Genomic DNA, 57,671 nt, shown 5'->3' with positions numbered 1-57,671 from the left:
GATTACAGCTATTACCTTGTAATAAAATCCATCGACAAGACTGGATCTGAGGATGAGGAGATCCGCGGATTCTGATCACAGATCGCAGGGCAGCTCTGCTCATGAGCATGCAGCTCAGCAGAATGAGAATGTCCGCAGCACAAAACACATCATAAGGATAAAAACCACTGTACGATATATAGGACAGAGAGATCCTGACGGGAAATCGGTTTCCCGTAACAGGATCCTCTGTTTTATTTTTTTTACACAGATTTTACATTCCAGTGGGGAAAATTTTACAATAGGCCGCTATTATGAAAATCGTTGAAATGAGAAAAAAGGAAATCAAACATATCAAAAAGAGAAAGTGAAGGAGAGTATTATGGACTTTTTCAGCGTACTGGCATTGCTTGGCGGACTTGCTATTTTCCTTTATGGAATGAACTTAATGGGAGACGGGCTTGCGAAAGTTGCAGGCGGAAAGCTTGAGCGGATCCTGGAGACACTTACCTCCAATCCCATCAGAGCCGTTCTTCTTGGACTGGGTGTGACTGCAGTGATTCAGTCATCCTCGGCAACTACCGTTATGGTCGTTGGTTTTGTAAACTCGGGAATCATGAAGCTGTCCCAGGTTGTGGGAATCATCATGGGTGCCAATATCGGTACTACCGTAACCTCATGGATCTTAAGTCTTACAGGTATCCAGAGTGATAACTTTATTATCCAGCTTTTTAAGCCGACGTCATTTTCACCGATCCTGGCACTGATCGGCGTGGTTCTGATCATGTTTACAAAAAGCCAGAAGAAAAAGGACGTGGGAGCGATCTTTGTAGGCTTTGCGATCCTGATGTATGGAATGAATGCCATGAGCGGAGCTGTGGAACCTCTTGCAGAGGTACCGGAGTTTACCGGAATGCTGGTGAAATTCTCCAATCCGATCCTTGGAGTTGTGGCCGGAGCAGTGCTGACAGCGATCATCCAGTCGTCCTCCGCATCGGTTGGTATCCTCCAGGCACTGTGCCTTACCGGAATGGTACCGTTCAGTGCAGCACTTCCTATTATCATGGGACAGAATATCGGTACCTGTATCACTGCGATCCTTTCAGCCATCGGAGCCAGCAAAAACGCAAAACGTGCGGCTATGGTCCATCTGTATTTCAATCTGATCGGAACCATGCTGTTCATGGCAGTATTTTATGCGATAAATGCAGCAGTACATTTTTCATTTATGGCACAGGCAGCGACTCCGGCCGGGATCGCGATCCTGCACAGTGCCTTCAATATCACGGCAACTCTTGTTCTTCTTCCGTTTGGAAAGGCTCTGGAGAAGCTTGCCTGTCTTACTATCCGCGACAGGAAGGAAGAGGAGGAGAAGGTGGCAGCAGATCCGGATTTCATGATCCTGGAAAGCCGTTTTCTGGAGAAACCTGCATTTGCAGTTGAGCAGAGCAGGAATGCAGCGAAAAAAATGGCAGAGGATTCTCACAGAACTCTGTTTACCGCCCTGGACCTTCTGAAGAATTTCAGCGCAGAAGGAAAGGCTCTGGTGGAAGAAGCAGAGAAAAAGGTAGACCGTTATGAGGATGAACTTGGAACCTATCTTGTAAAACTGAACCAGAAGGATCTTTCCGTTCATGACAGTCACAGTGTTTCCATCATGCTCCACTGTATCGGTGATTTCGAGAGGATTTCCGATCACGGTGTGAACATCATGGAATCCGCACAGGAGCTTTATGAAAAAGGTCTGAAGTTTTCAGATAAGGCGCTGGAAGAGTTACGTGTCATGGAGCATGCGGTGGAAGACATTGTTGATATTGCTTACAAGGTTTACGAAAATCAGGATGTGCAGCTTGCGAGAGAGATCGAGCCACTGGAGGAAGTGATCGATGAACTCAGCAAGGAACTGAAGTACCGGCATATCCAGAGACTTCGCGCCGGAGAATGTACTATTGAAATGGGATTCATCCTGTCCGATGTGACTACCAGCCTGGAGCGTGTGGCAGATCACTGTTCCAATATCGGTGTTTGTGTGACACAGGTTCATGAAGATGCTTTTGATACACATCAGCACCTGAAGCAGATCAAACATGGGCCGGACGAAACCTTCTACCGTGCGCTGGAGGTGATCCGGAGTCAGTATCAGCTTCCGGAAATAAAGGATGAGCCGGCGGCAGCCCAGATGGCAGCGGCAGGCAGCCAATAAAAAGATATCGAAATAATGCTATGCCCTGGTTATCTGTATCAGCAGACGGCCAGGGCTTGTGCAGTAAAAAGAAAGCAGTTATACTGAAGGCATGGAACAGAAAAGACCAGACGATTATGAAGTGCCAACGGCAAAAAAACGAACAGAGAGGATATAGAATGATCTACTGTGTGGAAGATGAGAGAAATATCAGAGAGCTTCTTGTCTATACCCTGGAGACAACAGGCTTTGAGGCAGAAGGTTTTGAAACCGGGGCAGAACTTGACACAGCCATGAAAAAAAATATGCCGGAACTGATCCTGCTGGATATCATGCTCCCGGGTGAAGATGGGTATAATATTTTGAAACGACTGAAAAGTGATACCAGGACCCGGGATATCCCGGTGATCATGGTCACAGCCAAAGAAGCGGAGTTTGACAAGGTAAAAGGTCTGGAGGGCGGCGCAGATGATTACATCACCAAGCCCTTCGGGATGATGGAATTTGTAGCCAGGGTCAAAGCGGTCCTTCGGCGCTGCGCAAGGCAGAGCGAAGAGAGGGAGCTGCACTGTAAGGGTCTTCGTGTCAATGTGTCCCGTCACGAAGTCAGCTATCAGGGTGAGGTGAAGGAGCTGACCAGAAAGGAATTCGAGCTCCTGGAATATCTTATGGAGAACAAAGGACTGGTCATGTCCAGAAACCAGATCCTGTGCCATGTGTGGGGCTATGATTTTGACGGAGAAACAAGGACTGTAGATGTTCATGTACGGACTCTCCGACAAAAGCTGGGGGAAGCCGGAAATCTGATCGAGACAGTGCGTGGCGTGGGATACCGGATCGGAGATCATGTATGAAAAAGAAAATTCTGCATCATACAAGCATTATGATCATTTTTGCTGTTCTTGTCACGTTTCTGGCAGCAAGTGTGGTCACCTACAGTAAATTAAACACATACATGCAGCGGGGAGTCCGTGAGGAAGCGCAGTATATCTGCCTTGCCATGGATGAGTATGGAGATTCCTTTCTCACAAAAAAGCTTCGGACAGTATCATCAAGTCGTGTGACTCTCATCCGTAAAGACGGAACCGTTCTCTACGATTCTGAGGCCTCTCCGAAAAAACTGGCAAATCACAGTGATCGTCCGGAATTTATACAGGCAGAAAAAAATGGAAAAAGCGAAAGTATCCGTTATTCAGAAACCTTTGCAAAAAAGACCTTTTATTATGCGGTGAAGCTGGATGACGGAAACGTGCTCCGTGTAGGAAAAACCGTAGACTCTATATATTCCACATGGATCTCAAGTCTTGCTGTGCTGGGACTTCTGATGCTCCTGGTACTGATCCTGGAGTTTGTTTTTGCACAGAGACAGACCAGAGAGCTGATCCGTCCGGTCAACGATCTGGATCTGGAGCATCCGCTGAACAATGTGTGCTATGAGGAGCTGCGTCCCCTTCTTGTGCGGGTGGATGAACAGAACCGGCAGATCCGGCAGCAGGTAAAAGAACTGAAGGAGGCAGAGGAGATCCGGAAGGAATTTTCTGCAAATGTTTCCCATGAGCTGAAGACCCCGCTGATGTCCATTTCCGGTTATGCGGAGCTTATGATGAACGGCATGGTTCCGGCAGATCATATACGGGAATTTTCCGGAAGGATCTACCATGAATCAATAAGACTTTCCAATCTGGTAGCGGATATCATCCAGCTTTCCAGACTGGATGAAAGCAACAGTGAGGTTCCCTTTGAAGAGGTGGATCTTTATGAGCTTGCGGAAGACGTAAGAAATAATCTCAGACATCCTGCCGGAAAGAAAAATATTTTCCTTGAGCTTGCCGGAAGTGCAGAGAAGATCAAGGGTGTCCGCCATGTACTCTATGAGATGCTTTTTAATATTGCAGACAATGCAGTTCGCTATACAGAACAGAATGGTCATGTGCGGATCATGGTAGGCAACCGGAAAGGGCATCCGTTCTACTGTGTGGCAGATGACGGGATCGGAATCCCGAAAAGTGAACAGGGAAGGATCTTTGAGCGCTTTTACCGGGTAGACAAAAGCCATTCCAGACAGACCGGCGGAACAGGTCTGGGGCTTTCCATTGTGAAGCATGGAGCAACGCTTCATCATGCACAGATCAACGTGGAAAGTGAACAGGGAGTTGGAACCAGGATGGAGATCGTTTTCCCGGAGAATACTTCTGACCGAAAATAAACTGAAAATAATCAGTAGGATTTCACGGTGAAGTGTAGTATAATAAAAAAAGGTTCAAAGGCCGGTCGGATGAGAATCTGACCGGCTTAAACTATGTATGGGAAAAAATCCCTGTATTTCTAAAAATCAGGAGGAATAAGATTATGAAAGAGCCGGTTCTGGTAGTAATGGCAGCAGGAATGGGAAGCCGCTACGGCGGACTGAAACAGATCGATCCTGTAGATCAGGAAGGTCATATCATCATGGATTTTTCCATTTATGATGCCGTACGTGCAGGCTTTAAGAAAGTGATATTCATCATAAAAAAAGAGAATGAACAGGATTTCCGCGATGCCATCGGCGACCGCTTAAGTGACAAGGTGGAGATCGTTTATGTGCATCAGGATCTTAACAACATCCCGGAAGGCTTCCAGGTTCCGGAAGGCCGTGTGAAGCCATGGGGAACCGGACATGCGGTATTAAGCTGTGCCGGAGAGATCGACGGACCGTTTGTGGTGATCAATGCAGATGATTATTATGGAACCCATGCCTTTAAGATGGCGTATGATTTCCTGATCCAGGCCCAGGAGGACACCGTACCTGCCCAGTATATGATGGTAGGCTACCGTCTTGAGAATACCCTGACAGACAATGGCTACGTTTCCAGAGGTGTCTGTGAGACAGATGAAAATGGATATCTTGCAGATATCAATGAGCGAACACACATTGAGAAACGTGACGGCGGAGCAGCCTACACAGAGGACGATGGAAAAACCTGGACAAGTCTCCCAGGAGAGACTCCGGTATCCATGAATATGTGGGGCTTCACCGGCGGATTTATGAAAGAGCTGGTAAAACGCTTCCCGGTATTCCTTGAAAAGAGCATTCCGGAAAATCCTCTGAAATGCGAATATTTCCTTCCGTTTGTAGTTGACGAGCTCCTCCAGGAAAAAAAGGCAGCAGTCAGGGTCCTTACCACACAGGATAAATGGTACGGAGTGACCTATAAAGAGGACAAACCGGTAGTGGTAGCCGCGATCCAGAATCTGAAGGATCAGGGATTTTATCCGCAGGGACTCTGGGATTAAGTAGTAAACCTGGTTTTCTGCTATTGTGGAAACAAAGGAACAGTGCTAAAATAAACAGGAACAGTTAGATCCAATAGAGGAGGAGAAAAACTATGGCAATTTTAGTAACAGGTGGAGCAGGATACATTGGAAGTCATACCGTTGTAGAGCTGCAGAGCGCAGGATATGATGTTGTAGTAGTTGACAATTTATGCAATTCCAGTGAGAAGGCTCTGGACAGAGTATCCAAGATCACAGGCAAACCGGTGAAATTCTATAAAGCAGATATTCTGGACCGCGAAGCATTAAATGAAGTTTTTGACAAAGAAGAGATCGACTCCTGTATTCATTTTGCAGGACTGAAAGCAGTTGGTGAATCTGTTGCCAAGCCGTGGGAGTATTATGAGAACAATATCGCAGGAACCCTTACTCTTGTAGACGTGATGAGAAAACATAATGTTAAAAATATTATTTTCTCTTCCTCAGCAACCGTATACGGAGATCCGGCAATGATCCCGATCACCGAGGAGTGCCCGAAGGGACAGTGTACCAACCCATATGGCTGGACCAAATCCATGCTGGAGCAGATCCTTACAGACATCCAGAAGGCAGACCCGGAGTGGAACGTAGTTCTTCTTCGTTACTTCAACCCGATCGGTGCTCATAAGAGCGGAACCATCGGTGAGAATCCAAATGGTATCCCGAACAACCTGATGCCATATATCACACAGGTAGCAGTAGGCAAGCTGAAAGAGCTTGGCGTATTCGGAAACGATTACGATACACCGGATGGAACAGGTGTCCGTGACTACATCCACGTAGTAGACCTTGCCAAGGGCCATGTAAAAGCCCTTAAGAAGCTGGAAGACAATTCTGGATTAAGCATCTACAACCTTGGAACCGGAAAAGGCTACAGTGTTCTTGATATCGTTAAGAACTTTGAGGCAGCTACCGGCGTCAAGATCCCATATGTGATCAAACCACGCCGCCCAGGCGACATCGCAACCTGCTATTCCGATGCAACCAAGGCAGAGAAAGAACTCGGCTGGAAAGCAGAGAACGGAATCCGCGAGATGTGTGCAGACTCCTGGAGATGGCAGAGCCAGAACCCTAATGGATATGAGGCTTAAGGAACAGAAAGCTTAATTACATAAAAATATAAAAGCGATATAAAACACGGCAGACAGCCCCGGAGGGATGTCTGCCGTGTTGTTTTTTTGAGGGTAAAAAAGTCGNAGACTCCTGGAGATGGCAGAGCCAGAACCCTAATGGATATGAGGCTTAAGGAACAGAAAGCTTAATTACATAAAAATATAAAAGCGATATAAAACACGGCAGACAGCCCCGGAGGGATGTCTGCCGTGTTGTTTTTTTGAGGGTAAAAAAGTCGCTTATCATTTCCATAAGCGACAGGTGATTTTCTCTCAAATTGCATAGTTTTTGAATCTTAATCAATGATAGCATTGCACCCTGTCACTGTCAAGATACGAAAAATGCACCACTTTCGACCAAAAATGCAGTTTTTTTCGGTTAAATTTTTTTATATACGACAAATTTTTCTTTTTTTCGCTTATTAGTGGTCACAAAAATGGTCAGACTTTTGCTATAATAGTGCGAAAAGGAGACTACGATTATGCCTAGAAAAGGGGAAAATATCAGAAAAAGGAAAGACGGAAGATGGGAGGCGCGCTATGAAAAATGTCGTGACCAGAATGGACGGATCCAGTACGGATATCTGTATGGTCGTACATACGAGGCTGTAAAAAAGAAAAAGCTGGCTATTTTATGTCAGAATAATCTTCAAAACTCTCCGGGAAAGTGTTATGTATTTCGAAACCTCAGTGAAGAATGGATGTTATCCATGCGTTACGCTGTAAAGCTCAGCACCTATGCCTGCTACGAAACACTTCTTGATACACATATCCTTCCGGAATTTGGTGATATGCCGTTGAAATACATCTCTTCTGCTTCTGTATATACCTTCTCTGAAAAGCTGAAACAGCAGGGGTTTTCGCCACGTACCATCAAAAATCTTCTGATCCTGTTCCACAGTATTTTACGCTATGGTGAAAAACAGGGGTATTTGAATCTTTCACAGCTTGAATTTCGGTATCCCAAAATAAATACCAGTCCTTTTCAGCTTATTTCTCATGAACATCTCACAAAGCTGATCACAGTTCTCTCTGCTGAGGACTCAGAATTTCCCATCGGCATCCTGCTATGTATTTATACAGGGATCCGCGTTGGCGAGCTCAGCGGTATCCGGTGGGAAGATATTGATTTTGATAAAAAACTGCTTCATATAAGGCGAACGATCTCACGGATAAAAAATCTTGATTATTCTGGTGAATCTGATGACGAACCCAAAACCGTTTTAATGATAGGTCCTCCTAAATCAGTCTCATCCATCAGGGATATTCCAATCCCTGATTTTTTATTGAAAAAAATGAAGCGGATTGCTGCTGAACCTGATTCATACCTGCTGACGGGTACGAATCGTAAATGTATGGAGCCCAGAAATATACAGCGTAAATTCCAGAAGCTCCTTCAGCAATGTGAAATCCCCAGTATCAACATTCATTCTCTCCGGCATGCTTTTGCCACCCGTTGTACGGAAATGGGATTTGACAGTAAGACACTTTCTGAAATTCTGGGACATTCGTCCGTCAAGATCACCATGGATATTTATGTGCACAGCAGCATAAAACAAAAACAGAAGTGCATGGAAAAGCTGAACTATTAGCAGTCAGAATTATGGTCAAAGCAGGCCGGAAGTCCGCATTTATACGGGTTTCCGGCCTGCTTGTCGCTTATGGAAATGATAAGTGACAAAAATAATAATTTAGATAAGTTATATTATAATGAATTTTCTTTGCGAAAAACGGAGAACCAAAATGAAAGAACCGGAAACCGGAAAAAAAGAAAACACCGGAAAAAGCGGCTACAGCATCACAACCTGGCGACTGCATCTCTGGTGCAGACATCCGGAATGGCTGCGGACCACACAGGAATTTTATAACCGGATCGCTGAATTTTATTACAACCTGCTTCTGGATCATACGGATCTCTGGGAACTGGGAAGCCAGCAGACTTTACGCGAGCTGGAGATCATGAGCATTCCGGGACGAGGCGGACGCATACCATCAGATCCCCTCCCCTGGCAAAAGGTTCCACTGTATTTTCGAAGAGCAGCAGCCAATGAAGGAATTGCTTCAGCCAAAAGCTATATCAGCCGTTTTGCCCAGGATGAGAAGATCGGCAGAGCCGAGAAACTAAATGCAGCAGTTACCTATTACAAAGGAATGTATCAGGATTTTTCCGCTAAAGAGATCACGTTGCGTGTCTGGACAGGAGACACATGGACCTGGATGCATTGCCGGCTGTCAGGCAGAGACTTTCCGGAAAACGCTAGACTCATGTCACCATCCGTAGTTTTTGAATACAAATATGACATGTTGCATGTTCCAGTACGTCAGAACAATGAAAATACAGCAACCGTACGTCAGAGGATGCAGGCAGGATGCAGGATACTCTGTATTCAGTTTACAAACAGTGATGCCTTTGCAGCAGGCGTTGTTCTGGACGGAACCGGTCAGGAGATTGCAGTGAAGTTCTGGAAAGGCGGAAAGGAATACAGTCACCATTGCAGAAAGCTTCTGGAAAAGATCCAGAAGTCCCAGGAAGCAACCGGAGGCAGACAGACAGGCAGAGTTGATCAGAAATACTGGATGCATCTGAAACATCTTTCTGAACACTATGGACACCAGGTCACAAGCCAGATCTTACGTTTTGCCGTAGAGCAGGACGTCTCCGTGATCGTACTTCCACGTTATAACCAGGAATATTCCAGAAACGTCATGAAAGGCTCAGGAAACTGGGGCCCGCTCCACTTAAGCACCAGGATCCGCCAGTACCTGGACTACAAAGCCTGGAAAAACGGAATCATCGTTATCGAAGTCCACGCCACCGGCATCAGCAAAATCTGTGCAAAGTGCGGTGCAGAAATCATTCGGACTGACACCAGAACAGAACTATGCTGCTGCGCCAATGGACATCAGACGGACCGATATCTGAATGCTGTGAGAAATCTCGGGAAAAAGTGCCTGACACAGTTTGGACGCAGAGCATGAAGGGAAGAACAAAGGAAACAGAATATCAGTATGAAAAGCGAGCAGGTGGATTGACCTTATGGCATGTCAGAAAACAGATGTCATAAGGTCAGTGCATCGGCTTTGCCGTGCTGACAAAAAGAAAGCGAAAGCAAAACACGGTGTATATCAGTGATAAACACCGTCGGGTTGAATACCGCCTGTCGTGTGTGTACCTGAAGAAGGTGCGGGCACGGCGAAGAATGTGCCGGCTTTTGAGTTGGGGAGTGTATTCGAAGTTATGAAAAATAAAAACTTGCATATGGAGGATGAATAGAAAAAAGAGAGAAAGCATGTAAGGAAATATTGAAATGACGAAGAATACGCCTACAGTAAAAATTATAGTAGCAACACATAAAAAATATGAAATGCCTCAAGATGCAATGTATCTTCCACTGCATGTTGGCGCAGAGGGAAAAACAGATCAGAATGGAAATCCGCTGGATTTAGGGTATCAAAAAGATAATACAGGAGAAAACATTTCAAACAAAAACGCTGCGTATTGTGAGCTTACAGGCTTATATTGGGCATGGAAAAATCTTGACACGGATTATACAGGATTGGCACATTATAGACGCCATTTTGGAAAGAAAACCAAGGCACCATTTGAAGGTGTTCTTACGTATAATGAGCTGCGCCCAATGTTGGAAAAATATAAAATTTTTGTACCTAAAAAAAGAAAGTATTATATAGAAACCTTATATTCCCATTATGAACATACACATTATGCATCTCAATTAGATATCACCAGAGAGATAATCGCTGAAAAATATCCCGACTATCTGAAAAGTTATGATGAAGTTGTAAAACACACTTACGGATATATGTTCAATATGATGATCATGCAAAAACGATATCTGAATGATTATTGTGAATGGTTATTTGATATTCTCTTCGAGTTAGAAAAACGCATCGATCCACAGGAATTATCAGCATTTCAGGGGCGATTTTATGGAAGAGTAAGCGAGATAATATTTAATGTGTGGCTTGATGGTGAGATTAAACTAGGGAAAATTAAGAAAAATGAGATTAAAGAGTTGCCTTACCAGCATATGGAAAAGATTAATTGGTGGAAAAAGAGTACAGCGTTTTTAAAAGCTAAGTTTGTTGGAAAAAGATATGAGGGGAGCTTTTAAATAAGAGGATTATGAATGAAAAAATATTAATTTCATATATTATTCCAGCATATAATGCGGCTGATACATTAGAAAGAGCTGTGGAAAGTATTACACATACTTGTAACATGGAGAAATATGAAATATTGATTGTTGAAAATGGATCAACTGATTACACCAATAGTGTTGCATTAAAATTAATTCAAAAATATGGAGAAAATATTAAACTAATTCATTCGGAAAAAGGAGTGTCAAGAGCTAGAAATGAAGGATTGAAAAACGCCAGAGGAGAATGGATTGTCTTTGTCGATGCAGATGATTATATAGTATCTAAAAGCAAAAAATATATTTACGAAGATATATTAAATGCTAAAGCGGATTTGTATGTATATAGTTACGAGATTGGTAATAGAGCAAATTATATAAACAATAAAGAAGAGAAAACATATTATTTTAATGACTCTGCAGAAAAAATGAAGTTGGAAATGATCGCAAATCCAACAAAATTCATGCAGGTTTGGGGAAAGATTTTTAGGAAAAGCATTATTTATGAAAATAGAATTAGCTTTAATACAAAAATGCAGCTTTCAGAGGATAGTGATTTTACATTACATTATTTAATGCATTGTTCCAGAATTAGCATAAGTGATACGATATTTTACCATTATTCTATAGACAATGAGTCTACGATGAGGAGTAACGCAGATAAAAAAGTGCTTCAATATATTGAAGCTATGAATATAACGAGTAAGTATATTGAAAAACAACATGAAAATGTACAATTGGCATTTAATGATTATATTTTAATGCATTTAAATATAGCCTGTGTTAGAGGTATATTTTGCGTTAATAATAAAGAAAATTATGTAAAAAAAATAGAGCATATAAAAAAAATTATAAATACACCTGTATTCAAAGATGCGATAAAAAAGTTCCATATAAAGAATAATTTTTCAGCGAGAACATTGCCTGTTTTTTTTATGAAATATAAATTGGTTCATATTGCAAGTATCATATATATTGTGCGGGCATATCAAAATTATATTTACGAAAAAAGTAGAAATTAAAATAGTCAAACATTAAATTGTGAGGAAACCTATGTATAAAATATTAGTTTTTGGTATGACAGAAAATCCAGGTGGGGTAGAGAGTGTTATTATGAATTACTATCATTACATGGATAAGAATATCTTTCATTTTGATTTTTTATGTAATTCATATAATAAAATCGCTTTCGAAGATGAAATTATTTCCAATGGCTCACAAACATTTCATTTTCCTGCGAGAAGTAAAAATTATAAAAAATACAAAAAAGAATTAAAAAATTTTTTTGAAAATAATGCTTCTAAGTATGATGCAATATGGGTGAATGTGTGTAGTCTTGCCAATATTGATTATCTGAAAATGGCAAAAAAATATGGGGTAAAAAGAAGAATTATACATAGCCATAATTCTCAAAATATGGATAGCAGGTTAAGAGGAATTTTACATCAATATAATAAAAAAAGAATTGCTCATTACGCAACGGATTTTTGGAGCTGTTCAAAAGAAGCTTCGGAATGGTTTTATGATTCTTCAATAATAAAAAAATCTATTATTATCAGTAATGCAATAGACGTAGAAAAATATTGTTTTGATGATGTGAAGCGAAAAAAATTGCGGCGAGATTTGAAGTGGGAAGAAAATTATATCATAGGAAATATAGGAAGGTTGCATTTCCAAAAAAATCAAATGTTTATTTTAGACATATTTGAAAAACTTATAAAAAAAGAACCAAAAGTAAGATTGATTTTAATAGGTGATGGAGAAGACAGGACAAAGCTTGAAAAAGAGATTGATAAAAAGAAACTAAATAAGTATGTATATATGGCCGGAATTCAGAAAGACATATGTGGATGGTTGAGTACATTCGATCTGTTTTTATTTCCATCTAAATTTGAAGGACTCAGTATGGCTGCGATGGAAGCGCAGGCAAATGGAGTACCTATGTTAGCATCTGACAGCGTAATTCCTAAAGAAGTTAAAATTAATCCATCATTTATATTTTGGAATTTGGAAAATTCAGCGGAGTCCTGGGCTGAAGAAATATTAAACATTAAAGCAAATATAAACCGAGTTTCCATAAATGAGATAGTGGAAAATTTTACAATGCGAGGATATGAAATTCATACCGAAGCAAAAAAATTAGAAAAATTATTGTTGGATGGTGTGGTGAACAAATGAGAAAAATGAGTTTGGAGGAAATAAAAGAAACAGAATTAAATATTCTGGTAGATTTTGATAAGCTATGTAAAGAAAATAATCTGTATTATACATTATGCGGTGGAACATTGCTGGGAGCAATTCGCCATAAAGGATTTATTCCATGGGATGATGACATTGATGTGTTGATGCCAAGACCAGATTATGATCGATTATTAGAAAAAAAAGATATTGATTTTTCAAGTTTGCCAAATCATTTAAAAATTTGTTCGTGGAAAGATGGAACTTTGAAATTTCCGTTTATAAAATTGGTTGATAAAAGAACAAAAATATCCACAGAATTTTATGATGATGATTTGAATGTAAATGGTATATGGATAGATGTTTTTCCTATTGATGGAAATCCAAATGATTCAAAAGAAACTGATAAAATATATAAAAAATCTTTGAAATTACGTAAACTTATTTTTTTAAAAATAGCTAAAATCGGAAAAGGGAAAAATCTTTTTAAAAGGATTGCAAAGCCTGTTGTGATAAAATGTTTATCTGTTATAAGTAGTGAGAAGATTTGTGAAAAAATAGATGAATTAGCAAAAACCTATAAATTTGAAGATTCAGAATTTATTGGAGGAATTCTGTGGGGATATGGTCCGCAGGAAAAAATACATAAAAAAGGCTATATGAAACCTATATCTGTAGAATTTGAAAAATATTTTTTCAATGCACCATCTAATTATGATGAGTATTTAACAGGATTGTATAAAGATTATATGGAATTACCACCTGAAAGCCAAAGAATTTGTCATGAAATGACGGTATTTTGTACGGAGGAGTAAATATATGAATATTGCAGTGATTTTTGCTGGTGGCATAGGAAGTCGAATGCATAGCAAGGAGTTACCTAAACAGTTTTTAATGTTGAGAGGAAAACCAGTTATAATTCATACATTGGAACAATTTGAGAATCATGATGAGATAGATGCAATAGTAATTTCATGCATTGAAGACAGAATTCAATATTTGAACGAATTGTTAGAAAAATATAATATAAGAAAGGTGAAGAAAATTGTTCCTGGAGGAAAAACCGGACAGCTTTCAATTTATAATGGACTTTGTGCAGCTGAATCAGTGGTAGATAAAGAAGAGAAAAATATTGTATTGATTCATGATGGAGTCAGACCTTTGATTAATTCGAAATTAATAACCGATAATATAAGATCTGTAAAGGAAAACGGGTCTGCCATAACTTGTGTAAAAGCAAAAGAAACAATTCTTCTTGTAGAGAATGAAGATAATGCAGAAATTAATACAATTCCAGATAGGAATTGCGTTCGATTGGCGGAGGCCCCTCAGAGCTTCTTTTTGAATGATATTATGGAAGTTGAACGGAGAGCAATTAATGAAGGATTAACAAATGCTATTGATTCCTGCTCTTTGATGAAAAAGTATGGAAAAAAGATTTATTTGATCGAAGGTCCAACTGAAAATATAAAAATTACGACACCAGATGATTTTTATATTATGAGAGCTATTTTAGATGCAAAAGAAAATGCGCAGATTTATGGAATTGAGGAATAGAATGGGAGTATTAGAAAAAGATTTTGAATATGTTTCGAATAGTAATATAAGTTTTGATAGATTCAAAAATAAAGTGATTCTTATTACCGGTGCAACTGGTTTGGTGGGATCATTATTAGTGAAAAATTTTGCGTACTGCAATAAAAAGTATGGTTTGGATTTAAAGATTATAGCAATAATTCGAAACACGGATAAAGCAAAGAGCGTATTTGGAGAATTGTACGACGAAAAAAATATTACGTATATATCATGTGATTTGGAAAAGAATTCTTTAAATATAGCTGAAAAAGTTGATTATATTGTTCATTGCGCGGCAGTAACCGCATCAAAGGACATGATTAAATATCCTGTGGATTGCCTCAAACTTGCAGCGAATAGTACATTGAATTTATTGGAACTGGCAAGAACAAAATCAGTAATAAATATGGTGTTTATTTCTTCAATGGAAGTATATGGAATATTAAACACTCAGGATCATAAAATTACAGAAAATCAACTGGGATATGTGAATTTGGCGTCAGTGAGAAGTTGTTATCCAGAAGGAAAAAGATATTGTGAATGCTTATGTAATGCATATGCAGCCCAGTATAATGTTAATGTAGTTACGGCAAGATTGGCGCAAACTTTTGGAGCTGGAATTTTAAAAACAGAAAACAGAGTGTTTGCACAATTTGCAAAAAGCATTTTATATGGAGAAGATGTTGTTTTGCATACAAAAGGTCTTTCAGAAGGGAACTATGTATATTCGGCGGATGCTATAATAGGAATAATGATATTGCTACTCAAAGGTGTTAAGGGAGATTCTTATAATATTTCAAATGAGGACTGTCATACTACAATAGCGAAGATGGCTGAAATGTTAATTGATGAATTTGGAAATGGAAAACAAAAGGTCGTTTATGATATCTCCCCAAATTTGAATGAGAACGGATATGCGCCAGATGTGAAAATGCATTTAAGTGCCGAAAAAATGCAGAAATTGGGATGGAATGCCAATATTGATTTGAAAATGTCGTATGCAAAATTGCTGGATTATATGAAACAGGAAGTTTTTTAATGAAATAGAATGGAGAGAATAAGCACGATGGATTATTATGTGAAAGAGATACAAATCGGTGATGGAGTAAAAAAAACAGCGGGCATCAAGGCTAGAGATGATTTGTATTCTATCATGCAGAGCTTAAATATGAATGAAATAGAAATTCCATCACAAGAAAACAAAAGAAATTCTAAAAGTATTATAGGAAAAATGAAAGAACATTTTTCTATATTGTCAATTTGGAAGAACAAATTTAAAAGAATAAAAGCAGGAGATAGAGTTTTTATACAGTTCCCCATTATTGAACATTCACTTTTTTTTGCAGATTTAATTAAAAGTTTTTGTAAAAGAAATATAGAAATAGTTTTAATTATACATGACTTGGAAATTCTTCGTTCTGCCAAAAGGAGTGATCTGGGAAAGAAAAAAAGATTACGTATATATTTAGAAGAAAAAAGAGTTTTAAAAAATTGCTCCAAAATAGTAGCACACAATACAAAAATGAAAGAATATCTTATCAAATGTGGAATAGATGCTTCTAAAATAGCAGTTTTAGAAATCTTTGATTATTTAATTCCAGAGTACGATCTGGAAAAAAAAGAAGTAGATGTATTAGATAAAAATGAACCAATTATTATTGCAGGGGCACTTAGAAAACATAAGGCCTATTATGCATATCAATTGCCTGAAAATCAAAAGTTTAATTTGTACGGTGTAGGGTACACTGGAAATACTAACAAAGACATAAAATATTATGGAGCATTTCCGCCGGAGCAACTTCCATATGTAATGCAAGGGGCATGGGGATTAGTATGGGATGGTACATCTTCGAATACATGTGAAGGAGTGTTTGGCGAGTATTTAAGAATTAATAATCCACATAAAACATCTTTATATCTTGCATCTGGAATTCCGATAATAATATGGAAAAATGCTGCATTAGCGGAGTTTGTAAAAGAAAATAATTGCGGATTGATGGTTGAGTCGTTATATGAAATTAAAAATGTTGTTGATAAAATATCTCAAGATGAGTATGCTACAATGAAAAAGAATGCGGAAGAGGTTGGAGAAAAATTACGTTCAGGATTTTATACAAAAAAAATAATGAAAGAATGTTGAATCTGAATGATAAGATAGAAAGTATGCATGTAGATGATACGTATCAATAAAAAGGAATTATAATGAAAAAAAATCAATCTTTAAAAGTTAATTTTGTTATGAATGCATTTTTGACAATGTCTTCTTTTATTTTTCCATTAATTACATTTCCTTATGTGTCACGTGTTCTTTTGCCAATAGGAACGGGAAAAGTTTCATTTGCGACATCAATTATTAACTATTTTTCGATGTTTGCACAATTAGGTATTCCAACATATGGTATTAGAGCTTGCGCGCAAGTGAGAGATAACCGTGAAGAATTATCGAGAGTAGTGCAGGAATTATTAATTATCAATCTAATTATGAATGTAATTTCGTATGCGGCGCTTTTTGTATCAATATTTACAATACAGAAATTGACATTAGAAAAAGAGCTGTATATTCTTTTGAGCTTTACGATTATACTTACATCTATAGGTATGGAATGGTTGTATAAAGCACTTGAACAATATACTTACATTACAGTGAGATCGGTAATTTTTAAATTTGTAGCATTAATAGCTATGTTTTTGCTGGTACATGAACAAAAGGATTATGTGATTTATGGAGGAATAACAATATTTGCCTCTTCAGCGTCAAATATATTGAATTTTATTAATGCACATAAATATATAAATTTGAGATTTGTTGGAAAATATAATTTAAAACGTCATATAAAACCTATATTGATTTTTTTTGCAATGTCCTGCGCCACAACAATTTATACTAATCTGGATACTGTGATGTTAGGTTTTATGTCATCAGATACTGACGTTGGATATTATAATGCTGCCATTAAAATAAAAGTGATACTTGTAAGTATTGTAACATCTTTAGGAACAGTTCTATTGCCAAGAGCGTCTTATTATATCCAGAAAGGTGAAATAAAACAATTTTATAGAATTACAAAAAAATCATTAAATTTTGTAATGGTTATAGCTATTCCAATGACAATTTATTTTATTTACTTTGCAAGACAAGGAATTATATTTTTGTCAGGAAATGCTTATGAAGGTGCAGTTATGCCTATGAAATTGATTATGCCAACACTGGTTTTGATAGGAATAACAAATATATTGGGAATACAAATGTTAGTTCCTATGGGAAGAGAAAAAAGTGTATTATATTCTGAAATCGCAGGAGCCGTAGTAGATGTTATTATCAATGCAATTTTGATTCCTAAATATGCGTCGGTAGGAGCTGCAATAGGGACATTGGTAGCCGAAGCAGTAGTTTTGATAGTTCAATTTTATGCATTGAAAGAGAAAGTAAAAGATGCTTTTATACAGATTCCATATTTGAAAATTATATGTGCTGCTTTGATTGGAAGTGGTGCTGCATTATGGGTGAAAAATTTGAAATGGGGAAGCATTGGAACACTAATATTATCAGCAATTTTATTTTTTGGTACATATGGATGCACTTTACTTGTACTAAAAGAAAAAATAGCTGTAGAAATATTTGAATTGTTATTGAATAAAATGAGGATAAGTAAGCAGAAATAAGATTCAGTAAAAGTCCATTTATTACAATAATATTCATTGATAAAATACAATGTATAATGGTAAAGAGATCATTTAATTGTAAGGAAGGAATCAATTAAAATGAAAATAAAAACAAAAATGAAGGTACAAAAAATACCAACGAGTCAGTTGATTTTTTTTGTAGCATATACTTTATATTTGATCTTTGCATTGTTAAGTACGTCGTTTTATTATAAATATTTTGAAGGCAGAGTATACATTGCGCTAAAAGTATTATGTCTATATTTGATTTTTATAAGTGAAATTATAAAATGTCAAAAGAATATTAAGGCATTTTGGGGATTAGCTATATGTAGTATGATGTGTGGAGTTGTAATATATAACACCAGTTTATTTAATGATATTGTATTGTTGATTGCTTTTGTATATTGCGGACGGGATATTGCATTTGAGAAAATAGCCAAATTAACAGAATATGTTTCATCAGTAATGTTAATAGCTATTATTTTGAGCGCTTATGTTGGAATAATACAAAATTATACAGAATTATTTGATGGAAGATATAGGGAATATTTAGGCTTTAGATATGCATTGTATCCAGCTGCTATTATATTTAATATCACAGCATTGATTCTTTATAAAAAAAGAAAGAAATTAAAAATTCATGACATATTGATTTTATTGCTTTCAAATAGTTTTATATTTTACAAAACAAATTCAAGATTATCTTTCTATATGTCCGTAGTAATGATCTTATGTATGTTTTTGTTTCAGATTTTTCCATCTATTTTGGAAAAATCTAAAATACTTCATGTTGGAATGACATTATCGTTTGTTATTTCATGTGTCGGGTCTATTATGATGACCGTAAAATTTAGTGATAGTATTAATTGGATGTATACTATTAATGATTTTTTAAATAATCGTTTGAAATTTGGAAAAAGATCATTAATATTATATGGAGTGTCCTTTTGGGGAAAACACAACATGGAATGGATCGGAAATGGTCTTGATTCAGCAGGAAATAAAAGTACGAAGACATATTTATGGGTAGATAATTTTTATATATCAATCATGCAAAGATTTGGAATCATTGTGATGATTATAGTAGTACTATTGCTTACTTATACTCTCATTAAATGTCTAAAAAATAAAAATTATTATTTGATGTTCATGCTTACATTTATAGCTGGACATTGTATTGTAGACGATTTGTTTTTATATTTGCATTATAATACATTTTGGTTTTTGATTGGTTCAGTATTAATGGAAAGAAATAAATATTCAAAAAGTAGAAAATCATACATCAAATATCAAAATAATAGAATTTCTTCCAATTTTAACAAAAATTTCGGAAAAGCTGTTTAATATTTTATAATACTTCAATTATATGATTAAAATATTATTTGTTTGGTGTGTTATGAAAAAAGGTAAGGAATATTGAAAGATGTCGAATAAGAATTTTACTGACAGAATTTGCAATCGTAATTCTTCAATAGAATTATTACGGATTATATCCATGATATTGATAGTATTTCATCATTTTGCTTTTCATGGTGGATTTAAATGGCAGACAAATTCAGTTACGATTTCTCATTTTTGGTATAATTTTATTTATGGTGGGGGGAAAATAGGCGTAAATATATTTGTATTAATTTCTGGATATTTTTTAATTGATCGGAAAACATCAGTATGCAGTTACATAAGAAGAATCTTAAAGTTTTGGGGACAGGTGTTTTTTTATTCGTTTGTAATTTTTTTTATATCTGTAATAGTAGATATTAAAAATTTTGAAATGCAGTCATTAATAAAAATGTGTTTTCCTATTACGTTTTCTGAATGGTGGTTTGCAAGTACATATTTTGTTTTATTGCTAATACATCCATTTTTAAATAAATTTTTAAATAATTTGAAAAAAAAATCGTATCAGGAATTATTAATTTTACTTATTGTATGCTGGTCCATAATTCCAACATTTACTAATTCGGAATATCAGGGGAATTCATTTTTATGGTTTATGACTTTATATGCAATTGCCGGATATGAGAAAAAATATAAATTCCAGACTGAATTTACATCAAAACATTATTTTAAATTATGTTTTTTATTTTCTTTATTAACATATTTATGTGGCATTGTATTCATAGTAATTGGTAAAAAATGGAATATATTTGCTACACATGAAACATATCTTTATGGACAAGAAAAACTACCTATGTTGCTAATATCTTTGACATTGTTTTTAGCGTTCACAAGGTGGAAAATGAATTATCGTAAATGGATAAATATAACTGCATCTGCAACATTTGGAGTGTACCTGATTCATGATAATAAAATTGTCAGATCTTTTTTGTGGATGAGCTTATTCAAAAATTACAGGTATCAGGATTCTATTATGATCATTCCTTATTCTATTGGAGTAGTTGCTATAGTTTATATTATATGTACAATGATTGATTTAGTAAGAAAGAATCAATTTGAGAAAAGGTATATGAGAATTATAGATAAATATAGTGTTTCATGGTTGAAGATATTTAGAGAAATTTACAATTTTTTTGAAAGGAAAATTTTTGGTTAAAAGAAAGGCTGTAGAGGTGAAAGAAAAATGAAATACAATTATTTAGTAGTAGGTTCCGGCTTATACGGAGCAATCTTCGCGCACGAAGCAAAAAAATCAGGAAAGACAGTTCTTGTAGTAGACAAGCGACCGAATATTGCTGGAAATGTTTACACAGAGAAAACAGAAGGTATTAACGTACATAAATATGGAGCACATATTTTCCATACTAACAACAAGAAAGTATGGAATTATATCACTCAGTTTGCAGAGTTCAACAGGTTTACAAACAGCCCGGTCGCTAATTATAAAGGGGAACTTTACAGTCTTCCTTTTAATATGTATACATTTAATAAAATGTGGGGTGTGGTAACACCGGAGGAAGCTGCAGCGAAGATTGAGGAGCAGAGAAAAGAAGCTGGAATTACAGAACCAAAGAATCTGGAAGAGCAGGCAATTTCACTGGTCGGACGTGACATTTATGAAAAGTTGATCAAGGGTTATACCGAGAAACAGTGGGGACGTGACTGTAAGGATCTTCCTTCGTTTATTATTAAACGTCTGCCGGTTCGTCTGACATTTGATAATAACTATTTTAATGCTTTGTATCAGGGTATCCCAGTTGGAGGTTACACGAAGATGGTAGCAAATCTTCTGGAAGGTATTGAGGTTCGTTTGAGTACAGATTATCTGGAAAACAAAGATGAATTAGATGCGATGGCTGAAAAAGTAGTTTACACAGGTCCGATCGATGCATATTTTGATTATAAGCTTGGTACACTGGAATATCGTTCCGTGCGTTTTGAAACAGAAACTCTGGATAAACCGAATTTCCAGGGAAATGCAGCTGTGAATTATACGGATCGGGAAACTCCATGGACGCGTATCATTGAGCATAAATGGTTTGAATTTGGTAAGGATGAGGAAGGTAACGATCTTCCTAAGACAGTGATTAGCCGAGAATTCAGTTCTGAGTGGAAGCCGGGGGATGAGCCGTATTATCCTGTTAACGATGAAAAGAATGGAGCTCTTTACGCAGAGTATAAAAAGCTGGCAGAAGCTGAGACAAATGTGATTTTTGGCGGACGTCTTGGTGAATATAAATATTATGACATGGATCAGGTTATTGCGGCTGTATTAGACCGCTGTGAAAAAGAATTACATTAAGATCAGGAAATGAGGGGAAATTAAATGCAAACAACATTACTTATCATGGCTGCTGGTATCGGTTCCCGTTTTGGCGGTGGTATCAAACAGCTGGAGCCGGTTGATGAACAGGGTCATATTATCATGGATTATTCGATTCATGATGCGATCGAAGCAGGCTTTAATAAAGTGGTTTTTATTATCCGCAGGGATATTGAAAAGGAGTTCAAGGATGTAATCGGAGACAGAATCGAGGCTGTCTGCAGAGAGCATTCTGTGACTGTTGATTATGCTTTTCAGGATATCAGAGATATTCCATGTGATTTTCCAGAGGGACGTACGAAGCCTTGGGGTACTGGACAGGCAGTTCTGGCTGCAAAGGATGTTTTGACAACGCCCTTTGTTGTGATCAATGCGGATGATTATTATGGAAAAGAAGGCTTTCGTGAGGTTCATGATTATCTTGTAAATGGCGGGCAGTCTTGTATGGCGGGTTTTGTGTTGAAGAATACGCTGTCTGATAATGGTGGTGTGACACGTGGTATCTGCAAAATGGATAAGCATAATAATTTGGCGGAGATTGTGGAGACTTCCAATATTGTGAAGAATGCAGAAGGTGCCGAGGCGGACGGCGTAAAGCTGGATACAGAGTCACTTGTTTCTATGAATATGTGGGGATTGGCACCGGAGTTTCTGGAAACGTTGGAAAGTGGTTTTCAAGATTTTTTTGAAAAAGTGGTCCCGGAGAATCTTATAAAGGCGGAATTTTTGATTCCCACATTTATTGGAGAACTTTTGACAGAAGGCAGGATATCCGTAAAGGTTCTTCGTACCAATGATACTTGGTATGGTATGACTTATAAAGAGGATGTTGCTGCAGTGAAGGATAGTTTCAGAGAAATGTTGGAAAAAGGAATTTACAGAGAAGAGCTTTTTGCTGATTTATAGGAGCTTTTTGTATAAAAGCGAGGCCGTCAGTAAATGGGGATAATGTTACTATTATTTTATATAGAAGGCATATAGAATCATTTGCAAATGGCCCCAATATATAAAGAAATAAAGGAACATTGTGATGAATATATCGGTGATGAATTCGAAGGATAATTGGAATATATTTAGCAAAAATCGTAATGCAATTTATGGTGTGGCGATAATTTCAATTATGATATTTCATTTTTTTGAAGATATAGCAAATTCAAATTTGTCCGGAGGGGGATTGGGATTTTTAGGCAAGTTGTATAACACATTCATTGGTAGTGTTGGAGTTGAGTTCTTTGTTTTTCTGTCCGGTGTTGGATTATATTTTTCGATGTCAAAAGATTCCAATATTTTGCATTTTTTTCAGAAGAGAATAAAGAGAATTTTGCCAGCTTATCTTATGGTTGCTATTCCATATTGGATTGTGGTTGATCTTATTATCATGCAAAAAGGTGTCAAGATGTTTGCATTTGATTTTGGCTTTGCTACATTTTTTACACAAGGGACAAGAACCTTTTGGTATGTGTTATTTATTGTTTTTGCATATTTAATTTATCCATTTATTTATAAGAAAAGTGGTCAGATTGGGGGCAACTGTTAATTCTTCTGATTATGGCTTTAGTTATTCAATTTTTACCGAGAATTGTAGCTCCTGTATTGAATTTAAATATAGAAATTCTATTGGGAAGATTTCTTGTTTTTTTCATAGGGTGTTGGTGTGGAAAAAAAGTTTACCAGAATGCTTGTATTAATAATATAGATAAAATGGGAATTTTCTTTGGAGTACTGATAATGCTGTGCGACTTTTTACCGGTAACCAAAATAGTTGTGTCAAAACTAGGATTTAGGATTTTGATGTGTTTTTGGGGGATTTTTTTGCTGTATTGTATTGCTGTAAGTATGCGAAAGATGCCTAAAAGAATTGTAAAGATATTGGAGCAGTTTGGAAAAATGTCTTATGAATTATATTTGACTCATGTTGCAATTAGAGCACTTATGAATGTTATAGGGATAAAGACATTTTATTTTCAAAATTATGTTTTTTGTATTTTGATAAGTTTGTTTTTGACATACACAATTGTAAAATTACAAAAAAAGCTGATTTAGGGTAATAGATAACAATCGGTTTCAGCCTTAATCAGAAGAATAGCAAAATGCTCAGATCCCCCACAAAGGATCTGAGCATTTCCAATACAAGCTATTTCTTCTGTAATTTCAGCACGTCCTCAAGAGAAAGGCCTGAAAATCTGGAGATGTCTTCAGGGGAGAATCTTGGATCCTGAAGCATACGCTGTGCTGTCAGCATAGCTTGTTCCTGAAGGCCTTCTGTGCGGCCTTCTGTACGGCCTTCCGCAAGTCCGGCAGTACGGCCTTCTGCGAGTCCGGCAGTACGACCTTCTGCCAATCCGGCCTGACGGCCTTCGGCACGTGCATCATCGCACATTTCCTGAACAGCCTGACACATATTAACCCTCCCTTCTGTTTCTGTGAAACGTAAGTTGATACCAGTTATGGAGTCGATGACCCGGGCTGCTTTGAGCTCGAGTGACCGGAAGCCGGGACGCTGTGAGGTAAGCTCCTGAAGCTTCCGTTTATCTTTGGAATATTTGATGAAGAGCATGACTTCTTTGAGATTGCTCTGGAGTTTGTCAAGTTCTTCATCCTTTATCTCGGCAGGTGAGAAGAGATTGATCCGGTAATCCGGGACCATGGAAAGAATTTCGGGGTCCTGGACAGAGAGCATTTCGTGGAGGCTTCTAGGAGCGTTCCAGGTGTCGGAACCGAAGTACACGACCGTGGTTATGACTGGGATGAGCCGGTCATCCTTGTAGAAGCCGGTGAGATATTCTCCGGATGTAGAAGGCCATTGCTTTGCTTCTCTGTGGGATCTGGCGGAATTTTCTACCTGCCCTGCGTATTCTAATGCATCATAGACCATGTTTTTGACCGGCATTGCGTAGTGTGTTTCCGATTGATTTTCAATCCCCAGGAGAAGATAAATCCTTGAATCATCGTGCATAACATTAAGAGATTTGAATTCGTCCCGGAATTTCTGGACAGGAACTTCTGAAGTGCCGGATCCGTAGGGGACAGCGAGAGCTGTGGTATCCAGTGGATGAAGAGTGTCAGGGTCTATGATGTTTTTTCCTTTGTACAGCATATGGTTGAACACATCCGCAAAAACGCGGTTGTCAGCCATGTAATCTTTGGTGATGGTATCCTTTGTACCCATAGGTTTCACCACCTTCGATCTGTTTATGTGATCAGAGTAGTTTATTATCTGATCCAGTTACAGGGTATCATACATTTTGGCGTTTGAGAAGCGGATATCTGATATTTTATCATTTTTGCAGCTTGCGGAGATCTGTTTGATAACATTCTTACATAAGATTTACCGGGATTTTACAGTGGCTTCTTGCCAGCTACCCTTTTCCGGTGTTAAAATAACAGCATCAATGAAAGAACAGGGAGAATGAAATCAATGTACGATTATCTTATCGTAGGTGCCGGTCTTTACGGTGCGGTTTTTGCACAGGAGGCGAAGCGTGCCGGGAAGTCAGTGCTTGTGATCGACAAGCGTCCGCATATTGCGGGAAATGTATATACAGAGAAGGTGGAAGGAATCAACGTGCATAAATACGGTGCACATATTTTCCATACCAATAATAAGAAGGTCTGGGATTATATCACCCGGTTTGCCACCTTCAATCGTTTTACCAACAGTCCGGTTGCCAATTATCACGGGGAGCTGTACAGTCTTCCGTTTAATATGTATACCTTTAACCGGATGTGGGGCGTGGTGACTCCGGAGGAGGCTGCGGCAAAGATCGAGGAGCAGCGGCAGGCTGCAGGGATCACGGAACCTTCGAATCTGGAGGAACAGGCTATCAGTCTTGTAGGTACGGATATTTATGAGAAGCTGATCAAGGGCTATACGGAGAAGCAGTGGGGACGTCCATGTACGGAGCTTCCTGCTTTTATCATCAAGAGGCTTCCGGTGCGTCTGACCTTTGACAATAACTATTTCAATGCGTTGTACCAGGGAATCCCGGTGGGTGGTTATACGAAGATGGTTGCCAATCTGCTGGACGGTATCGAGGTACGGCTGAATGAGGATTATCTGGAGAAAAAAGAGCAGTACGATGCAATGGCGGAGAAAGTGATCTACACAGGTGCCATCGACGCATATTTTGACTATAAGCTGGGAACTCTGGAGTATCGTTCTGTGCGTTTTGAGAATGAAACACTGGATAAACCTAATTTCCAGGGAAATGCAGCAGTGAATTATACGGATGTGGAGACTCCATGGACCCGTATCATCGAGCATAAATGGTTTGAGTTCGGAAAGGATGAGGAGGGGAATGATCTTCCGAAAACGGTGATCAGCCGGGAATACAGTTCCGAGTGGAAGCCTGGAGATGAGCCGTATTATCCGGTCAATGATGAGAAGAACGGAGCGCTTTACGGACAGTATAAGGAGCTTGCAGAGAAGGAACCGAAGGTGATCTTCGGCGGCCGTCTTGGCGAATATAAATATTATGACATGGATGCGGTGATCGCTTCTGCGCTGGATATGTGTGAGCGGGAGCTTGCATAAAAAAGATACTGGATATAACTAATGATAAGATCCTCTTATATTTCGGAGCCAAGGCAAAAGAGAAATATAAGGGGATTTTATGCATAGAATGGCAGTGAGATTTTTTGAGGGAGGAAAGAGCAATGAGAAGATGCAAAGGTGTGCTTCTGGCAGGAATGCTGATGCTGAGTATGAGTGTTCCGGTGTATGCGGACAAGTCGGCTGTGGTGAAGGTGGAAGCTCCGGCAGATACCACAGATTATTATATGACGGTGGATTCCGGTGGAGTTGGTGTGGATATCTATCCGTCCACCGACGGAAAAGGTGAAAAGCTCAATGATAAGACGGTAAGGGATGGTACTGTCCTGCATATCGAAGGGGAGACAGAGAAGAATGGTGAGACCTGGGGATATACAGAGTATAATGGCAGATACGGTTATGTGCCGCTGGAGGAGCTGCGGCCCTCAAAGGATGCGGAGCTGGCGAAGGCCGGAATCGCAGGGGGCACAGAGAAAGAGACTTCTGCAGTGAATCAGGGAGACGCATCCGATACGCAGGATTCCGCAGCCGGCGAGACTCAGGGGGAAGCAGCAGGGACGGACAATACAGGCAGTTCTCAGGCTCAGAGAGGCGAGGTCCAGGGACCGCCTGCAGCGGATGGAACAACAGAAGGTGGGGGATCTGTGGATGAAGCTGTTACCAAGCCGGTCAATGGCACAGCTGCGACATCTTTTAAAGAAGAAAATTCCTGGTATAAAAGTCCGTTTATCTGGATCGGGATCGCAACAGTACTTGCAGTAATCGGAATTCTGGGTTATCATTTGAAGAAACGTTAACAGATAAACCAGATCAATATAAGAAAAGTGGAGAATTTTGTGAAGAGATTACAGCTTGTCAGGAAGAAATTACTGCCGCTTCTTCTGTGTGTGGCAGTTGCGGGCAGCCAGGTTCCGGTCATGGCAGCCGATGTGGAAGGCTTCAGTGATTCTGCGGAAGGCTTCAATGAAGAATGGTCTGAAGATACACAGACGCAGTCGGCGGAAGCAGAGGATACGACGGAGACCGCAGAAGGGAATACCACAGAGAACACCGGTATCCCGGATGAACAGACCGAGGATATTGCAGAGGCAGCCGACGGGGATACCGAGGATATAGCCTTGCAGAGCTCCGAGGAGGATACAGAGACTCCCGAAACATCAGAAGGATTGTATTCTGATTCCCAGGAGGAGGATTCCCAGGAGGATACCTTTGGTGACGGTGAGGAGAGCTTCGGGGATGCCTCAGACAGTGGTGAGTCCGGCATCGAATATATCAAGGGCCGTCCGCTTACGGAGGAAGAGGAGCAGGAACAGCTGGCACCCTTTGATAATCTGACCTCTTATTCCACCGCCGTGGAGATCGGAAATGATGTGGATGAGGTACCGATGGGAAGAGCTGCGGCCTATCCGTCCTATTATAATGCAGCGGATCAGGGATATGTCACTTCCGTAAAGAATCAGGAGCCCTACGGTATGTGCTGGGCATTTGGAATGGCCTCTCTTCTGGAAACTTCGTTTCTGACCCAGGGCCTTGGGACTTATGATCTGTCGGAAGAGCATCTGGCGTATTTTTTTGCAAACAGAAAGAATGACCCGCTTGGAAATACCTACGGGGATGTCAATAAGCATATGGGGACAGATGATAAAGGAAACGCAGATTATCATGAGGGCGGAAATGATCTTCTGGCTTCCATGTTTCTGAGCACCTGGTCCGGAATGACAACAGAAGGGGATGTGCCTCTGGCAACAGATTCCACGCATACACAGAAAACCGGTGTGACTCCGGCGGCATCCAAGGCGTACAATGCAGCTGCTTATCTGAAAAATGCCTATTTTTCCGATTATTCCGTAAATGCCATGAAGAAGCTTCTGGTTGCAAATAATTCGGTCACTGTGATGTATAATGCACAGAATGCCTATTACAATGCAAGTACAGCGGCCTATTCCTATCCTACCAGCACCAAGAACGTGAATCATGTAGTTACAGTGGTGGGTTGGGATGACAATTATTCTGCAAAGAATTTCCGGGCATCTTCCAAGGTAAAGGGAGACGGAGCCTGGATCGTTAAGAACAGCTGGGGCACAGGCTGGGGAAAATCCGGATATTTTTATATGTCTTATGAGGATAAGTCTGTCAGTGAGCTGGTTGCGGCTACGGCTGTCAATACACCGAAATATAGCAACAATTATTTTTATGACGGAACGTCGGGCCTTGGTTCTATCCGCATGTATGCAGGGGAACAGCTGTCCACGGTTTTTCGTGCCAGTGCAGGAAATGGAAAAGCGGAATCGCTTGGCGAGGTGACGCTTAGCTCCATGTCTGCCAATAATTCCTATACTGTGCAGGTGTACACAAATCTGAAGGATGCCAGTGATCCTACCAGTGGAACACCGGCGTATTCCACACCGGTTTTCTGCAGTCAGCCGATGGCTGGGGTTATGACCTTTCAGATCCCGGAGGTCCTGCTCAGCCAGAACAGTCTGTATTCTATTGTGGTGACAAATGCAGGAAGCACATATATAAAATACTGTGTGGAGGCAGAGGTCAGTTATGGCTGGTGCAGCTTTTCTCCGTCTATCGTATCCGGTCAGAGCTTTCTGCGATATAATGCGGAGGATACCTGGATGGATGCAGTTGAATTTAATCCATCGGTAACGCCGAGGATCAAGGTGCATACCAGGACTCTGAGCAGTGCGGCGAGGATGCAGCTTTCTTCGTCTGAGATAAGTCTGTATTCCGGAGATCAGAAAACACTGAATGCTTCGGCTACCAGATCCGAGATGGATGCTTCCGGCATTGTCTGGGAAAGCTCAGATACCAGTGTGGCTGCTGTAAATGGCAGCGGCGTTGTTACTGCAAAAAATCCGGGAACAGCAACCATAACCTGCTACGGAAAAAATGCCAGGGGAATCCGAGCTACCTGTAAGGTTACGGTGAAGCTTCGTCAGACCACAGGTGTAAAACTGGTTTCCAAGGCATTTAACAGGATACGGATTTCCTGGAAAGCAGTTCCCGGCTGCAATCGTTATGCTATCTATCGCTGGGATGAAAGCGGAAATTCAAAAAAAATGGCAACCGTGGCAGCAGATGTAGTGACCTGGCAGGATACTGCAGTGAAAACAGGAAGCACTTATACGTATCGAATCCGGGCTTCTTATGTACGTTCCGGAAAGAAGACTGTTTATGGAGCCGCATCTTCGCCGTTCTCAGCAAAAGCGGAGCTGGGGAAGGCCCGTGCAGTGGCTGAAGCTGTCAGCGGACCATGTAACAGGGTATCCTGGAAGAAGGTTTCCGGAGCCAGTGGCTATCATATCTACCGGAAGCTCCAGGGGAAAAGCTGGGTTCGGATCGGAACCGTGAACAACAAAGTATTGTCCTGGCAGGACACGAAGATTGAGGGAATCACCTCCTACGCTTATGCTGTGAGGCCATATAAGAATGTAGACGGGAAAAAAGTTTTCGGAGGATATCAGGCAAGCAGCTATATCCTGTCCTATCCGGAACTTCAGAAGATATCCAGTGTCAGGAAGACCTCCAGGGGGCTGAAGATCTGCTGGAAAGCGCAGAAGAAAGCAGATTGCTATCAGATCTACCGTAAGACCGGAAAGGGTTCATGGAAAAAGATCAGTACAGTTTCCGGAGGCAGCCGTTCCTCCTTTGAGGATAAGACCGCAAAGAAGGGAACAACGTATTACTATGCGGTGCGTGCAGGGATAAAAACCTCCGGTGGAAAAGTACTCTGCGGAGGATACGCTGCAAAAGCAGCAAAGAGATAAAAGTGTTAAAATATAAAACGCCCGGATCTGGCTTGAAACATTCCAGATCCGGGCGTTTTATGTTTTGGTTGAATATGTGTATATATATGATTATATCAGGCAGTTCAAAAAAAGATCAGTCGTTGTTGATCACAACGCCTTTCTGGAGCATGATGTTGGCATAAAGTGCTTTCTCACTTGTGGAGATGATGCAGTATGCAGTTTTTGCTTCGTCATAGAATGCGAAACGCTCGATGTTTCCTACGGCTTTTTCGCCACGCTCGTCATGCTTGGAAACGATTTCTTTATATGTATCCCAGATCGGTGTCTCCACATTATCGCCAGGCATTACTTCCATCAGGTTTACCGGATGCTCTACATAAGTATCCAGCGGGAAGAGCTTCAGGATGGCATCCAGGATTTCCGGAACGCCATGTCCGTCACAACGGATGGTGATGGCATTTTTTCCCATGGATTCTACAGGGAAGTTTCCGTCAGCGATAACAAGACGGTCACTGTGTCCCATCTCACATAAAACCTTCAGTAATTCTGGTGATAAGATTTCTGGAATTCCTTTTAACATAGTTTATATCCTCCTAAGATCATTGTGTACTTACAGCATTTCGGAAATTATAGCATCAGGCTCAGATGATCAGAACAGGATACATGGATTTCCGAAACTGTTATGACGCCGGTAGTATCAGACAGACCTGCCCGGCCACAGGCTTTAGAACTCTTATTAATTAATCTAACGGTATTTGGTCTCCTTTTCAAGGGAATATTTTCCTGTAAATGATGAAAATTTTATGGTTGACAGAAAACGTATGGAGCGCTATGATGAACTCAAACGGAAACGTTTCGGTTTCTGAACCAAATGAGAAAATAATACAAAACAAACACAATGATTATGATTCCAAGGAGGAGAAGATTATGCCACTGGTTACATCGAAGGAAATGCTGTTAAAGGCACAGAAGGGCGGATATGCAGTAGGAGCATTCAACGCAGAGAATATGGAGATGGTGAAGGCGATCATCCAGGCAGCTGAGGAGCTGAAAGCACCGGTTATGATCCAGACAACACCTTCTACTGTTAAATATGGTACGGTTGAGACTTACGCTGCGATCGTAGCAGCAGAGGCAGCCAAGGCTTCCGTTCCGGTATGCCTTCATCTTGACCACGGCAGCAGCTTTGAGCTTGCGATGCAGGCAATGCATGCAGGCTATACCTCTGTGATGATCGATGGTTCCAAGCTGGATTTTGAGGATAATATCAGAGAGACCAGGAGAGTTGCGGATGTGGCAGCAGCCCTGGATATCCCATGTGAGGCTGAGCTCGGTAAGGTCGGTGGTAAAGAGGATGATCTTGAGGCTGAGGCAGACACTAACACCGACCCGCAGGAGGCGAAGGAATTCGTGGAGCGTACAGGTGTTACTTCCCTGGCAGTTGCCATCGGAACCGCACATGGTTTCTATGTGGGAACACCGGTTCTTGACAAGGAACGCTTAAGCGAGATCCGCGAAGTCGTAGATATCCCCCTTGTTCTTCACGGGGCATCCGGACTCAGTGATGAGGATGTCAGCGACTGTGTAAAACGTGGTATCTGCAAGGTTAACTTTGCAACAGAGCTTCGTGCCGCATATTCCAGGGCAGTGAAGGAGACCTTTGCAGAGAATGAGAACACCATCGATCCGAAAGCCTACGGAAAGAAAGCAATCCAGGCAGTGAAGGAGCTGGTTGAGGCGCGTATGAAGGTTTGCGGCTGTGATGGAAAGGCAGAATGATCTTCTGTAAAAAAACAGAAACGGAGTGATCTGTATGGCAGCAACCATGAAAGATATTGCCAGGCGGACCGGACTTGGGCTCGCAACGATTTCTTCTTATTTTAACGGCGGAAACGTAAGAGAAAAAAACAGAATAAAGATCGAGGAGGCCATTCAGGAGCTGCATTATGAGGTCAATGAGGTGGCCAGAGGGCTTAAGACCAATGCTACCAAGACCATCGGCGTGGTGATCCCGGAGCTTAACAATACCTTTTGCGCGGAGATCATCACAGGAATGGAGGATGTCTTAAGGAGTCACGGATATGCGACTATTGTCTGTGACTGCCGTACTGATAAGAAGCTGGAGCGGGATGCAGTGGAGTTTTTAAGCCGGAAGCGTGTGGACGGGATCATCAGCATGCCGGTGGATGCGGAAGGCAATCATCTGAAAAAATTTCAGAAAACCGGAAAGCCCATCGTACTCATTGACCGCAGGATCCGGGAGCTTTCCTGTGACAGTGTTCTTGTAGACAACGAGAAGGCGGCTGAGGACGCAATGAGAGTTTTTTTTCAGGCAGGACACCGTAAGATCGGGATCATTGGCGGACCGGAGGAAATTTCCACCGCTCAGGAACGTCTCCAGGGGTACCGCAATGCATACGAAAAAGAAAATATACCGGTACGGGAATCTCTGATCTATCACGGCGATTATACCATTCAGGGCGGTGTGCAGGGAATTGAGAAGCTTGTTGCGGACAATCCGGATATGACGGCCGTGTTTGTTACCAACTATGAGATGACCATGGGGGCGGTGATCGGGATGAATGAGCTGGGTCTTAAGATCCCGGAACAGCTGTCTATGATCGGTTTTGACAATCTGCAGTTTGCCAGAGCATGCAATCCCAAGCTTACCATTGTGGCACAGCCTACACAGGGGATTGCCGGAGAAGTGGCGGGAATCATGCTGAAACGGCTGGAAGGGGCTGCAAGTGAAGAAACAGAACCGATCACGGAGAAGCTTGGCGCAGAGATCATCATGGGAAAATCCGTCCGTGTGCTGGACGAGAAGGAGAAGCTATAATGAAACCATATTTATTAGGTATTGATATCGGCACCAGTGCCTGTAAGGTTGCGGTTTTTGAAAAATCGGGAACGGTTGTGGCTGCGGCCAACGGCGATTATCCGGTTTACTATCCGAAGGAGGGCTGGGCAGAACAGGATCCGGAAGAATGGTGGAGTGCTGTCTGTCAGGCGGTAAAGAAGGCCATCCAAAAAGCGGGGATAGCACCTGAGGAGATCGCAGGCATCGGTATTGACGGCCAGAGCTGGTCAGCCATTGCCATGGATAAGGACGGAAATGTACTGACAAACACTCCGATCTGGATGGATACCAGAGCACAGTCTATCTGTGACAGACTGAATAAAGAAATCGGGGCAGAGCAGATTTTTGAAGTATCCGGTAATTCCCTTCAGCCGTCCTACACAACTGCAAAGATCCTCTGGTATAAAGAAAATCTCCCGGAGGTGTACCAAAGGATCCACAAGATCCTGCAGTCTAACAGCTACATTGCATATAAGCTGACAGGTGTGATGAGCCAGGATGTTTCCCAGGGCTATGGCCTGCATTGCTTTGACATGAGAAAGGCAGCCTGGGATGAGGATATGTGCAGAAAGCTTGGGATTCCCATGGAATTTCTTCCTGAGATCTGTGCCTGTGATCATGTTGTGGGAACAGTTACAGAGAAGGCGGCGGAGGAATCCGGCCTTGCTGTGGGAACACCGGTTGTTGCCGGTGGTCTGGATGCGGCATGCGGAACACTGGGAGCCGGAGTGATCCATCCGGGTGAGACACAGGAGCAAGGAGGACAGGCCGGCGGAATGAGCATCTGCATGGATGCGTACAAGGCAGATCCCAGACTGATCCTTGGCTATCACGTGGTTCCGGGACAGTGGCTCCTTCAGGGAGGAACCACCGGAGGTGGTGGTGTCATGCGCTGGTTTGAACGTGAGTTTGCAGATTATGAGCGCTCTGTAGCAGGGGAAAAAGGCTCTTCTCTGAACCAGCTCAATGAGATCGCGGAAAGGGTTGCACCAGGCAGTGACGGAGTGGTATTTCTTCCATATATGTCCGGTGAGCGTTCCCCGATCTGGAATCCTAATGCGAAGGGTGTATTCTACGGACTGGATTTTGCCAAGACCAAGGGACATATGGTACGTGCCTGTATGGAAGGCGTAGCACTTTCTCTGAAACACAACCTTGAGGTGGCAAAGGAAGCAGGAGCAGATGTGGAAGTTCTCCGTGCAATGGGAGGCTCTGCAAATTCTCTTCTCTGGACACAGATCAAATCCGATATCACAGGAAAACCCATCGTAGTGCCGTCCTCTGATACGGCAACAACACTTGGTGCAGCGATTCTGGCAGGTGTTGGTGTTGGAATGTATCAGGATTATGATGAGGCCATCCGTCTTACGGTAAAGGAAACAAGAAGACATGAACCGAACCCGGAAAACTGGGACGTTTATGAGAAAACCTATAAAACCTATTTAAATCTCTATAAATCTCTTGAACCTATGATGAGAAATGAGGAGGAAAAGTGATCATGAAAGCAGCAGTAGTAGTAGCAAATGAGGATGTTCAATATCAGGAAGTGGAAGAACCTCAGGTAACACCGGGCCATGTGAAGATCAAGGTAAGATATTCCGGGATCTGCGGATCTGATATCCCGCGTGTATTAAATCACGGCGTACATTTTTATCCCATCGTGCTTGGACATGAATTTTCCGGCGATGTGGTGGAAGTGGGAGAAGGCGTTACCAAGGTGAAGGTCGGCGACCGTGTATCCGGTGCACCACTTCTTCCCTGTATGAAGTGTGACGACTGCCAGAAGGGTAATTTCTCTCTCTGCAAGCATTACAGCTTCATCGGTTCCAGAGAGCAGGGAGCAAACGCAGATTATGTAGTGGTTCCTGAGCAGAATGCAGTACCATTCGCAGACAATGTTCCATATGAGCAGGGAGCCATGTTTGAGCCTGCAACCGTAGCCATCCACGGTGTATTCCAGAACGATTACCACGGTGGTGAGTATGTGGCGATCCTTGGCGGTGGTACAGTTGGTATGTTCACCATGCAGTGGACAAAGATCTTCGGCTCCAAAAAGGTAGTGGTCTTTGATATCAGCGATGAGAGACTTGCTCTTGCAAAGCGTCTCGGCGCAGATGAAGTGATCAACACAAAGGAAGAGGGATATATGGAAAAAGCCATGGCCATTACAGGTGGAAAGGGCTACGGCTTCGTATTTGAGACAGCCGGACAGGTTCCTACCATGCATATGGCATTTGAGCTTGCAGCAAACAAGGCACATGTATGCTTCATCGGTACTCCTCATGAAAACCTTACCTTTACACCGAAGGAGTGGGAGAACATGAACCGTAAGGAGTTCAAGCTTACCGGTTCCTGGATGTCCTACAGTGCCCCGTATCCGGGACGTGAGTGGGAGCTGACGGCGCATTATTTTGCAACTGGCCAGCTGAAGTTTGACCCGGGCTTCATCTATAAGAAAATCCCGATGAGCCAGGCACAGGAAGCATTCCAGCTGTTCAAGACACCGGGCCTTGTAAAAGGAAAGATCCTTCTTTCCAATGAGGAAGACTGATATGATCCTGACAGTAACCTTAAACGCTGCCATTGACAAGCGTTATGTAGTGGATGATTTTAAAGTGGGCGAAGTGAACCGTGTGCGTGAATGTACCTACGTTCCCGGCGGAAAGGGACTGAATGTTTCCAAGCCGGCGTCCATTTACGGTGCTGAAGTGGTTGCCACCGGCTTTGTAGGCGGTCACGCAGGCAATTATATAGAAGCTGCCCTGAAACCCTTTGGCATTAAGAGTGCTTTTTACCATGTAGATGCGGAGAGCCGCTCCTGTATCAACATCTGGGATGAGGTGAATCATGTACAGACCGAATTCCTGGAGCCGGGATTTACACTGACAGAGGCAGATTTTGAGGGCTTTGAGAAAAAATTCCGCCAGCTTGTAAAAGACGCTTCTGTTGTGGCGATGTCCGGCAGCGTGCCGAAGGGACTTGACGGAAGTGCCTACCAGCGCCTTGTGAAGATTGTGAAAGACGCCGGAAAACCGGTGATCCTGGATACCAGCGGCAAGCTTCTGGAAGAGGGAATCAAGGCAGCACCGACACTGATCAAGCCTAACATTGATGAGATCCGTATGCTGACAGGCAAGCATTGTGACGATATCAACGATATCATTGAAGCAGCGAAAGCCATCCATGCCGGTGGTGTGGAGATCGTGGCGGTTTCGCTTGGAGCAGATGGTTCCCTGGCAGTCGGAGAGGAAGGGATTTTCCGTGCGGTGGTTCCGAAGATCGATGCGGTAAATACCGTAGGCTGCGGAGATTCCATGATTGCAGGCTTTGCCCTTGGATTAAGTGAGGGACTTTCCCTGGAAGAGACTCTGCAAAGAGCCAGTGCGATCTCAGCGGCGGCAGCCATGCGTGAGGAAACGGGATTCTTTGTGATGGAGGATATGGAGGCTCTTCTTCCGAAGATCGAGATCAGGCGTTTATAAGATAAGCTTATAATAAAAAAATTTTTATAAAAAAGGAGATGTAAAGATGGCAGAAGTTATCAATTCGGCAATTGTGCCGAAAGTGACACTTCCTTCCGGCGAGCAGGTTCCGTGTGTCGGAATGGGAACATTCGGTTCCGACCGTGTATCCGCAGAGGATGTATCTGTAGCTGTTGCAGGCGCGATCCGCAGTGGCTACCGTATGTTTGACTGTGCCGCATGCTACGGAAACGAGCATGAGATCGGCCAGGTATTTAAGGACGCTTTTGACGAAGGTGTTGTAGAGCGTAAGGATCTTTTTATCATGACAAAGGTATGGAACGACATGCACAGAAGAGTAGAGGAAGCCTGCGACAAGAGCATTAAGGATCTTCAGTGCGATTATGTGGATATGTATTTCATCCACTGGCCATTCCCGAACTATCATGCACCGGGATGTGATGTGGATTCCAGAAATCCGGATTCCAAACCCTTCAGTGTGGAGGAGTTTATGGATACATACCGCCAGTGTGAGGCGTTGGTAGAAAAAGGAAAGATCCGTTACATCGGTATTTCCAATATGACCATTCCGAAGCTTGAGGCAGTTCTTCCGCTTATGAAGATCAAACCTGCAACCTGTGAGCTTGAGCTTCATGTATGCTTCCAGCAGCAGGAGCTTTATGATTATCTGGTAGAGCATAACATCCAGCCGGTAGGCTATATGCCAATCGGTTCTCCACGCAGACCGGAGAGAGATATCTGCCCGGAGGATGTTGCGGATCTGGAGGTTCCGGAGATGCAGGCGATCGCAAAGGCACATGGTGTTCATCCGGCTCTGATCGCTCTGAAGTGGGCACATCAGAGAGGCGAGATCTCCATTCCGTTCTCTGTGCACAACTATGCAAGCAACCTGAAATGTGTCACAGAGGATCCCCTTACAGAGAAAGAAATGGCAACCATCGCAACTCTGGAAAAAGGCAACCGTCTTGTAAAAGGACAGGTATTTCTGTGGCATGGTGCAAATGACTGGCATGACCTCTGGGATGAGGATGGCGTTATCGTAAAATAATAAAAATATGCAGGAAAATCCCGTATCCCATATGTTGGATGCGGGATTTCTTTGTATTTAATTTGGACTAAGAAACTCCGTTGTAAATTTTAACCAAACATGTTAACATATAAAAAGAATTAATAGTTATTGTTCACAGAAAGGACAGTAATCTTACCAATGAAAATGACAGAGACGGGGGAAGGATCTGTCATGGGGATGTGCAATAAAAACAACAGAAACTGATCAGAGGGGGACAACAGAAATTATGTATCGTATTTTACTGGTAGATGATGAGATACTTGTTCGAGATGCGATCCGGGAGAATATTGACTGGAAAGCAATGGACTGTGAGCTGGTAGGAGACTGTGATAACGGGAAAGCAGCAGCGGAATTTGTACAGAACCATCCGGTGGATATCGTGCTTACAGATATCCTTATGCCATATATGGATGGTATGGAACTGAGCCGTTTTCTCCATGATAATTATCCGGACATCGTGATCGTGATCTTCAGCGGATTTGGAGAATTCGAGTATGCCAAGAAGGCAATCCAGTATGGTGTCAGTGAATATATGCTGAAGCCGGTGACAGCCATGGAACTCAGAAATGTTATCGGAAAAATGAAGGAGAAGGTAGACCAGCAAAGAAAAGAAAAAGAGAAGCTGGAACGTCTGACACAGACTTCCGAGAATTATCAGAAAAACGCCATTGTGATCCGTTCCAGAGCGCTGCAGGGCTTTGTGGATAATATCAAGACACGGCAGGAAAGTCTGGAAGAGCTTGCAGCACTGGGAATCGATCTTGAGGCAGCATGCTATCGTGTGGCTGTTTTTGATCTGGATCTGTATTCGGACGGTAGTCAGCTTACTGCGGAGAAACGTCAGGAGAGTGCACTGATGTCTTTTGTCCTTTTTAATATCAGTGATGAGATCATCAGCAAAGAAAAAGCAGGAGTGGCATATCAGGCCGGAAATAACAAGGTTGGTGCTCTTTTCATGGGAAACCGTACCAGAGAGTTTGAACACAAGATCATGGAGATCTGCAGGACGATCCAGGATAAGCTGAAGGAACTGATGTCGCTGGATATTTCTATCGGTGTGGGAAGCTGGGCCAGAACTCAGCAGGAGCTTCGTGCATCCCATGAACTTGCAGAGAAAGCTATTGAATATCGTTATCTTCTTGGAGGAAGCCTTCTTATTGATATGGAAGAACAGCCGGAGGAAAAAAATCTTTCCATTAAAGTTTATGTAGAGAAGCTGCCAGCTGCTCTGAAAGCGGGTAAAAAGGAAAACGCAGAGCATATTCTGGAACAGATCTCTTCTGAGATCAAGGAAGCGCGGGTGGATAAGAGTCGTGCCTGCGTGTATCTTCAGCAGATCATCCGTGCAGCAGATGAGACCTGTGAGGATATGGTTCCGGACAACAGGCTTTTTTCCAAAAGAGAAGCACTTCTGCAGCAGGTTACGGAGCAGAATTCTTTTGACAGTGCTGTTGAACTGGTCAGGAATCATATCGGAGAGATTTTCCAGACACTTTCCGATGCAAACAGCTCCAGCGGACAGCGTCAGGCCAGACTTGCCCTGGATTATATCCAGAAGAATTATGTGGATCCGGATTTAAGCCTGAACAGTATCTGTTCCTATCTGAATATCAGTACAAGCTATTTCAGTACGATCTTTAAGGATCTTACGGGAGAGACTTTTACAGAGGTTCTGATCCGTACCCGCATGGAGAAAGCGAAGGAACTTCTGGAGAATACAACTATGAAGAATTATGAAATTGCCGAGAAAGTCGGATTTGCAGATCCCCATTATTTTGGGATCTCCTTCAAAAAAATGACCGGCTGCACACCAACAGAATATGCAAGGGAGAAACGTAAATGAGAGATATCCGGTTTGCGGCAAAGATCATAGGAAAATTTAAGAGTATCCAGAGTGCGATCTTTGCGGTAGTGACGGTGCTGCTTTTAAGTGCGGTGCTGGTCATAACAGGTGTTTCCATGAGATATACCCGCAATTCTATTTTTGAAAATTCTGCTGTCTACACCCAGAATATCGTGCAGCAGATGAATCAGAATATTGATTCCTATATTGATTACATGGAAAATATAGCCTATATGATCTCCAGTAACGAGGATGTACAGCAATATCTTTTTGGTGAAAATGTGGACAATGGAACAAGAGAGCGTCTGATCAATCAGTTCAAGACTATTCTGGATGGACGAAGTGATATCCGAAATCTTGGGATCATTGGAAGTAATGGACGGAAGCTGATCAACGACGGCAAACAGTCTGTGAATCCGGATCTGAAGCTTTCCACCCAGGAGTGGTATCTGGAAGCTTTACAGAAGCCGGAAGGCCCGCTTCTTACATCTTCTCATGTACAGCACATCATCAGCGGAGAGCGTCCGTGGGTGATCACTTTAAGCAGGGGAATCCGTAATTTTTCCAACAGCGGTGAGAAAGAGGGAGTCTTTTTTATTGATCTGAATTACAGTGCCATCAGTGAACTTTGTGATCAGAATACGATCGGGAAAAAGGGATACGCATTCATTCTGGATGAAAGCGGAAATATTGTATACCATCCCCAACAGCAGCAGCTTTATAATGAATTGCAGACTGAGAATATCGACCTGATCGTGAAATCAAAAGAAGATACGGTGCGTACCGAAAAGGGAAACAGAGGAAAGCTGTATTCCATTTCCAGATCAAATAAAACCGGATGGACCGTTGTGGGCTGTATGAGCGTCAGCGAACTCCTGCGCAAAAGCAATCAGGCACAGAGTATTTATGTGCTTATTTCCGCACTTCTGATGATCGTGGCACTGCTTTTTTCCAGATTTCTGGCAAAGAGTCTTACATATCCTCTTCAGCGTCTCAGAGATTCCATGTCCAGAGTACAGGAAGGGCATTTTGACGGAGCAGATGTGGAAATCGATTCAGAGAATGAGATCGGAAGCCTGACGAAATCTTTCAATGTGATGACACATAGGATACAGGATCTTATGGAGCAGAATGTGAAGGAACAGGAAGCAAAGAGAAAAAGTGAGCTTAAGGCCCTTCAGTCCCAGATCAATCCTCATTTTCTCTACAATACCCTGGATTCGATCATCTGGATGGCAGAGGGCAGAAAGTACGAAGAGGTTGTTCTGATGACAGCATCCCTGGCACGTCTTCTTCGTCAGAGCATCAGTAATGAAGATGAAGTGGTTCCTCTTGCAAGGGAAGTGGAGTATGCCAAGGGTTATCTTACAATCCAGAAGATGCGTTACAAGGACAAGCTGGAATTCGAGATTGATGTAGAACCTTCTATATTAAATATCCCTCTGATCAAGCTGGTTCTCCAGCCGATCATTGAAAATGCCATCTATCATGGACTGAAATATAAAGAGAGTAAGGGACTTTTGCAGGTAAAAGGCTTTATGAAGGACGGAAATGCAGTTCTTCAGGTGATCGACAATGGTGTAGGTATGGATGAGGAAACATTGTCACATATTTATGATAAGCATAAGGTGAATTATCATTCCAATGGTGTGGGTGTTTACAATGTACAGAAACGTCTGAAGCTTTATTATGGAGAAAATTACGGGATCACCTATGAAAGTGAAAAAGGTGTCGGAACCACTGCCACGATCACCATTCCGGGAATACAGGAGGAATCAATATGAAAAAACATAGAAAACTCCTGACTTTTGGAGTGGTCATCTGCCTTGTGGCGGGGCTTGTAGCCGGAATATTCTATTATAAACAGGTAGAAGAAGAGAGAAAACTATCGCTGATCTATATTCCGAAGGTTGTGGACGGTACCAACGATTTCTGGACATCACTGATCCAGGGGGCGGAGATGGCTGCAAAGGAATATAATGCAGATATCCGCGTATGGGCACCTGAGGAAGAGAATGATGTGGATGGTCAGAACAAGCTGATCGAAAGGGCAACAGAAGAAAAACCGGACGCGATCCTGATCTCGCCGTCCAGCTTCACTGAATCCGACCAGCTTTTGAAGAAGGCAAAGGAACAGGGAATACATATCGCATTTATTGATTCTTACACACAGGAAGAGGTCCAGGATCTTACCGTTGCGACCGATAATCTGGAAGCGGGGCAGATCCTTGGCAGGTTTGCGAAGGATCTTGTGGGAGCGGATGATCAGATCGCGATCGTTTCACATGTAAAGGGTGTATCTACGGCAGTTGAAAGAGAAAAAGGTTTCCGGACAGGACTTGGCAGTCTGAAGGATAATATCGTGGATGTGGTATACTGTGATTCTCAGTATGATAAGTCCTATGAGCTTACAAAAGAGCTGATGAAAAAATATCCGGATCTCAAGATGATCGCGGGGATGAATGAATATTCCTCTGTAGGTGCTGCAAGAGCAGTAAAGGCAGCAAAAGCAGAGAACCGGATCAGGGTGGTGGGAGTAGACAGCTCACAGGAGGCCGTCCAGCTGATGGAACACGGAATCTTCCAGGGAATCGTTGTACAGAAGGCATTTAAAATGGGGTATGTGGGTGTTCGGGAAACAGTTAAGATGCTGCGTGGAGAAAACTATAAAAAGAATATTAATTCCGGGTGCCAGCTGGTAACTCCTGACAATATGTATACCAGTGAGATCGAAAAACTGCTTTTCCCGTTTAATACGTTAAAAACATATGGTGATCTTACACCGTAAATAGTCATAAATGCACAAAGAAAAGGGTTAAATATTTACCAGACAGTAAATATTTAACCTTTTTTTGAAAGATATTCTATTACAATTATTGATTTTTGACGGTATTATAATAACCAAGAAAACACAAGATACGTGCAAAACGTGAGGAGGGTAAAAATTGGAAAACTTAAAACAAAATCCAATCGTTAAGAAGCTCGGATTGAACAGAATACTTCTTGTCTGTGTTCTGATTCTTATGTTCCTGGTTTTTAAAGTAGTTCTTGGAAACAAGTTTCCGACTGTTGATAGTATCAAGTCTACTTTGAACTATGTGTATTTCCTGGGCTTTTTGTCACTTGGCGTTACATTCGTAATCGCTACAGGAGGAATTGATTTCTCCATCGGACCTGTAATGTTCTGCTGTGCACTGGTATCCGGTTACTGCATGACATCTTACAAGGTTCCATGTGCAGTTGCCATGATCCTTTGCATTCTGATCGGTCTCTGCTTTGGTATTTTCAATGGCTGGATGGTTTCTTACATGTCAGTGCCACCATTCATTATTTCCATGGCATCCATGAACATTGCAAAAGGTATTGCTTCTGTATTCACAAAAACACAGTCCGTAAGCTGGCCGGCAGCTGGCGATGCAAACGGCTGGTTCCGTAATATCGTTTCCGTAAACGGCTTCCCTGTAGGAATTATTATTTTCCTGGTAATGGCAGTTATCTGCGGTATCGTTCTTTACAACACAAAACCAGGACGTTACATCCTCTGCCTTGGATCTAACAAAGAGGCTGTCCGTCTTTCCGGTGTCAACACAAAGAAATGGGAAATGCTTGCTTATATGATCTGCGGATTTCTGGTAGGTATTGCAGCACTCTTCTTTGTAGCTACATACACAACTGTTCAGCCTGGTTATGGCGATCAGTACAACAATGAGGCTATTGCAGGCTGCGTTATGGGTGGTACATCCATGGTTGGTGGACTTGCTTCCATCGGCGGTACTGTAATCGGCGTATTTATCATCTCTCTTCTTCAGCAGGGCATCATGGCATTTGGCCTTGGTAAAGGACAGCAGATGATCATCACAGGTATCATCGTTATCGTTGCAGTTTATATCGACGTTTCTGCAAGACGCAGAAAGAACTGATCTTAGAGGGAGGATGCGACAATGGGTGAAGTTATTTTAACTATGAAGGACATTGATAAGTCCTTTCCTGGAGTTCATGCTCTGGATCACGTTAATTTCGAAGTAAAACGCGGCGAAGTACATGCACTTATGGGAGAAAACGGTGCCGGTAAATCAACACTGATGAAGGTTCTTACCGGTATTTATCAGAAGGATTCAGGTTCCATCGTTTACAAAGGACAGGAAACAGAATTCCACAATACACGTGAGGCACAGGATGCCGGCGTTGTAATCGTACATCAGGAGCTGAACATGGTAGGTGATCTTACCGTTGCTCAGAACATCTTCATCGGACGTGAGCCGAAAAAAGGTTTCCGCATTGATGACAAAAAGATGATCGAGGATTCAAAGAAGCTTTTCCAGGATCTGAACATTGAGATCAATCCGAAGGAAAAGATGAAAAACCTGACAGTCGGAAAACAGCAGATGTGTGAGATCGCAAAAGCAATCTCTCATAAAGCTGAGGTTATCATCTTCGATGAGCCTTCCGCAGCACTTACCGAGAAAGAGATCGCGGATCTGTTTGAGATCATCCGTGACCTTCGTAAGAAAAATCTTGGTATCGTGTATATCTCACACCGTATGGATGAGATCAAAACCATCACAGACCGTGTAACAGTCATGCGAGATGGTGGTTACGTAGGAACCCTCATCACAAAAGACAGTACAAAAGAAGATATCATCAACATGATGGTTGGTCGTGTTATTTATGAGGATCCGAAGCAGGAGAGTGCGGTTCCGGCAGATGCACCGGTAGTTCTTAAGGTTGAGCATCTGAACGCAGGTAAGATGGTCCAGGATGTAAGCTTTGAGCTGAGAAAAGGCGAGATCCTTGGCTTCTCAGGACTGATGGGTGCAGGACGTACCGAAACAGCCAGAGCACTGTTCGGAGCAGATCCGAAGCAGAGTGGTAAAATCTCCGTTATGGGTAAAGACGGTCAGCTTCATGAGGTGACTATCAACAGCCCGCAGGATGCTGTTAAATGTGGTATCGGTTATCTGTCAGAGGACAGAAGAAGATACGGTGTTGTTGTACAGAAATCTGTAACAGAGAATACAACACTTGCTACAATGGAAAACTTTACAAACGGTCTCTTCATTAATAAAGCAAAAGAAAAAGAAGTTACTGAGAAATATGTAAAAGAGCTTGCAACAAAGACACCTACAACAGATCAGCTGGTAGTAAACCTTTCCGGTGGTAACCAGCAGAAGGTTGTTATTGCTAAATGGCTGACACGAGACAGTGATATCCTTATTTTCGATGAGCCGACAAGAGGTATCGATGTTGGTGCCAAGAACGAAATCTACAAATTAATGAACAGACTGGCAGCAGAAGGAAAATCCATTATCATGATTTCTTCTGAGATGACGGAAGTTCTCCGAATGAGTGACCGTATCATCATCATGTGTGAGGGTAAAGTTACCGGATGTATTGATATCTCCGAGGCAACCCAGGAAAACATCATGGACAAGGCCACACGGAATATCGATTAAGGAGGAAAGTCATGACTAAGAAGAAAAAAAGTATTTTAAGTGATCAGAGATTTATTGTTTTGCTCGTTATCATTGTCCTGTGTGCAATATTCTCAGGCTTGAGTAAAGAATTCAGACAGTACACCACGATCCTGAGTATGCTGGATTTCTCATATTACGATCTTCTTATGGCGATCGGAGTTACATTCCCGCTTATCACTGGTGGTGTTGACCTGTCAATCGGAACTGGTATGGTAGCATACGCACTGATCGGCGGAACACTGATCAGAAACAACAATTGCCCGGTAGCTCTGGCAATGCTGATCTGTATTGTTCTTGGTATCGCAGTCGGTGCACTGAACGGTGTACTGATCGGTGTTATGAACCTGCCGCCATTTTTGGCAACACTTTGTACCTGTATGATTACCCGTGGTGCCGGATCTCTCTGCAGTGCGACACCTTGGCCGGGACTTACACAGGACGGTGGATGGTTCCACACAATCTTTAAAGTAACCGTTGGTACAGGAAGAAGTGCTTCACGTTATCCGCTCGGTTTCCTGTGGATGATCATTCTGGTTCTTCTTATGGAGTACATCCTGAACCACACCAAATTCGGTCGTTACACAATTGCAATCGGTTCCAACAAAGAGGCAGCAGCCCTTTCTGGAATCAATACAAAGTTCTATCACGTAATGGTATACGTTGTCTGCGGTCTGTTTACAGGTCTTGCAGCAATCGCATACGCAGCAGTAACACCTACTGTACAGCCTGGTACTGGTGCCGGACTTGAGATGGATGCTATCGGTGGTGTATTCGTTGGTGGTGTAGCAGCTACCGGTGGATATGGTTCCGTAATCGGTACATTCGTTGGTATCTTCGTCATCATGCTTCTGAAAACAGGTCTTCCATACATCGGCCTGCAGGCAAACTGGCAGCAGATCATCACAGGTATCGTTCTGATCGTAGCCGTTCTGATCGATATCCTGAAAGAGAAAAAAGCAGCACATTGATATTAAGAAGTGTGTATAATAAGTAAGGGTGCTGTTTACAGAGAAATGTGAACAGCACCCGATAATCAAAGATGTGAAACGCCAAGGGGTAGCAACGGCGTATGAACATAAAAAAACTATATAATATATTTTAAGGAGGAAATATTATATGAAAGCAAAAAAGGTTATGGCATTAATGCTCTGTGCAGCAATGGTAACAAGCATGAGCGCAACAGCAGCTTTTGCAGCTGAGGAGAAAGAAGATGCAGCAACAGAGGAATCCGCAGATTCCACAGCAGCTGAGGATCCTACCGCACAGTTCGACGGACTGAAAGCAAACGAAGCTTATGAGTTCCCGATGATGGTTAAATCTTTCCAGTCCACATACTGGGATGCAGCTCAGGAAGGTATGAAAAAAGCATCTGAGGAGCTGGGCGTTACTTATAAACCACAGGGACCGAACAGTGAGTCCGATATCGCTGACCAGGTTAACATGATCAACACAGCTATCGCTTCCAATCCTGTTGGATTAGGACTTGCAGCTTGTGATACATCTTCTGTTACAGATGCACTTAAGACATGTGCAGAAAAAGGAATCCCGGTTGTAACATTCGATACAGGTATCGCTGATGCTCCGGAAGGATCTGTAGTATGCGAGGTTTGTACAGACAACGCACAGGCTGGTGCAGTAGCAGCTGAGAATATGTACAACAGCATTAAAGACGTTGTTAAAGATGCTGACGGACAGGTTATCATCGGTGAGGTTAACCAGGATGCAACAGCTCAGAACATCCAGCAGCGTGGTACAGGATTCATCAACAAGATGATCGAGCTTCTTCAGGCTGATGGCAAGACTGTAGCAGTAAGCGGTAACGAGTTCTATGTAAACGCAGCAGAGGGTGCTGACGCAGATGCTAAAGACGCAGACGTTGTTATCCAGGTAGCTGTACCTGCACAGACAACTGTAGAGCTCTGCTCCACAGAGGCACAGGCAATCCTTTCCCAGGAGAACTGTATCGCAGTATTCGGTTCTAACCAGGTTTCCGCAGAGGGTGTTCTTGCAGCAAATGCTAACCTTAACGTTCTTGGTTCTGACCCGGCAAACGGTGATGTAGTTGGTGTTGGTTTCGATGCTGGTTCTATCATCAAAGCAGCTGTTAAAGATGGCACATTCATCGGTGCTGTTACACAGTCTCCTCTTATGATGGGATACTATGCAATCTACGCTCTGACAGCAGCAGCAAACGGCCAGGAGCTTCAGGATGTTCCTACAGACGGTTACTGGTATGATGCAACAAATATGGAAGACGAGGATATCGCTCCTAACCTTTATGACTAATCATATAATCGATCAGATCGTGAAGTTATAATGAACGCGGATTGCGTTCACGGACGTATGAAATAAGAGATCCGCTGGCTGATTCAGTCAGCGGATTTTTTAAACAAATAATGTAGTAGTTCATAAATAATCGCTGTATTATTGGCAAATAAAGACACTTTTTTTGACAAAAGAGGTTCTTATCACCGGAAGGATCCTGATGTATGATAAATACAACATCAGATATGAAAGTGATCAGAAGCTTACATATTGAGGAGGATTTAAAAATGGCAACATATTATTTAGCAGTAGATATCGGAGCATCCAGCGGACGTCACATTCTGGGACATATGGAAAACGGAAAAATGATCCTGGAAGAAATCTATCGTTTTGAGAACGGTATGGTTAAGAAGGATGGAGAGCTCTGCTGGGAGTTTGACCGTCTTTTCACCGAGATCGTAAACGGTCTTAAAAAATGTAAAGAGATCGGCAAGATCCCGGTAAGCATGGGTGTTGATACCTGGGGTGTTGACTTCGTACTTCTTGACAAGGATGACAAGGTTCTTGGCAACACGGTAGGCTACCGTGATCATCGTACAGAGGGAATGGACGAGGAAGTTTATAAGACAATTTCCCTGAAAGATCTGTATGCAAGAACCGGTATCCAGAAAGCAATCTACAATACAGTATATCAGCTGATGGCAGTGAAGAAGAAACATCCTGAGTATCTGGAGCAGGCTGAGACACTTCTTCATGTACCGGACTACTTCCATTTTCTTCTTACAGGCGAAAAAACTTGCGAGTACACAGAGGCAACCACAGGACAGCTTGTATGCCCGACAACCAAGGACTGGGATTATGAGCTGATCGATATGCTGGGATATCCAAGAAAGATATTCCAGAAGCTGATCATGCCTAGCACAAGCATCGGACATTTAACAGATGCAGTGAAGGAAGCAGTTGGCTTTGATCTTGAGGTTGTAGCACCGGCTACACATGATACAGGGTCTGCAGTTCTGGCTGTGCCTGCAAATGATGACGATTTCATTTATATCAGTTCCGGAACATGGTCTCTGATGGGAATCGAGAGAAAAGAAGCAGACTGCTCTGAGAAGAGCTGTGAGATGAACTTCACAAACGAGGGTGGATATGCAGGACGTTTCCGTTATCTGAAGAACATCATGGGTCTCTGGATGATCCAGTCTGTACGTCATGAGTTTGATGATGCGTACAGCTTTGCACAGATCTGCGAGATGGCTGAGGAGGCAAAAGACTTCCCGTCAAGAGTAAACGCAAACGATGAGTGCTTCCTTTCTCCTGAGAACATGACAAAAGAGGTTCAGGACTACTGCCGCAGAACAGGACAGCAGGTTCCGGAAACTCTTGGCGAGATTGCAACCGTTATCTATACAAGCCTTGCAGATTGCTACGCTAAGATCGCAAAAGAAATCGAGGAGATGACAGGAAGAACCTACAGCCGTATCCATATCGTAGGCGGTGGTTCCAATGCAGGATACTTAAATGAGCTGACTGCAAAAGCTACAAAGAAAGAAATCCATGCAGGCCCTGGTGAGGCTACTGCAATCGGTAATATCACAGCACAGATGCTGAAGGCCGAGGAGTTTAAAACGATCGAGGAGGCTCGTACAACCATCCATGAGTCCTTCGGTATTAAAGTATACAAAGCATAAATAATTGGAGGTCTTATTATGTTAGTTAACACAAAGGCAAAAGTTGGTGTATTTTCAATTGCTTTAGGCGCATATCTTCCGCAGTTTCCGTCACTGGTGCCGGAATTTGAGGCACAGTACGACGCATTCAAGAAAACGATCCCGGATACAGTAGAGATCGTTGACGGCGGAATGGTGACAACAAAAGAGCAGGCAATGGTGGCAGGAGATAAGTTCCGTGCAGCAGATGTTGACCTTGTATTTCTTCAGATGCTGACATACGCAACATCCTACAACATGCTTCCGGCGATCCGTGATCTGGATGTTCCGGTTGTTCTTGTAAACGTTCAGAAGATCAAAGCGCTGGATTATGAGCACACTGACATTGCCTCCTGGCTGGGTGAAGGCTATGCATGCGGTGCTGTAGGCGAGGCAGTTGCTGACCTTGAGAGAGCAGGCAAGAGACATGCGGTTATCACAGGCGTTGTAGAAGGCGGAGATCCTGCAGTTCAGGCTGAGATCGAAGACTGGTGCAAGGCTGCTCAGGTAAGAAGAAGATTCCGTGAGACTAACATTGCGCAGATCGGAAGACCATATCCGGGTATGATGGATCTGTATATTGATGAGACAAACCTCTATAACAGAATGTTCCTCTACACAAAACAGTTCGACTGGGAGAAGATGTGGGCGATCGCTGATGATATTACAGATGAGGAGGCAATCCGGGCAAAAGCACAGGATATCCTTGATACATTCGATATTGAGGGCGGCGGCACCATTGAGAAAGTATGGGATATGGCAAAATATGTAGTTGCTTTTGAGGAGTGGGTAAAAGACGAGCATCTTGGAATGATCGCTTCCCATTACGACGGATTTGCACAGGGTAAAGCAGGAGTCCTTGACAGTATGCTGATCCCGGCTTTCTCCATGCTGATCAAACAGGGTACTGCATGTGCGGTAGAGGGTGACATGAAGGTTGCCATGGCAATGAGTATCTTAAAGACAATTTCCGGTACAGGCCAGCTTTCTGAGATGTACTCCATCGATTTCAACGATGACATCTGCATCATCGGACATTCCGGAAGCGGTGACGCTGACATCTCCGACAAGAAACCAACCATGAAAATCGTGCCGGTATTCCACGGCAAAACAGGCGGCGGATACCTGACACAGTTCTATCCATACACAGGCCCTGTAACCTACCTTGCAATCACTCAGGATAAAGACGGAAACTTCAAATTCGTTGTAGCTGAGGGCGTAAACGAGGAGGGACCGATCCTTTCCTTCGGTGATACAAACATGAGAACACGCTTCACATGCGGAGCAAGAGAGTTCGTTAACCGCTGGAGCGAGGCTGGCCCGACACATCATATGGCAGCTGCTACAGGAAGACACATCGATACGATCCTGAAGGTTGCAAAAATCTTTAACGTACCGGTAGATATCGTGACAAGATAAATTCTTTCTTATGTATTCAACCTAAAACATATTCAAAAAAGGAGACTGCGCGGAGCGGTCTCCTTTTTCAGTGGGAAAAATAAGATAAAAAAGATCTGCCGGAAATGCAGCAGGCAGATTCGGCAGATTTTGGTTTTGCAGTTATTTTTTATGCATAAGTGTGTGCTCCCTGGAAAGCTCATCGTGCAGCTGGATGGAAGACCAGTGCTGAGTTACCGGTGTGAGCATGGCCTTCAGTGCAACAGGCGGGATCTGGTTTTCACGGAAAAAAGCAAGAAAATCATCCATCTGTGCACTGGAAAAATCCTTCAGCACGATCATCTCATCACTGAAATTGCTTCCCAGATTAAACTGGGATGAGGGATGAAATCCCGGAATCTCAAAAAGATATCCCAGCGGATGAAGAAATTCCGGCGCAGTGACGATCCGTGTCTTAACCTTCTGACGGTTCAGATAGCGGCGGATCTGGCGAAGCCGTTCTGGGTCGTTAAAATTATATAAAAGAGCTTCTGGCTGTGTATTCATATAGTGTCATACCTCATTTCTGAATAAAGATTTTTGTGGAACATAAGTTACTTTTCGCGATGTGCAGGGAAGCGGATCTCAACCTCTGTCCCCTCTCCAGGCTTGCTGGAATAAGTGAGTCCGTAATTATTTCCATAGAGAATTTGGAGTCTCCGGTGGGTATTATAAACTGCGATATTTGTGCCGCCGGACTGGCTTTTTCCCTTTCCGGAAAGGATAGTTGACAGGATTTCCGGCGAAATCCCAACACCGTCATCGGAAATCAGAAGAACAATATCCTCATTTTCCATCCATCCGGTAATAACAATAGTTCCGGATTTTGATTCTTTTTCCAGGATCCCGTGAAGAATGGAATTTTCCACAACAGGCTGAAGAGTCAGCTTCGGGATCTGGTATTCTGAAAGCTCATCCGGGATATCCGTGATCAGCTCAATGCTGTCGTGGTAGCGCATATTCTGAAGCTGCACGTAGATGGTTACATGCTCCAGCTCCCTTGCAATGGTAGAGATTCCTTTTTTGCGGCTCAGAGTCAGCTTATAAAAACGGGAAAGACTTTGCACTGCGTGACTGATCTCATTGGTCTGTCCCTGCAGTGCCATCCAGTTGATCATATCCATGGTATTATAAAGAAAATGTGGATTGATCTGTGCCTGGAGGGAATTGAATTCTGCGATCCGGAGATCTTCTGCAGCCTTAGCCTGCTTCTCCATCAGTTCCTCCATTTTTCGAGTCATATAGTTGTAGGTATCGATAAGATTACCGATCTCATCATGTGCCTGTGGACTTTCCATAGGAGTAGGCGGGCCGTGGCGGACGGTTTGCATCTGCCGGATCACAGAAGAAAGTCTTCCGGTAATGGAATGAGCCAGTACATTGGCAAAAATAAGTGCTAGAACCAGAAAAACTGCATAGATCAGTACGATCTGGATCATCAGTCGGTTGCTCGCATGGATCAGCGGCGGGGAAGGAAGGACCGTCACCATAAACCAGTCCGTATTGGAAATGCTGTAAAAACCGGCATAAACCTTTGTGTCCAGAATGTTCCGCTCAATGAAGTTATTGGAAGACATAAAGGAAGCCTTGATGGTGTCGTAATCCAGTTGGTAGATTCCGGATAATGACAGATCTGAGGTAGCAACAATGGCATCACGTTCGTTTACAATATATGAAACACTTCCTTCCAGAGATAGATTGTCGGAAAGAATGGAAGTAAGCTTGTCATCGGAATAATACACTGCCAGATAAGCCTTATAGGCAGTGGAGTGATAATAAAGGCTTAAAGGGCAGATATATGCCATATCACCATAATTCTTTTTTTCCCTGGGACCAAGATAGAAGGAAGGACAGAACATTTCCTGGGTGTTCCGGTTTCCCTGAAAGATACCGTACCAGTAGGTACCTTTCGCCTGACTTAAGGGAGCAAGGATATTCTCAGTGTTGGGATAAGTATCCAGTGTCTTCAGATCATCAGGAAAATCCACATAGATCTGTACATCGGTAACAATGGAATCTGTGGTCAGACGCTGAACGGCATTTTTAAAATCAGTGGCATGGTTAGATGTTGCAAGCTGTTCTGCTGAATCGCTGACCGGCATATAAAAAAGTTCCTGAAAAAAATTCTGTCCTGTAATATTCCGGGTAGTAGCGAGGATCGTATCCATAGTCCGTTCGATCAGAGGTGCAGTTTTTGCGGAGGCGTCCTGCTCCTGCCGGATGGTATTGGAAACCACCATGCTATAAAGTCGTCCATAAAAAAGAAAGGCGGTAAGACAGGCAGGAATTACCACAATGCTGATCAGGGCAATGGTGAATTTTGTCTGCAGGTTTAAATTCAGGTAGCCGTTTTTGAAACGGCGCCAGAGGGCCCTCATGACATTTTCTCCCGGTATTCAGACGGGGAAAAGCCGGAGTATTTTTTGAAGCTTTTTCCGAAGTAATTGCCATCCGTATAGCCTACCTTGGAAGAAATCTCGGAAATCTTGTATTTGGGATCGGAAAGCAGCTGCTTGGCCTTTTCCATTCGGTATTCTGTCAGATATTGATTGAGAGTCTGTCCGGTCTCACTTTTGAAAAAAGTGCATACATAAGATGCGGAAAGGTATACATGGCCGCTGATATCTTTTACGGAAAGTGTATCGTTCATATAGTTCCGGCTGATATAATCCTTGATCATAAAGATCGTGGAATTTTCCGGCTGGGAATTTTTCGCATCTTCAAAATACTGGGCGGTTTTTTCTTTCAGAGCTTTGTGAAGTTCTTCGTAGGTGAAGGCGTTGTTTAACGTATCTACGATCAGATCCTGCTTTTCATGAAGTTCGGTTTCCAGCTGATTTTTTTTACGGGAAGCCGAAAGTGTATTAAATAGCTGGTAATAAAGATCACGGATCTGGTTAGGCATAAATGTGTGATTGCAGCTATAATACCGGAAAAGCTCATCAAGAAACTGAAAACAGGGTTCTTCTTCTCCGGCCAGGAGATATTTGGAAAAAGTATTTTCCGGTGAATGCAGGGAATCCGGAACCGGTCCCTTCGGTGAAAGCAGGCGGATGGCATTTTCTGTCAGAAATGTTTTTTCCGGAAAGAAAAAACAGTTCTGCAGAAGGATCACGGCAGAAGCGTAGGACTGATAAACCCTGAAAATATCCGTTACGGTATTTCCGGCTGCGATCAGATGCTTTCCGCAGGTGTCATATTGTCTGGAAATATAGCTTCCCACTGCGGAAAGGGTAGTTGGGGAAAGGGCATTCCTTCCATATATATGGTGGACCAGATACTGAACCCTTTTTTCCACAAAAAGACATTTCAGATGGTAATGCTCCAGAAAACAGGAAATGTCGTTCTGGAGATCTTCCAGGAAAATACCGGAAGCCTCCACAGATTCATTAAGCTTTACGATCACAGAGGTAAAATTCATGCCGTTCTCAAGAAGCTCCGGCTGCCCCAGTTCCAGACAGAGATCTGCAATTTTGTTGTTATCGGAAGGTGGAAGAGTCAGCTGTTGTGCCAGCCGGGTAGCGATTTCCTGAGAATGGATCGCTTCGCCACGATGGGAGCGGAGCTTTTGTTTGTAAAGAGTCTGCGCTTCCAGAACTGCCGCCTGTACTTCCTCGGGATGCAGAGGCTTTTCGATGTAATTGATGGCTTTTAGTTTGATGGCAGCTTTCAGATACTCTTTGTCAGAATATCCGCTCATAAAGATAGGGATACTGTCCGGCAGGAATTTCTCCAGACGCTCCAGCATGGCAATGCCTGTCATCCGCGGCATCCGTACATCGCAGAGAATGATCTCAGGTTTATACAGTCTGGCCATTTCCAGTCCGTTCACACCATCATCTGCCTGAAGGATCTCGGTGATCCCCAGAGAATCCCAGTCGATAGATGAGATCAGTCCGGTACGCGTAAGTTCTTCGTCATCGACGATCAGTAATTTCATATACAATTCTCCAATCGAGCATAGCTTTATAGCTTCGTAAATCGGATGTTTACAGTTCTGTTTATATTCCCAGAAAACTGTAACGTCAGCGTTATCATTATAGCATAAAGTATATAGAAATACGAGAATGGGACAATGGTTTATGAGTAATATTTTACAGGGAAAAGAAGAATATTTTACCCTTATCCAAAAATATTCCCATTATCAACCTGTGGGCCGGATGATAGAATATAATCAGATTAAAGGAAAGGGAGGAGAAAGAGCCGTGTCAGAATATGTTCTTGAATTAAAAGGTATTACGAAGATATTCCCCGGTGTCAAAGCTCTGAATAATGTACAGTTCCAGCTCAAGCCTGGTGAGGTTCACGCACTGATGGGTGAGAACGGTGCTGGTAAATCTACGTTTATCAAGGTTATTACCGGAGTACATAAAGCAGAAGAAGGTGAGATGTTCCTGAACGGACAGAAGGTTGACTTCAAGGGTCCGAAGGATGCCCAGGAGGCAGGTATTGCAGCCGTATATCAGCATCCGACATCATATCCGCACCTTACAGTTGCAGAAAATATTTTTATGGGTCACGAGATCATCAAACATCATATGATCCAGTGGAAAGAGATGAATCAGGAGGCGAACAAGTACTTAGGTGAGTTGGATGCAGATTTTGATGCAACCGCTGAGATGGGAACTCTTTCTGTTGCACAGCAGCAGATGGTTGAGATCGCCAAAGCGCTTTCCACAAATGCAAAGATCATCATTCTGGATGAGCCTACAGCAGCACTTACCAGAAACGAGTCGGAGAAGCTTTACACACTGGTTGATAAGCTGAAAGAGAATGGCGTTTCCATTATCTTTATTTCCCACCGTTTCGAGGATATGTATCGTCTGGCTTCCAGAGTTACCGTATTCCGTGATTCTCAGTATATCGGAACCTATGATGTAAACGGGATCACAAACGCAGATCTGATTAAGGCAATGGTTGGACGTGAGATCAATGATCTGTTCCCGAAGCCGGAGGTTAAGCTGGGAGATGAGATGCTTCGTATTGAACATCTTTCCAGAACAGGATTTTTCAAGGATGTTTCCTTCAATGTACGTGCAGGCGAGATCGTAGGTCTTACCGGTCTGGTCGGTGCAGGACGTACAGAGGTTATGGAAGCTGTCAGCGGAATCACCCATCCGGACGAAGGAAAGGTTTTCCTTGAGGGAAAAGAGGTTTATATCAAGACTCCTTCCGAAGCAATGGAAAAAGGTATCATCCTTCTTCCTGAGGACAGACAGAAGCAGGGCCTTGTCATGAGCTGGGGCCTTGGAAGAAACGTAACCCTTCCGATCATCAGCAAATATGCAAAATCCGGATTCAATGACGAGAAAGCAGAAAGAGAGCTTTCCAAGAAGCTTCTTGAAGAAGTAGATACCAAGGCTGTTGATATTTTCCAGCCTGCAAGTTCACTGTCCGGTGGTAACCAGCAGAAGGTTGTTGTTGCCAAGGCACTTGCTCAGGAAATGAAGGTCGTTATCATGGATGAGCCGACAAAGGGTGTCGATGTTGGTGCAAAAGCCGAGATCTATGCGATCATGGGAGATCTTGCGAAGAAGGGCTATGCCATCATCCTGATCTCTTCCGAGATGCCTGAGATCCTTGGAATGTCTGACCGTATCATTGTTATGTGCAACGGCCGTAAGACAGGTGAACTGAACAGGGGAGAGGCAACACAGGAAGGAATCCTTGAGCTGTCCATGGAAAAGAGCACTGGAAAGGGGACTAAATAATGGAAAAGAAATCTGTTATCAAGAAGATTACAGGCTCCCGAGAGGCTCTGCTGGCAATTATCGTGGTCGTGCTGTTTGCCGTTGTCACAGTGATCAGCCCGTCATTCCTTACGCCGAAGTCACTCATGGAGATGCTGAAAAATAATGCAGTAACAATGGTAATGTCACTTGGTATGCTGTGTGTCATGCTGGTAGGCGGAATCGATATTTCCATCATGTCAACTCTGGCACTTTCCGGTATGTCCATCGGTATGCTCCTGAAATACGGACATATCACAAGTACATTACTTGCTTTCATCATTGCAATGGCGATCGGTATTGCCTGCGGACTGGTTGTAGGTCTTGTGATCTCAAGAGCAAACGTTCCGCCTATCATTGCAACCATGGGCTTTATGTACATCTACAGAGCAATGGGTTATCTTGTTTCCCACGGTGGTGAGTGGGCAAGTGCCGCAGCTCTTGGTGAGTTTAAGAATTTTGCAACAACCAGCTTCCTTGGGATCAACAAGGTTATCTGGGTGATCATCGTATGCTATGTGGTATTCTTCTTCTTTATGAAATGGACAAGAACAGGACGAAGGATCTACGCAGTAGGAAGTAATGCAAGCGCAGCACAGGTTTCCGGTATCAATGCAAAGAATATCAACCTTCTTGTATATGTGATCATGGGATTCCTCGCAGGTCTTGGCGGAGCACTTCAGGTATCTGTTTATGCTTCTGCAATGCCTGATATGCAGTACGGCGGTGAGATGGATGTTATCGCAGCCTGCGTTATCGGTGGTGTAAGCATGAGCGGTGGACGTGGAACCGTAGTAGGTGCATTCCTCGGTTCCATTATCCTTGCAACGATCGCAAAAGCTCTTCCGCTTGTAGGTATCAGTTCACTGTGGCAGAACATGATCAAGGGTGTTATCATCCTGGTAGTAGTTGTGATCAACGTTGTTCTGCAGAGAATCGCAGATAAAAACGCATTAAAGGGAAGGGAGATGTAAATCATGGCTGGAAAATCTGGAAGAAGTATTAACAATGTGCCGGAAAATCCGATGAAACACATCATATTCAGTTGGGAAGGCATCCTGGTCATTCTCTTTATCCTGGTAAATATTTTCTGCGCATCATTTTCTGAGTTTTATAATATGAAGAGTGTTCTTCGTCAGATGCCGGTTTACCTTGCAGAGGTATTCATGATGTTCCCGATGGCGTACATCCTGGTATTAGGCGAGATCGATATTTCCGTAGGTGCGATCGTGTGTCTCTCCGCTACCTTAAGCTGTATGGTCTGCAACACAAACGCTCCGTTCATTGTAGTAGTACTTACAGCACTGGCTGTTGGTGCCCTCTGTGGTGCGGTTAACGGATTTATCCTTACCCGTTTCAAGGAGCTGCCTCCAATGATCGTAACACTGGCAACACAGATCATCTTCCGTGGTATCGCTGAGGTAACACTTGGAGCCGGCGGAAGTATTGCAATCACAAACACAGATGGCTTCCGTGCTATCGGTGGAAAGGTTGGAAATATTCCATATATTCTTTTCCTGGTCCTGATCCTTGGTGTACTTTTTGCGATCTTTCTTGGAAAGAGCACATTCGGACGCCGTACATATGCGATCGGAACAAACCGTGTGGCAGCTTATTACGCAGGTGTTCACG

The 57,671-nt window shown here is 42.5% G+C and carries 47 protein-coding genes (2 of these 47 only partly in view); 42 read left to right on the top strand and 5 right to left on the bottom strand.

Annotated features, from left to right (window positions below):
• From greA to BN3261_RS09150, 21 genes are all read left to right on the top strand, one after another.
• Positions 1-75, top strand: partial view of a transcription elongation factor GreA gene (greA, locus tag BN3261_RS09250; protein WP_015527340.1) — the final stretch only. 426 nt of this gene lie to the left of the window's left edge; 75 of the gene's 501 nt are visible here — the last part of the coding sequence; its start codon lies beyond the left edge, outside the window; the stop codon is at positions 73-75.
• 286 nt (positions 76-361) lie between these two features.
• Positions 362-2,182, top strand: coding sequence for a Na/Pi cotransporter family protein (locus BN3261_RS09245; RefSeq protein ID WP_021652262.1), 1,821 nt, complete (start codon positions 362-364; stop codon positions 2,180-2,182).
• Positions 2,183-2,340: 158 nt separating this feature from the next.
• A complete protein-coding gene (locus BN3261_RS09240) occupies positions 2,341-3,015 on the top strand; it encodes a winged helix-turn-helix domain-containing protein (protein ID WP_044961949.1) in 675 nt (224 codons plus the stop codon).
• The gene (locus BN3261_RS09235) at positions 3,012-4,367 is read left to right on the top strand and encodes a sensor histidine kinase (protein ID WP_021652264.1); all 1,356 of its coding nucleotides are present in this window, start codon (positions 3,012-3,014) and stop codon (positions 4,365-4,367) included. Before BN3261_RS09240 ends, BN3261_RS09235 begins: the two co-directional genes overlap by 4 nt.
• Positions 4,368-4,510: 143 nt before the next feature.
• Entirely contained in the window at positions 4,511-5,434 is a 924-nt protein-coding gene (locus BN3261_RS09230) for a sugar phosphate nucleotidyltransferase (protein WP_059086099.1), read from the top strand.
• A gap of 92 nt (positions 5,435-5,526) precedes the next feature.
• A complete protein-coding gene (galE, locus tag BN3261_RS09225; RefSeq protein WP_015527335.1) occupies positions 5,527-6,543 on the top strand; it encodes a UDP-glucose 4-epimerase GalE in 1,017 nt (338 codons plus the stop codon).
• A 503-nt stretch (positions 6,544-7,046) separates the two neighbouring features.
• Positions 7,047-8,156 (top strand): tyrosine-type recombinase/integrase, encoded by a 1,110-nt coding sequence (locus BN3261_RS09220; RefSeq protein ID WP_059086098.1) that lies wholly within the window; start codon positions 7,047-7,049, stop codon positions 8,154-8,156.
• Between the two features lie 151 nt (positions 8,157-8,307).
• Complete coding sequence (locus BN3261_RS09215) at positions 8,308-9,543, top strand: zinc ribbon domain-containing protein (protein ID WP_059086097.1); 1,236 nt, start codon at positions 8,308-8,310, stop codon at positions 9,541-9,543.
• A 329-nt stretch (positions 9,544-9,872) separates the two neighbouring features.
• Positions 9,873-10,697 (top strand): DUF4422 domain-containing protein, encoded by an 825-nt coding sequence (locus BN3261_RS09210; protein WP_059086096.1) that lies wholly within the window; start codon positions 9,873-9,875, stop codon positions 10,695-10,697.
• Positions 10,698-10,708: 11 nt separating this feature from the next.
• Positions 10,709-11,743, top strand: coding sequence for a glycosyltransferase family 2 protein (locus BN3261_RS09205; protein WP_059086095.1), 1,035 nt, complete (start codon positions 10,709-10,711; stop codon positions 11,741-11,743).
• 31 nt (positions 11,744-11,774) lie between these two features.
• On the top strand, positions 11,775-12,899 hold the full coding sequence (locus BN3261_RS09200; protein WP_059086094.1) for a glycosyltransferase family 1 protein: 1,125 nt from the start codon (positions 11,775-11,777) through the stop codon (positions 12,897-12,899).
• Positions 12,896-13,714, top strand: a complete 819-nt coding sequence (locus BN3261_RS09195; protein WP_059086093.1) for a LicD family protein — start codon at positions 12,896-12,898, stop codon at positions 13,712-13,714. The genes BN3261_RS09200 and BN3261_RS09195 overlap by 4 nt, the downstream gene beginning before the upstream one ends.
• Positions 13,715-13,718: 4 nt before the next feature.
• Positions 13,719-14,456 carry an IspD/TarI family cytidylyltransferase gene (locus BN3261_RS09190; RefSeq protein WP_059086092.1) on the top strand — a complete coding sequence of 246 codons (738 nt, stop codon included), beginning with the start codon at positions 13,719-13,721 and terminating at the stop codon, positions 14,454-14,456.
• A 1-nt stretch (position 14,457) separates the two neighbouring features.
• Positions 14,458-15,513, top strand: a complete 1,056-nt coding sequence (locus BN3261_RS09185) for an NAD-dependent epimerase/dehydratase family protein (RefSeq protein ID WP_059086091.1) — start codon at positions 14,458-14,460, stop codon at positions 15,511-15,513.
• 27 nt (positions 15,514-15,540) lie between these two features.
• Positions 15,541-16,614 (top strand): glycosyltransferase, encoded by a 1,074-nt coding sequence (locus BN3261_RS09180; RefSeq protein WP_059086090.1) that lies wholly within the window; start codon positions 15,541-15,543, stop codon positions 16,612-16,614.
• 62 nt (positions 16,615-16,676) lie between these two features.
• A complete protein-coding gene (locus BN3261_RS09175; RefSeq protein ID WP_059086089.1) occupies positions 16,677-18,137 on the top strand; it encodes a flippase in 1,461 nt (486 codons plus the stop codon).
• 99 nt (positions 18,138-18,236) lie between these two features.
• Positions 18,237-19,484, top strand: coding sequence for a hypothetical protein (locus tag BN3261_RS09170; RefSeq protein ID WP_059086088.1), 1,248 nt, complete (start codon positions 18,237-18,239; stop codon positions 19,482-19,484).
• Positions 19,485-19,563: 79 nt separating this feature from the next.
• Positions 19,564-20,694, top strand: coding sequence for an acyltransferase (locus BN3261_RS09165; protein ID WP_059086087.1), 1,131 nt, complete (start codon positions 19,564-19,566; stop codon positions 20,692-20,694).
• Between the two features lie 27 nt (positions 20,695-20,721).
• Entirely contained in the window at positions 20,722-21,840 is a 1,119-nt protein-coding gene (glf, locus tag BN3261_RS09160; protein WP_059086086.1) for a UDP-galactopyranose mutase, read from the top strand.
• Positions 21,841-21,864: 24 nt separating this feature from the next.
• The gene (locus BN3261_RS09155; RefSeq protein WP_059086085.1) at positions 21,865-22,767 is read left to right on the top strand and encodes a sugar phosphate nucleotidyltransferase; all 903 of its coding nucleotides are present in this window, start codon (positions 21,865-21,867) and stop codon (positions 22,765-22,767) included.
• A 124-nt stretch (positions 22,768-22,891) separates the two neighbouring features.
• Positions 22,892-23,398, top strand: a complete 507-nt coding sequence (locus tag BN3261_RS09150; RefSeq protein ID WP_059086084.1) for an acyltransferase family protein — start codon at positions 22,892-22,894, stop codon at positions 23,396-23,398.
• Between the two features lie 597 nt (positions 23,399-23,995).
• On the opposite strand, the gene BN3261_RS09140 is transcribed toward BN3261_RS09150, so the two are convergent.
• A complete protein-coding gene (locus BN3261_RS09140; RefSeq protein WP_059086082.1) occupies positions 23,996-25,030 on the bottom strand; it encodes an Rpn family recombination-promoting nuclease/putative transposase in 1,035 nt (344 codons plus the stop codon).
• 249 nt (positions 25,031-25,279) lie between these two features.
• Here BN3261_RS09140 and glf (BN3261_RS09135) point away from each other — a divergent pair, with 249 nt between their 5' ends.
• The 3 genes from glf (BN3261_RS09135) to BN3261_RS09125 all read left to right on the top strand — a co-directional run bounded on the left by glf (BN3261_RS09135) (position 25,280) and on the right by BN3261_RS09125 (position 30,189).
• Entirely contained in the window at positions 25,280-26,395 is a 1,116-nt protein-coding gene (glf, locus tag BN3261_RS09135) for a UDP-galactopyranose mutase (protein WP_059086081.1), read from the top strand.
• A gap of 122 nt (positions 26,396-26,517) precedes the next feature.
• Positions 26,518-27,210: a hypothetical protein gene (locus BN3261_RS09130; RefSeq protein ID WP_059086080.1), complete on the top strand. Its 693-nt coding sequence runs from the start codon at positions 26,518-26,520 to the stop codon at positions 27,208-27,210.
• A 39-nt stretch (positions 27,211-27,249) separates the two neighbouring features.
• Complete coding sequence (locus BN3261_RS09125) at positions 27,250-30,189, top strand: C1 family peptidase (protein WP_059086079.1); 2,940 nt, start codon at positions 27,250-27,252, stop codon at positions 30,187-30,189.
• Positions 30,190-30,304: 115 nt separating this feature from the next.
• Here BN3261_RS09125 and BN3261_RS09120 read toward each other — a convergent pair whose 3' ends face one another.
• Entirely contained in the window at positions 30,305-30,751 is a 447-nt protein-coding gene (locus tag BN3261_RS09120) for an RbsD/FucU family protein (protein WP_015527311.1), read from the bottom strand.
• A 347-nt stretch (positions 30,752-31,098) separates the two neighbouring features.
• On the opposite strand from BN3261_RS09120, the gene BN3261_RS09115 reads away from it, so the two are divergent.
• The 15 genes from BN3261_RS09115 to BN3261_RS09045 all read left to right on the top strand — a co-directional run bounded on the left by BN3261_RS09115 (position 31,099) and on the right by BN3261_RS09045 (position 50,292).
• A complete protein-coding gene (locus tag BN3261_RS09115; RefSeq protein WP_015527310.1) occupies positions 31,099-31,950 on the top strand; it encodes a class II fructose-bisphosphate aldolase in 852 nt (283 codons plus the stop codon).
• A 34-nt stretch (positions 31,951-31,984) separates the two neighbouring features.
• Positions 31,985-33,010, top strand: a complete 1,026-nt coding sequence (locus BN3261_RS09110; protein WP_059086078.1) for a LacI family DNA-binding transcriptional regulator — start codon at positions 31,985-31,987, stop codon at positions 33,008-33,010.
• Positions 33,010-34,527, top strand: coding sequence for a xylulokinase (gene xylB, locus BN3261_RS09105; protein WP_059086077.1), 1,518 nt, complete (start codon positions 33,010-33,012; stop codon positions 34,525-34,527). The genes BN3261_RS09110 and xylB overlap by 1 nt, the downstream gene beginning before the upstream one ends.
• A gap of 2 nt (positions 34,528-34,529) precedes the next feature.
• The gene (locus tag BN3261_RS09100; protein WP_059086076.1) at positions 34,530-35,582 is read left to right on the top strand and encodes a galactitol-1-phosphate 5-dehydrogenase; all 1,053 of its coding nucleotides are present in this window, start codon (positions 34,530-34,532) and stop codon (positions 35,580-35,582) included.
• Between the two features lies 1 nt (position 35,583).
• Positions 35,584-36,513, top strand: a complete 930-nt coding sequence (pfkB, locus tag BN3261_RS09095; RefSeq protein WP_022427200.1) for a 1-phosphofructokinase — start codon at positions 35,584-35,586, stop codon at positions 36,511-36,513.
• 46 nt (positions 36,514-36,559) lie between these two features.
• The gene (locus BN3261_RS09090; RefSeq protein WP_059086075.1) at positions 36,560-37,561 is read left to right on the top strand and encodes an aldo/keto reductase; all 1,002 of its coding nucleotides are present in this window, start codon (positions 36,560-36,562) and stop codon (positions 37,559-37,561) included.
• Positions 37,562-37,808: 247 nt separating this feature from the next.
• Complete coding sequence (locus tag BN3261_RS09085) at positions 37,809-39,425, top strand: response regulator (protein ID WP_059086074.1); 1,617 nt, start codon at positions 37,809-37,811, stop codon at positions 39,423-39,425.
• A complete protein-coding gene (locus BN3261_RS09080) occupies positions 39,422-41,209 on the top strand; it encodes a cache domain-containing sensor histidine kinase (RefSeq protein WP_015527303.1) in 1,788 nt (595 codons plus the stop codon). The genes BN3261_RS09085 and BN3261_RS09080 overlap by 4 nt, the downstream gene beginning before the upstream one ends.
• The gene (locus BN3261_RS09075) at positions 41,206-42,213 is read left to right on the top strand and encodes a substrate-binding domain-containing protein (RefSeq protein ID WP_059086073.1); all 1,008 of its coding nucleotides are present in this window, start codon (positions 41,206-41,208) and stop codon (positions 42,211-42,213) included. Before BN3261_RS09080 ends, BN3261_RS09075 begins: the two co-directional genes overlap by 4 nt.
• Before the next feature lie 157 nt (positions 42,214-42,370).
• Positions 42,371-43,345, top strand: a complete 975-nt coding sequence (locus BN3261_RS09070; protein WP_059086072.1) for an ABC transporter permease — start codon at positions 42,371-42,373, stop codon at positions 43,343-43,345.
• 21 nt (positions 43,346-43,366) lie between these two features.
• Positions 43,367-44,878 (top strand): sugar ABC transporter ATP-binding protein, encoded by a 1,512-nt coding sequence (locus BN3261_RS09065; protein ID WP_059086071.1) that lies wholly within the window; start codon positions 43,367-43,369, stop codon positions 44,876-44,878.
• 11 nt (positions 44,879-44,889) lie between these two features.
• A complete protein-coding gene (locus BN3261_RS09060; protein ID WP_059086070.1) occupies positions 44,890-45,867 on the top strand; it encodes an ABC transporter permease in 978 nt (325 codons plus the stop codon).
• A gap of 148 nt (positions 45,868-46,015) precedes the next feature.
• Positions 46,016-47,185: a substrate-binding domain-containing protein gene (locus BN3261_RS09055; protein WP_059086069.1), complete on the top strand. Its 1,170-nt coding sequence runs from the start codon at positions 46,016-46,018 to the stop codon at positions 47,183-47,185.
• Positions 47,186-47,451: 266 nt separating this feature from the next.
• Complete coding sequence (gene rhaB, locus BN3261_RS09050) at positions 47,452-48,855, top strand: rhamnulokinase (protein WP_044961882.1); 1,404 nt, start codon at positions 47,452-47,454, stop codon at positions 48,853-48,855.
• A gap of 18 nt (positions 48,856-48,873) precedes the next feature.
• A complete protein-coding gene (locus tag BN3261_RS09045; RefSeq protein ID WP_059086068.1) occupies positions 48,874-50,292 on the top strand; it encodes an arabinose isomerase in 1,419 nt (472 codons plus the stop codon).
• Positions 50,293-50,433: 141 nt separating this feature from the next.
• Here the strand turns inward: BN3261_RS09045 and BN3261_RS09040 are convergent, their stop codons facing one another.
• From BN3261_RS09040 to BN3261_RS09030, 3 genes are read right to left on the bottom strand one after another with little or no spacing between them, the layout of a single operon-like run.
• Positions 50,434-50,817, bottom strand: coding sequence for a DUF3783 domain-containing protein (locus tag BN3261_RS09040; protein ID WP_021652148.1), 384 nt, complete (start codon positions 50,815-50,817; stop codon positions 50,434-50,436).
• 47 nt (positions 50,818-50,864) lie between these two features.
• Positions 50,865-52,688: a sensor histidine kinase gene (locus tag BN3261_RS09035; RefSeq protein WP_059086067.1), complete on the bottom strand. Its 1,824-nt coding sequence runs from the start codon at positions 52,686-52,688 to the stop codon at positions 50,865-50,867.
• The gene (locus BN3261_RS09030) at positions 52,685-54,250 is read right to left on the bottom strand and encodes a response regulator transcription factor (RefSeq protein ID WP_059086066.1); all 1,566 of its coding nucleotides are present in this window, start codon (positions 54,248-54,250) and stop codon (positions 52,685-52,687) included. Before BN3261_RS09030 ends, BN3261_RS09035 begins: the two co-directional genes overlap by 4 nt.
• Positions 54,251-54,515: 265 nt before the next feature.
• Here BN3261_RS09030 and BN3261_RS09025 point away from each other — a divergent pair, with 265 nt between their 5' ends.
• The 3 genes in view from BN3261_RS09025 to BN3261_RS09015 are tightly spaced (at most 3 nt apart) and all read left to right on the top strand, a layout consistent with a single transcriptional unit that may run on beyond the window.
• On the top strand, positions 54,516-56,021 hold the full coding sequence (locus BN3261_RS09025; RefSeq protein WP_059086913.1) for a sugar ABC transporter ATP-binding protein: 1,506 nt from the start codon (positions 54,516-54,518) through the stop codon (positions 56,019-56,021).
• A complete protein-coding gene (locus BN3261_RS09020) occupies positions 56,021-57,013 on the top strand; it encodes an ABC transporter permease (RefSeq protein WP_059086065.1) in 993 nt (330 codons plus the stop codon). The genes BN3261_RS09025 and BN3261_RS09020 overlap by 1 nt, the downstream gene beginning before the upstream one ends.
• 3 nt (positions 57,014-57,016) lie before the next feature.
• On the top strand, positions 57,017-57,671 hold the 5' portion of the coding sequence (locus BN3261_RS09015) for an ABC transporter permease (protein WP_059086064.1). 353 nt of this gene lie beyond the right edge of the window; the window shows 655 of its 1,008 coding nt (coding positions 1-655); it begins with the start codon at positions 57,017-57,019; its stop codon lies beyond the right edge, outside the window.

Source organism: Blautia massiliensis (ex Durand et al. 2017) (assembly GCF_001487165.1).
GTDB lineage: Bacteria > Bacillota > Clostridia > Lachnospirales > Lachnospiraceae > Blautia_A > Blautia_A fusiformis.
This window is presented reverse-complemented; position numbering and strand designations above follow the sequence as displayed.

What these genes read in the sequence shown, in the direction of transcription:
- BN3261_RS09245 (WP_021652262.1), top strand. Translation starts at nt 362, where the DNA reads ATGGACTTTTTCAGCGTACTGGCATTGCTTGGCGGACTTGCTATTTTC.
- BN3261_RS09240 (WP_044961949.1), top strand. Translation starts at nt 2,341, where the DNA reads ATGATCTACTGTGTGGAAGATGAGAGAAATATCAGAGAGCTTCTTGTC.
- BN3261_RS09235 (WP_021652264.1), top strand. Translation starts at nt 3,012, where the DNA reads ATGAAAAAGAAAATTCTGCATCATACAAGCATTATGATCATTTTTGCT.
- BN3261_RS09230 (WP_059086099.1), top strand. Translation starts at nt 4,511, where the DNA reads ATGAAAGAGCCGGTTCTGGTAGTAATGGCAGCAGGAATGGGAAGCCGC.
- galE (WP_015527335.1), top strand. Translation starts at nt 5,527, where the DNA reads ATGGCAATTTTAGTAACAGGTGGAGCAGGATACATTGGAAGTCATACC.
- BN3261_RS09220 (WP_059086098.1), top strand. Translation starts at nt 7,047, where the DNA reads ATGCCTAGAAAAGGGGAAAATATCAGAAAAAGGAAAGACGGAAGATGG.
- BN3261_RS09215 (WP_059086097.1), top strand. Translation starts at nt 8,308, where the DNA reads ATGAAAGAACCGGAAACCGGAAAAAAAGAAAACACCGGAAAAAGCGGC.
- BN3261_RS09210 (WP_059086096.1), top strand. Translation starts at nt 9,873, where the DNA reads ATGACGAAGAATACGCCTACAGTAAAAATTATAGTAGCAACACATAAA.
- BN3261_RS09205 (WP_059086095.1), top strand. Translation starts at nt 10,709, where the DNA reads ATGAATGAAAAAATATTAATTTCATATATTATTCCAGCATATAATGCG.
- BN3261_RS09200 (WP_059086094.1), top strand. Translation starts at nt 11,775, where the DNA reads ATGTATAAAATATTAGTTTTTGGTATGACAGAAAATCCAGGTGGGGTA.
- BN3261_RS09195 (WP_059086093.1), top strand. Translation starts at nt 12,896, where the DNA reads ATGAGAAAAATGAGTTTGGAGGAAATAAAAGAAACAGAATTAAATATT.
- BN3261_RS09190 (WP_059086092.1), top strand. Translation starts at nt 13,719, where the DNA reads ATGAATATTGCAGTGATTTTTGCTGGTGGCATAGGAAGTCGAATGCAT.
- BN3261_RS09185 (WP_059086091.1), top strand. Translation starts at nt 14,458, where the DNA reads ATGGGAGTATTAGAAAAAGATTTTGAATATGTTTCGAATAGTAATATA.
- BN3261_RS09180 (WP_059086090.1), top strand. Translation starts at nt 15,541, where the DNA reads ATGGATTATTATGTGAAAGAGATACAAATCGGTGATGGAGTAAAAAAA.
- BN3261_RS09175 (WP_059086089.1), top strand. Translation starts at nt 16,677, where the DNA reads ATGAAAAAAAATCAATCTTTAAAAGTTAATTTTGTTATGAATGCATTT.
- BN3261_RS09170 (WP_059086088.1), top strand. Translation starts at nt 18,237, where the DNA reads ATGAAAATAAAAACAAAAATGAAGGTACAAAAAATACCAACGAGTCAG.
- BN3261_RS09165 (WP_059086087.1), top strand. Translation starts at nt 19,564, where the DNA reads ATGTCGAATAAGAATTTTACTGACAGAATTTGCAATCGTAATTCTTCA.
- glf (WP_059086086.1), top strand. Translation starts at nt 20,722, where the DNA reads ATGAAATACAATTATTTAGTAGTAGGTTCCGGCTTATACGGAGCAATC.
- BN3261_RS09155 (WP_059086085.1), top strand. Translation starts at nt 21,865, where the DNA reads ATGCAAACAACATTACTTATCATGGCTGCTGGTATCGGTTCCCGTTTT.
- BN3261_RS09150 (WP_059086084.1), top strand. Translation starts at nt 22,892, where the DNA reads ATGAATATATCGGTGATGAATTCGAAGGATAATTGGAATATATTTAGC.
- BN3261_RS09140 (WP_059086082.1), bottom strand. Translation starts at nt 25,030, where the DNA reads ATGGGTACAAAGGATACCATCACCAAAGATTACATGGCTGACAACCGC.
- glf (WP_059086081.1), top strand. Translation starts at nt 25,280, where the DNA reads ATGTACGATTATCTTATCGTAGGTGCCGGTCTTTACGGTGCGGTTTTT.
- BN3261_RS09130 (WP_059086080.1), top strand. Translation starts at nt 26,518, where the DNA reads ATGAGAAGATGCAAAGGTGTGCTTCTGGCAGGAATGCTGATGCTGAGT.
- BN3261_RS09120 (WP_015527311.1), bottom strand. Translation starts at nt 30,751, where the DNA reads ATGTTAAAAGGAATTCCAGAAATCTTATCACCAGAATTACTGAAGGTT.
- BN3261_RS09115 (WP_015527310.1), top strand. Translation starts at nt 31,099, where the DNA reads ATGCCACTGGTTACATCGAAGGAAATGCTGTTAAAGGCACAGAAGGGC.
- BN3261_RS09110 (WP_059086078.1), top strand. Translation starts at nt 31,985, where the DNA reads ATGGCAGCAACCATGAAAGATATTGCCAGGCGGACCGGACTTGGGCTC.
- xylB (WP_059086077.1), top strand. Translation starts at nt 33,010, where the DNA reads ATGAAACCATATTTATTAGGTATTGATATCGGCACCAGTGCCTGTAAG.
- BN3261_RS09100 (WP_059086076.1), top strand. Translation starts at nt 34,530, where the DNA reads ATGAAAGCAGCAGTAGTAGTAGCAAATGAGGATGTTCAATATCAGGAA.
- pfkB (WP_022427200.1), top strand. Translation starts at nt 35,584, where the DNA reads ATGATCCTGACAGTAACCTTAAACGCTGCCATTGACAAGCGTTATGTA.
- BN3261_RS09090 (WP_059086075.1), top strand. Translation starts at nt 36,560, where the DNA reads ATGGCAGAAGTTATCAATTCGGCAATTGTGCCGAAAGTGACACTTCCT.
- BN3261_RS09085 (WP_059086074.1), top strand. Translation starts at nt 37,809, where the DNA reads ATGTATCGTATTTTACTGGTAGATGATGAGATACTTGTTCGAGATGCG.
- BN3261_RS09080 (WP_015527303.1), top strand. Translation starts at nt 39,422, where the DNA reads ATGAGAGATATCCGGTTTGCGGCAAAGATCATAGGAAAATTTAAGAGT.
- BN3261_RS09075 (WP_059086073.1), top strand. Translation starts at nt 41,206, where the DNA reads ATGAAAAAACATAGAAAACTCCTGACTTTTGGAGTGGTCATCTGCCTT.
- BN3261_RS09065 (WP_059086071.1), top strand. Translation starts at nt 43,367, where the DNA reads ATGGGTGAAGTTATTTTAACTATGAAGGACATTGATAAGTCCTTTCCT.
- BN3261_RS09060 (WP_059086070.1), top strand. Translation starts at nt 44,890, where the DNA reads ATGACTAAGAAGAAAAAAAGTATTTTAAGTGATCAGAGATTTATTGTT.
- BN3261_RS09055 (WP_059086069.1), top strand. Translation starts at nt 46,016, where the DNA reads ATGAAAGCAAAAAAGGTTATGGCATTAATGCTCTGTGCAGCAATGGTA.
- rhaB (WP_044961882.1), top strand. Translation starts at nt 47,452, where the DNA reads ATGGCAACATATTATTTAGCAGTAGATATCGGAGCATCCAGCGGACGT.
- BN3261_RS09045 (WP_059086068.1), top strand. Translation starts at nt 48,874, where the DNA reads ATGTTAGTTAACACAAAGGCAAAAGTTGGTGTATTTTCAATTGCTTTA.
- BN3261_RS09040 (WP_021652148.1), bottom strand. Translation starts at nt 50,817, where the DNA reads ATGAATACACAGCCAGAAGCTCTTTTATATAATTTTAACGACCCAGAA.
- BN3261_RS09035 (WP_059086067.1), bottom strand. Translation starts at nt 52,688, where the DNA reads ATGAGGGCCCTCTGGCGCCGTTTCAAAAACGGCTACCTGAATTTAAAC.
- BN3261_RS09030 (WP_059086066.1), bottom strand. Translation starts at nt 54,250, where the DNA reads ATGAAATTACTGATCGTCGATGACGAAGAACTTACGCGTACCGGACTG.
- BN3261_RS09020 (WP_059086065.1), top strand. Translation starts at nt 56,021, where the DNA reads ATGGAAAAGAAATCTGTTATCAAGAAGATTACAGGCTCCCGAGAGGCT.